Origin of the sequence: Pseudoalteromonas phenolica (assembly GCF_001444405.1) — a bacterium.
In the GTDB taxonomy this organism is placed as follows: Bacteria; Pseudomonadota; Gammaproteobacteria; order Enterobacterales; family Alteromonadaceae; genus Pseudoalteromonas; species Pseudoalteromonas phenolica.
On sequence record NZ_CP013188.1, the window covers coordinates 748,770 to 806,440 of the forward strand.

Annotated in this window: 44 protein-coding genes (2 of these 44 cut by a window edge); 24 read left to right on the forward strand and 20 right to left on the reverse strand. The window is 39.1% G+C overall.

Going from position 1 to position 57,671, the window contains the following annotated elements:
- A protein-coding gene (locus PP2015_RS20470) for a LysE family translocator (protein ID WP_058032339.1) crosses the window boundary here: on the reverse strand, positions 1–289 show its 5' portion. The gene continues 305 nt to the left of window position 1, outside the view; 289 of the gene's 594 nt are visible here — the first part of the coding sequence; it begins with the start codon at positions 287–289; its stop codon lies off the left edge, out of view.
- A 96-nt stretch (positions 290–385) separates the two neighbouring features.
- Between PP2015_RS20470 and PP2015_RS20475 the strand changes: the two genes are divergently transcribed.
- Positions 386–838 carry an Lrp/AsnC family transcriptional regulator gene (locus PP2015_RS20475; protein ID WP_058032340.1) on the forward strand — a complete coding sequence of 151 codons (453 nt, stop codon included), beginning with the start codon at positions 386–388 and terminating at the stop codon, positions 836–838.
- 172 nt (positions 839–1,010) lie between these two features.
- On the opposite strand, the gene PP2015_RS20480 is transcribed toward PP2015_RS20475, so the two are convergent.
- A complete protein-coding gene (locus tag PP2015_RS20480) occupies positions 1,011–2,228 on the reverse strand; it encodes an NnrS family protein (protein ID WP_058032341.1) in 1,218 nt (405 codons plus the stop codon).
- Between the two features lie 214 nt (positions 2,229–2,442).
- On the opposite strand from PP2015_RS20480, the gene norR reads away from it, so the two are divergent.
- The 4 genes from norR (at position 2,443) to PP2015_RS20500 (ending at position 5,901) form a co-directional block, all read left to right on the forward strand.
- Positions 2,443–4,020, forward strand: a complete 1,578-nt coding sequence (gene norR, locus PP2015_RS20485) for a nitric oxide reductase transcriptional regulator NorR (RefSeq protein WP_058032583.1) — start codon at positions 2,443–2,445, stop codon at positions 4,018–4,020.
- A 236-nt stretch (positions 4,021–4,256) separates the two neighbouring features.
- Positions 4,257–4,727, forward strand: coding sequence for a bacterioferritin (bfr, locus tag PP2015_RS20490; protein WP_058032342.1), 471 nt, complete (start codon positions 4,257–4,259; stop codon positions 4,725–4,727).
- Between the two features lie 3 nt (positions 4,728–4,730).
- Positions 4,731–5,219 carry a bacterioferritin gene (gene bfr, locus PP2015_RS20495; RefSeq protein ID WP_058032343.1) on the forward strand — a complete coding sequence of 163 codons (489 nt, stop codon included), beginning with the start codon at positions 4,731–4,733 and terminating at the stop codon, positions 5,217–5,219.
- Positions 5,220–5,568: 349 nt separating this feature from the next.
- Positions 5,569–5,901 (forward strand): zinc ribbon domain-containing protein YjdM, encoded by a 333-nt coding sequence (locus PP2015_RS20500; RefSeq protein WP_058032344.1) that lies wholly within the window; start codon positions 5,569–5,571, stop codon positions 5,899–5,901.
- Positions 5,902–5,965: 64 nt separating this feature from the next.
- Here the strand turns inward: PP2015_RS20500 and PP2015_RS20505 are convergent, their stop codons facing one another.
- From PP2015_RS20505 to PP2015_RS20515, 3 genes are all read right to left on the reverse strand, one after another.
- Positions 5,966–6,649, reverse strand: a complete 684-nt coding sequence (locus PP2015_RS20505) for a LipL32 family surface lipoprotein (RefSeq protein ID WP_058032345.1) — start codon at positions 6,647–6,649, stop codon at positions 5,966–5,968.
- Positions 6,650–6,822: 173 nt separating this feature from the next.
- The gene (locus PP2015_RS20510; RefSeq protein WP_058032346.1) at positions 6,823–8,877 is read right to left on the reverse strand and encodes a S9 family peptidase; all 2,055 of its coding nucleotides are present in this window, start codon (positions 8,875–8,877) and stop codon (positions 6,823–6,825) included.
- 94 nt (positions 8,878–8,971) lie between these two features.
- A complete protein-coding gene (locus PP2015_RS20515; RefSeq protein ID WP_058032347.1) occupies positions 8,972–11,563 on the reverse strand; it encodes a TonB-dependent receptor in 2,592 nt (863 codons plus the stop codon).
- A 166-nt stretch (positions 11,564–11,729) separates the two neighbouring features.
- Between PP2015_RS20515 and PP2015_RS20520 the strand changes: the two genes are divergently transcribed.
- Positions 11,730–13,778 (forward strand): winged helix-turn-helix domain-containing protein, encoded by a 2,049-nt coding sequence (locus PP2015_RS20520; RefSeq protein WP_058032348.1) that lies wholly within the window; start codon positions 11,730–11,732, stop codon positions 13,776–13,778.
- Here the strand turns inward: PP2015_RS20520 and PP2015_RS20525 are convergent.
- From PP2015_RS20525 to PP2015_RS20540, 4 genes are all read right to left on the reverse strand, one after another.
- Positions 13,762–15,105, reverse strand: a complete 1,344-nt coding sequence (locus PP2015_RS20525) for a TonB family protein (RefSeq protein ID WP_058032349.1) — start codon at positions 15,103–15,105, stop codon at positions 13,762–13,764. The two genes, PP2015_RS20520 and PP2015_RS20525, sit on opposite strands and share 17 nt — an antisense overlap.
- Positions 15,106–15,388: 283 nt before the next feature.
- Entirely contained in the window at positions 15,389–17,947 is a 2,559-nt protein-coding gene (locus PP2015_RS20530; protein WP_058032350.1) for a TonB-dependent receptor, read from the reverse strand.
- 499 nt (positions 17,948–18,446) lie between these two features.
- On the reverse strand, positions 18,447–19,673 hold the full coding sequence (locus tag PP2015_RS20535) for a threonine/serine exporter family protein (RefSeq protein ID WP_083496711.1): 1,227 nt from the start codon (positions 19,671–19,673) through the stop codon (positions 18,447–18,449).
- A gap of 126 nt (positions 19,674–19,799) precedes the next feature.
- Positions 19,800–21,035 carry a glycosyltransferase family 4 protein gene (locus tag PP2015_RS20540; RefSeq protein ID WP_058032351.1) on the reverse strand — a complete coding sequence of 412 codons (1,236 nt, stop codon included), beginning with the start codon at positions 21,033–21,035 and terminating at the stop codon, positions 19,800–19,802.
- Positions 21,036–21,246: 211 nt separating this feature from the next.
- Between PP2015_RS20540 and PP2015_RS20545 the strand changes: the two genes are divergently transcribed.
- Positions 21,247–23,763, forward strand: coding sequence for an alpha/beta hydrolase family protein (locus PP2015_RS20545; RefSeq protein WP_058032352.1), 2,517 nt, complete (start codon positions 21,247–21,249; stop codon positions 23,761–23,763).
- A gap of 91 nt (positions 23,764–23,854) precedes the next feature.
- Here PP2015_RS20545 and PP2015_RS20550 read toward each other — a convergent pair whose 3' ends face one another.
- The 6 genes from PP2015_RS20550 to PP2015_RS20575 all read right to left on the reverse strand — a co-directional run bounded on the left by PP2015_RS20550 (position 23,855) and on the right by PP2015_RS20575 (position 28,854).
- Entirely contained in the window at positions 23,855–24,703 is an 849-nt protein-coding gene (locus tag PP2015_RS20550) for an EamA family transporter (protein WP_058032353.1), read from the reverse strand.
- Between the two features lie 161 nt (positions 24,704–24,864).
- Positions 24,865–25,659 (reverse strand): class I SAM-dependent methyltransferase, encoded by a 795-nt coding sequence (locus tag PP2015_RS20555; protein WP_058032354.1) that lies wholly within the window; start codon positions 25,657–25,659, stop codon positions 24,865–24,867.
- A gap of 101 nt (positions 25,660–25,760) precedes the next feature.
- Entirely contained in the window at positions 25,761–26,849 is a 1,089-nt protein-coding gene (locus PP2015_RS20560; RefSeq protein ID WP_058032355.1) for a methyl-accepting chemotaxis protein, read from the reverse strand.
- Between the two features lie 72 nt (positions 26,850–26,921).
- The gene (locus PP2015_RS20565) at positions 26,922–27,761 is read right to left on the reverse strand and encodes a GGDEF domain-containing protein (protein ID WP_058032356.1); all 840 of its coding nucleotides are present in this window, start codon (positions 27,759–27,761) and stop codon (positions 26,922–26,924) included.
- 47 nt (positions 27,762–27,808) lie between these two features.
- The gene (locus PP2015_RS20570; protein ID WP_058032357.1) at positions 27,809–28,237 is read right to left on the reverse strand and encodes a DUF3429 domain-containing protein; all 429 of its coding nucleotides are present in this window, start codon (positions 28,235–28,237) and stop codon (positions 27,809–27,811) included.
- A 149-nt stretch (positions 28,238–28,386) separates the two neighbouring features.
- Positions 28,387–28,854: a DM13 domain-containing protein gene (locus PP2015_RS20575; protein WP_058032358.1), complete on the reverse strand. Its 468-nt coding sequence runs from the start codon at positions 28,852–28,854 to the stop codon at positions 28,387–28,389.
- Positions 28,855–29,390: 536 nt separating this feature from the next.
- Here PP2015_RS20575 and PP2015_RS20585 point away from each other — a divergent pair.
- The 3 genes from PP2015_RS20585 to PP2015_RS20595 all read left to right on the forward strand — a co-directional run bounded on the left by PP2015_RS20585 (position 29,391) and on the right by PP2015_RS20595 (position 35,154).
- Entirely contained in the window at positions 29,391–30,965 is a 1,575-nt protein-coding gene (locus PP2015_RS20585; RefSeq protein ID WP_058032360.1) for a sensor domain-containing diguanylate cyclase, read from the forward strand.
- 130 nt (positions 30,966–31,095) lie between these two features.
- On the forward strand, positions 31,096–32,499 hold the full coding sequence (locus PP2015_RS20590; protein WP_058032361.1) for a YfcC family protein: 1,404 nt from the start codon (positions 31,096–31,098) through the stop codon (positions 32,497–32,499).
- Between the two features lie 144 nt (positions 32,500–32,643).
- Positions 32,644–35,154, forward strand: coding sequence for a bifunctional diguanylate cyclase/phosphodiesterase (locus tag PP2015_RS20595; protein ID WP_058032362.1), 2,511 nt, complete (start codon positions 32,644–32,646; stop codon positions 35,152–35,154).
- 48 nt (positions 35,155–35,202) lie between these two features.
- Here PP2015_RS20595 and hemH read toward each other — a convergent pair whose 3' ends face one another.
- Positions 35,203–36,219, reverse strand: coding sequence for a ferrochelatase (gene hemH / locus PP2015_RS20600; protein ID WP_058032363.1), 1,017 nt, complete (start codon positions 36,217–36,219; stop codon positions 35,203–35,205).
- 260 nt (positions 36,220–36,479) lie between these two features.
- On the opposite strand from hemH, the gene PP2015_RS20605 reads away from it, so the two are divergent.
- The 9 genes from PP2015_RS20605 to PP2015_RS20645 all read left to right on the forward strand — a co-directional run bounded on the left by PP2015_RS20605 (position 36,480) and on the right by PP2015_RS20645 (position 49,515).
- The gene (locus tag PP2015_RS20605) at positions 36,480–38,030 is read left to right on the forward strand and encodes a methyl-accepting chemotaxis protein (protein ID WP_058032364.1); all 1,551 of its coding nucleotides are present in this window, start codon (positions 36,480–36,482) and stop codon (positions 38,028–38,030) included.
- Positions 38,031–38,143: 113 nt separating this feature from the next.
- Positions 38,144–40,087, forward strand: coding sequence for a RecQ family ATP-dependent DNA helicase (locus PP2015_RS20610; RefSeq protein WP_058032585.1), 1,944 nt, complete (start codon positions 38,144–38,146; stop codon positions 40,085–40,087).
- Between the two features lie 2 nt (positions 40,088–40,089).
- Complete coding sequence (locus tag PP2015_RS20615) at positions 40,090–41,265, forward strand: anhydro-N-acetylmuramic acid kinase (protein ID WP_058032365.1); 1,176 nt, start codon at positions 40,090–40,092, stop codon at positions 41,263–41,265.
- Between the two features lie 275 nt (positions 41,266–41,540).
- Complete coding sequence (locus tag PP2015_RS20620) at positions 41,541–44,354, forward strand: cadherin-like domain-containing protein (protein ID WP_058032366.1); 2,814 nt, start codon at positions 41,541–41,543, stop codon at positions 44,352–44,354.
- Between the two features lie 38 nt (positions 44,355–44,392).
- Positions 44,393–47,059 carry a TonB-dependent receptor plug domain-containing protein gene (locus PP2015_RS20625; RefSeq protein WP_169792736.1) on the forward strand — a complete coding sequence of 889 codons (2,667 nt, stop codon included), beginning with the start codon at positions 44,393–44,395 and terminating at the stop codon, positions 47,057–47,059.
- Positions 47,060–47,096: 37 nt separating this feature from the next.
- A complete protein-coding gene (locus PP2015_RS20630; RefSeq protein WP_058032368.1) occupies positions 47,097–47,321 on the forward strand; it encodes a hypothetical protein in 225 nt (74 codons plus the stop codon).
- Between the two features lies 1 nt (position 47,322).
- Positions 47,323–48,468 (forward strand): cytochrome-c peroxidase, encoded by a 1,146-nt coding sequence (locus PP2015_RS20635; protein WP_058032369.1) that lies wholly within the window; start codon positions 47,323–47,325, stop codon positions 48,466–48,468.
- A gap of 11 nt (positions 48,469–48,479) precedes the next feature.
- On the forward strand, positions 48,480–48,953 hold the full coding sequence (locus PP2015_RS20640) for a DUF4920 domain-containing protein (RefSeq protein WP_058032370.1): 474 nt from the start codon (positions 48,480–48,482) through the stop codon (positions 48,951–48,953).
- Positions 48,943–49,515 carry a PepSY-associated TM helix domain-containing protein gene (locus tag PP2015_RS20645; protein ID WP_227009264.1) on the forward strand — a complete coding sequence of 191 codons (573 nt, stop codon included), beginning with the start codon at positions 48,943–48,945 and terminating at the stop codon, positions 49,513–49,515. Before PP2015_RS20640 ends, PP2015_RS20645 begins: the two co-directional genes overlap by 11 nt.
- 46 nt (positions 49,516–49,561) lie before the next feature.
- On the opposite strand, the gene PP2015_RS20650 is transcribed toward PP2015_RS20645, so the two are convergent.
- The 4 genes from PP2015_RS20650 to PP2015_RS20665 all read right to left on the reverse strand — a co-directional run bounded on the left by PP2015_RS20650 (position 49,562) and on the right by PP2015_RS20665 (position 53,781).
- Positions 49,562–49,996, reverse strand: a complete 435-nt coding sequence (locus PP2015_RS20650) for a hypothetical protein (RefSeq protein ID WP_058032371.1) — start codon at positions 49,994–49,996, stop codon at positions 49,562–49,564.
- 264 nt (positions 49,997–50,260) lie between these two features.
- Positions 50,261–51,016 (reverse strand): hypothetical protein, encoded by a 756-nt coding sequence (locus tag PP2015_RS20655; RefSeq protein WP_058032372.1) that lies wholly within the window; start codon positions 51,014–51,016, stop codon positions 50,261–50,263.
- A gap of 158 nt (positions 51,017–51,174) precedes the next feature.
- Positions 51,175–51,510 (reverse strand): gamma-glutamylcyclotransferase family protein, encoded by a 336-nt coding sequence (locus PP2015_RS20660; RefSeq protein ID WP_058032373.1) that lies wholly within the window; start codon positions 51,508–51,510, stop codon positions 51,175–51,177.
- 129 nt (positions 51,511–51,639) lie between these two features.
- Positions 51,640–53,781, reverse strand: coding sequence for a DUF6351 family protein (locus PP2015_RS20665; RefSeq protein ID WP_058032374.1), 2,142 nt, complete (start codon positions 53,779–53,781; stop codon positions 51,640–51,642).
- A 156-nt stretch (positions 53,782–53,937) separates the two neighbouring features.
- Here PP2015_RS20665 and PP2015_RS20670 point away from each other — a divergent pair, with 156 nt between their 5' ends.
- The 5 genes from PP2015_RS20670 to PP2015_RS20690 all read left to right on the forward strand — a co-directional run.
- Positions 53,938–54,330 carry a hypothetical protein gene (locus tag PP2015_RS20670; protein ID WP_058032375.1) on the forward strand — a complete coding sequence of 131 codons (393 nt, stop codon included), beginning with the start codon at positions 53,938–53,940 and terminating at the stop codon, positions 54,328–54,330.
- A 31-nt stretch (positions 54,331–54,361) separates the two neighbouring features.
- The gene (locus PP2015_RS20675; protein ID WP_058032376.1) at positions 54,362–54,712 is read left to right on the forward strand and encodes a hypothetical protein; all 351 of its coding nucleotides are present in this window, start codon (positions 54,362–54,364) and stop codon (positions 54,710–54,712) included.
- A gap of 91 nt (positions 54,713–54,803) precedes the next feature.
- Positions 54,804–55,289 (forward strand): DUF411 domain-containing protein, encoded by a 486-nt coding sequence (locus PP2015_RS20680; protein WP_058032377.1) that lies wholly within the window; start codon positions 54,804–54,806, stop codon positions 55,287–55,289.
- On the forward strand, positions 55,289–57,046 hold the full coding sequence (locus PP2015_RS20685) for an efflux RND transporter periplasmic adaptor subunit (RefSeq protein WP_058032378.1): 1,758 nt from the start codon (positions 55,289–55,291) through the stop codon (positions 57,044–57,046). The genes PP2015_RS20680 and PP2015_RS20685 overlap by 1 nt, the downstream gene beginning before the upstream one ends.
- A 15-nt stretch (positions 57,047–57,061) precedes the next feature.
- On the forward strand, positions 57,062–57,671 hold the beginning of the coding sequence (locus tag PP2015_RS20690) for an efflux RND transporter permease subunit (RefSeq protein ID WP_058032379.1). Its footprint extends 2,531 nt past the window's final position; the window shows 610 of its 3,141 coding nt (coding positions 1–610); its start codon is at positions 57,062–57,064; its stop codon lies beyond the right edge, outside the window.

Consider the following 57,671-nt stretch of genomic DNA (forward strand, 5'->3'; position numbering starts at 1 on the left):
TACTTGGCTTAGCTGTTGCAATTTTATATGTAAGGTACAGCAAATAGCCAATTGAAACGAACTTTAAAATTTCATAAGTAACTGGAAAAGCGTTGAAAAGTTGCATAACGCCTAATCCAACTAACTCAATCATAATAGCAAAGCCAACTACAACACCCATCAAGTGTGGCACAGTCATTTTAAAACCAAAGTTTGCGCCAGAACTCATTAGCATTAAATTGTTTGGCCCTGGAGTAATAGATGAAACAAATGCGAATGCTATAAATGCGAGTATGATTTCTTGTGTCATAGGTTTATTCCTTTATTTGTGTTAAAACAAGTTTAGCGAGTTTAATGCTCAATTATCACGCGTATTTCACTTTTATATTCTTGGACTTTGCAATTAATGATGAAAATAGATGGTTATAATCAATTAATATTGCGCATTCTAGAAAAGGATGGACGAATAGCTAACACAGAGCTAGCAGAGCAAATCGGTCTGTCACCTTCTGCCTGTTTGAGAAGAGTACAAGAGTTAGAGAGGTCAGGTTTGATTACAGGCTATAAGGCTGTCATTGATTCCGAAAAGTTGGGGGTAGGCTTTATCGCTTATGTAGCTGTTGGGTTGACTGAGCACTCAACACCTTCTCAGTTAGCATTTGAGCAAGCTCTACAAGATGTTGATGAAATAAAAGAATGCCATAATGTGACCGGCCCGTATGAGTATCTCTTACGTATAGAAACAAAAGACCTACATACCTTCAAAGCGCTTCATGCTGACGTGCTGGGCTCGATTTCACAGGTGAGAACCATCACTACTCATGTTGTGATGGATTCTCCAAAAGATACACGTCAATAGAGTTTAATTAACTCAAAAAGAAAGCAAAGTTGGCGTTAAAGATTGTTGTCTTGCAGCTTTTCACCAATTTTATAAACCCGAAATAAAGTCGGTGAAACCGCATTAATTTCAAAGAATGAGACGTTAATGTTAACGCTCAACCGAGGTTTTCGATATTTTATAAATCCACTTTTTAACCTCTGCGCCCATCAACTCTTTTCTTAATTAAAATGGGTGTATAAAACCACAAGAAGATGGCAAAGCCGACAATCCATAGGTAAGCGCTGATATTCCAAGCCAGATGAGGAGAATAGACAATCGGCATAAATGATCGAACAAGTGCACTTAAAGCAATGAAAGCAAATGCCCAAGCGACCATGCTGGCGGGTTTTAATGCTCTACCAGTATGACCAAGTGAGACTCTTGCCATCATTGCCAAGATCAATAAGCCAATACCGCCAATGGTAATTAAATGCAGTGCATCTGCTGGATTAATATTGCTCGTCAAGTAGCTAAAAGCGAGCAATAAAATGCCAAGTGCACTCAAAAAGTAGCCTAAATGCAGCGACCAAAGTAGCGGTACTTTAAAGATACCTTTATCAAACCACAAAATGGCGCGTGTTAAATGCAAAGTGGCTGCAGGAAGTAAAACCAAACCGGCATTGGTATTAAGTGAAAAGAGTTTAATGCTTGCAAACCCAGCCATTGCCAATAGGCTAAATAAAAGCAGCAATTTATCGAGTTTAGGTGTTTTCACTTGCTCGTCAAGGTTTAAGCCGCGCGCCGTAAAGAATGGGATGACACGTCCACCAATAAGACCAATTAACAACATAAAGCCAAGTACGGCCAATTGTGTGAACAAGCGGGCGAACGAATACTCGCCTAACCAAGTGCTCATTAAAAATGCGCTATTAAATAGGGTAAGTAAGCCTAGTACAACAATCATGATGTAGTTATGTTTTGAAGCCGATGACACCAGCATATGACTCAAATAAGCAATGGCAAAAAGCCAGAAGAAAATTTGCCCAAGTAGCAATAGTAATTGGTTGTCTGCATAAAAAAAGAAAATAATCCGACATGAAACCCAAATAGCGCTGAGGGTAATTAAGCCTTTCCCCGAAAGCCCTGGCACCCCAGTCCAAGTTTGTGCTGCGGTCAGTAAAAAGCCGATGGCTACCGCTGAAGCAAAGCCGAAGATCATTTCGTGTGCGTGCCAAAGTGTCGCTGGGATTTGTGCTTGCCAAGAGAGTGTACCATTTAAAATACATTGCCATAGCAAAATAGCTAACACAGACCAAAGCCCAGCTAATAAAAAGAATGGGCGAAAGCCAAGCATGAATAATGGCCATTGATGAGGTTTTGAAAGTTTAAACTCAGTGGGCACCGGTTCGGTTAGATTGATAGGTCTCATTACTACTCCACAACTTGTTAAATTATCTTTTTAGGGCTCGTGAAATTAATCGCATTTACTGTGCCAAATATTATTTTCATTAAAATCATGAGCTTAGTAATACATGTTAAATAATAATTTGAATGAGAGAGTCATTTTGACTTAAAGTTTGTGTGTCTTTTGGTATTTAATGAGTCAAAAATACATGGAGCAGCGTTCTCTATCTTCATTGCTAATGCTCAATAGAGCGTTAGCTAGGGCATTACCTAACTCTACACAATTCGACGTAGAGCATTGTTTTGAAGCCGTTATTCAGGCTGTTAAAGAGTGTTTTATTAGTGATGCAATTGCATTGTTACTTTATCAAAACAATAAACTGGTACCTGTTGCCATTTCAGGATTGATGCCAGATGTTCTGGGCAGACACTTTGTGATAGATAAACACCCACGCTTACAGGCAATTAGTCAGTCACATAAAGCGGTGAGATTCAGTGCCAATAGCGAGTTACCCGATCCTTATGACGGGCTTCTGATTGCGCAAGAAGGTGATATTCCTGTACATGCATGTATGGGGTTTCCTATTAAGCATCAAGATAAATTGCTTGGTGTGATCACGGTAGACAGTTTAAATGCGGGCACTTTTGAAGACTATGCGCCGTCATTTTTACAAATGGTTAATGAGGCTTTGACTCGACATGTCAGTGCCATACTACTGAGTCAAGACTTGCGCACTAAAGCTCAGCAGGGGAGTCACTTAATTACCGAACTGAGTAAAGGTCAATATGAAATGGTCGGGCAGAGTCAGGCCATGAAGCAATTACAAAGAGATATTCAACTTGTTGCGGGTTCAGACTTTACTACGCTGATCACCGGTGAAACTGGCACAGGTAAAGAGCTTGTTGCACACTCATTGCATAATCAATCTCTGCGTGCGAGTAAAGTATTCGTTCAAGTAAACTGCGCTTCGTTACCTGAAACACTGGCCGAAAGTGAGTTGTTTGGTTACCGAAAAGGCGCCTTTACGGGTGCAAACTCTCATCGTGATGGAAAATTCTTGCTTGCTGATGGTGGCACTATTTTTTTAGACGAGATTGGTGAGCTACCGCTTAATACCCAAAGCAAGCTTCTTAGAGTTTTACAAAGCGGTGAAATTCAACCTGTAGGTGCTGATAAAACCCAATCAGTGGATGTCCGAGTGATTGCAGCGACAAATAGAAATCTATTAGAAGAGGTTGAGGCAGGGCGCTTTCGCGCAGATCTGTACCATAGATTGAGTGTATTCCCGATTAAAGTGCCTTCTTTAAACGAACGTTTAGATGATATTCCGTTACTGACAGGTTTTTTTGCTGAAAAAGTCAGTAAGCAACTTGGCATTGCACAATTAAAGCTGTCATCGAGTTTGTATCAACTACTGCAATCTTATACTTGGCCAGGCAATATTCGAGAGCTGGAACATGTGATAAGCCGTGCAGCATTGAAAGCAAAACAAAAGCAGTGGCCAAACAGTATTATTCGTGTAGATGAAAGTGATTGTGAGTTATTTAAAGGCGATCAAATAAATACCACTATGGGCCATAGTGAACCTCGCATCGAGCTTTCACACAGGACAGGCTTTGTTCAAAACAACTCTGATTTAAGTCAAATTGATTCATTAAAGTCTGCAACTGAGCAATTTCAAAAAAAAATAATAGAACAGACCCTAGTAGAGCATGATCTTAATTGGGCTGCATCGGCAAGAGCTTTAAAGCTGGACAGAGCAAACTTGGTGCGTTTGGCAAAACGTTTAGGAATATCTGTAAAAAAATCTATTTAATTAAATAAAACAACCAGTTGAGTGAATATAGATGTTGCTTTAAAACTAATTATATTTGATTAGTTAAAAAGTATGATGTTAAGAGTGTTCTTGCTAATCTAAATCACTCTCAATTATGTTATAAGTTGTTTATTTTAAAAGGATATATTAATTGTTTGTTTATCTTTAAAAGGTCTTGAACTGAACAAATATTAGTCTATTGTAGTAGGGCGTCTCATTACTTTTTAGGGGGTCCTATGCAAGGGAACAAACAAGTTTTGGCGTCTTTAAATGCAATATTAACGCTAGAGCTGACATCAATTAATCAATACTTTCTTCATGCCCGAATGTATAAAAACTGGGGGCTTGAGGAACTGAATGAAAAAGCCTACAAGAAATCCATCAAAGACATGAAACAAGCTGACGATCTTATTGAACGCATTTTGTTTTTGGAAGGCTTACCAAATCTACAACACCTCGAAAAGCTCCGCATTGGCGAGCACACAGAGGAAATGCTTGCTTGTGATATGGCGTTTGAACTTGAACAAATACCAGCACTAAAAGCCGCGATTGAATTGTGCGAGAAAGAACAAGACTACATTTCTCGTGACTTGCTAGAAGAGATCCTTGAATACGAAGAAGAGTATGTTGATTGGATTGAAGCACAGCAGTTCCTAATTCAACACACTGGTATTCAAAATTACCTGCAATCACAGGTAGAGGAGTAAATTATGCAAGGTAATCCAAAGATCATTGATTTATTAAATCAACAATTAACCTTAGAGTTAACCTCGATGGATCAATATCTCGCTCATTCAAAAATGTACGAAGATTGGGGGTTAGGCAAGCTGGGGCATAAACTGGCACATGAATACGACGAAGAACTAGATCACGCGAAAGCCATTATCGAACGCATTCTCTTTTTAGAAGGCAAACCAGATACTGCTTCTCGTCAGCCAATTAATGTGGGTGATAACGTTCAGCAAATGCTTGAAAACGATCTGGCGGCTGAGATGACAGTCGCTGCTAGTTTAAAAAACATCATAGGTGAGTGCGAAAAAGCACAAGATTATGTGACTCGTGAAATTCTAGAAAAACTTCTAGATGATACAGAAATGGATCATATTTATTGGCTTGAGCAACACTTGAATTTAATCAAACTTATGGGTCTGCCAAACTACATTCAATTACAAATGGATAACAACGCGCCTGATGCATAATGCTAATCAGCTATGTTGTTTTTATAGACAAAAGTAGAATATATAGGGCATTGTTTTTATTTAGAACTTGCCCTAAATTTTTTATATGAGCGAACTTTATTGTCAGTCTTTAATTTGCACAAGGCCGTTTTTACCTCCTTTTTAGCGGTCTGTTAAAGCGTTAAAGTTTTGCTCGCTTTATTTTTTGGTTTAACTTCCAATACATTAATACTCTAATCAGATGCGCTTATTTAATCTGTATCATTCATCGTAAAAAACTGACGTATAGACAGGTTTTTTCAAAATAATCTCGCATGCTACTTCATTAGCCATTAGAATAGCACCATTGTAATTTTAGAAGTTGTGAAATATGTCATTACCTCCTTGCCCTAAATGTAATTCTGAATACGTATACGAAGACCAAACAAACCTTGTATGTCCAGAGTGCGCACACGAGTGGAACCCTAATGAAGTAGATGAAGATGCATTTGAAGTGAAAGATGCAAACGGTACTGTGCTTGCTGACGGTGATAAAGTGACAGTTGCAAAAGATCTTAAAATCAAAGGCAGCTCACAAGTAATTAAAATAGGCACTAAAGCCTTAGTTCGTCGCGTATTAGATAAAAAAGACCATGAGCTTGACTGCAAAGTTGATGGTGTTGGCGAAATGATGGTAACGGCTAAATTCGTTAAAAAAGCATAATAGATATAATACCTCAAATTAAAAAGGCCCGAATCGGGCCTTTTGTCATAAGTAAGTTGGCTGATTAAAGCTTATTGCCATTTACCAATTCATGTAATTCTTCAAGTGATGCTGCGATTTTAACGCCCGGTACGTTAGTACCAATTGTCGCTTCAAATGAGCCTTCAACGTTTGAACGGAAAGACGTAAATGAAATTCGATAAACACCACGAACAAGCGCTTCGCTTGCGTTATTCATTGACGTTGTTTTACGAAGAAGAGAGTTATAGTTTGCACCACTTGGGTTTGCAGGTAACTCTGATGTATCGTCGTTACGCCCTAAGTTTTGTAGCACCTTGCCACCATTTTTGATTTTTGTATTGTCGATGATATTTAAACGATCAAAGACAATATAAGTATCAAAGAATTTATCAGCATCTTTTTGCATGCCAGGTGTGAAGTTAGCATGCTTAAAGTCAGCCCCTTCAGGTTTTGAAACCGCTGGAGACATCATTGATACTCCGATTTCATCAACCGCCGCAGGCACCCAAGCGTAAAGGTAATATGTATCTTTGCCCTTATATTTACCTTCAGGTTGAACTGATGAGTCTACATAACCAAAGTAATTTGAGTAGTTAGCATATGGCAAACGCGCTTCAATGCCCGCGACACCTTCAGATACAGAGCTTTTAAGATGTGGACCTGTTGCTGAACAACCGGCTAAAACAGCTGCAGTTACAAATGGTAAAACTAGACGAGAAATTTTCATTGATTTGACTCCATGTCACTGTATGAGAAATGAGCATAGAGTATACGCGTGAAATTTTTATTACTAAAGTATTAGTGATTAGAAAATTCTCACTATGAAAATATTGACTGATTTAAGTTATATATAAAAAAGCCACCTAAAACAGGTGGCTTTTGGCTACTGTTTTAAGCTAGTTATTTTTTAGCTTCTTTTGCTGCTTTTAAATTTGCAGCATGATCGATTTCGTAGGTTGGCATGGTTTTCTTACCGTCAATTAGGTAGTTGTCCATCCAACGCATTAAACGAATGCTATAGTCATATTGTGCAGCTACTTTACGGTTACCATGACCTTCACCAGGATAGTACACTAGTCGCACATCTTTACCTTGTACTTTCATGTAACGGTATAGTTCCATTGACTGAGCAGGGTGAACGCGTGGGTCGTCCTTACCGTGCATGATGAGTAACGGTGTTTCAGACTGACCAGCCCAGTAAATAGGGCTGCGCTCTAGGTACCATTGCCACTTTTCCCAAGGGTATGAACGGGCATGTACTAGGTACATTTCATTAGAGATGTCAGTTGTACCAAACTTTGATAGTTGGTTTGTTACACCTACAAACATAACACTTGCAGCGAAGTGCTCAGTCAGTTTTGTTGCACCCCAAGCTGACGCATAACCACCGTATGAACCACCAGTAATACCAACGCGTTTGCTGTCTACTAGGCCCATTTCAACTAAATGGTTTTTCATATCAACTAGATCATCAAACTCTTTACCTGCATAGTCGCCTTGACCAAGCTTAGAGTAATCAACACCTTTACCTGTTGAACCACGGTAGTTCGGGTAGAAAACCGCATAGCCACGGGCTGCACCCATTTGACCAGGGTCTGAGTAGCTCGTTAACCAACCGTCTTTGTCATGGCTTTCAGGGCCACCGTGAACCGCCATAATTAGTGGATAGCGCTTACCTTCTTGGTAATCAAGTGGGTAAATTAATACGCCGCCAATCTCTACACCATCACGGGCTTTGAATGAAATATTTTCTTGTTTCGCAAAGCGTTTATCATTTAACCAATCATTTGAATCAGACAGGCGTTTTGTCTTTTTACCGCGAAGCATGAAAACTTCGTTCGGGTGTTTGTCAGTGTTACCACGAAGAACGATGGTCTTGTCTGAATCAGATACCGATAGGTTAGAGGCAATCAGTTTGCCTTCTTTAACGATCTTCTTATATTTGTTAGAGCCAACTTTGATCTGGCCAACGAAACTTTCAGCGCCCACGTTTGCAACAAAGTTTAATGTGTTACGGCGGTTAGCCCACTCGAAGTCACCAATGTGGCCCATGAAGTTCGGGATCCACTCTTCAATTTCACCTGTCTTCGCGTTAGCGAGGTATAGACGACCTGTTGCAGGGTCGTGCTTGTCTTCTGCACCAAGAATAGCAACATAATCGCCTTCGTATGAGAATTCAGCAGCTCCTAACTTACCTTCGGTTTTGAAAGATGTGGTAATTTTCTGCGAAGCTACGTCCATAACATGCCACTGTGACTTCATGTATTTATCGTCAATCAGTGCTGTAGGCTGAGTTTTAACGAGTAGCTTGTCACCTTCATCAGAAAAGTTGATGTCGCTTACATAGCCTTCAATTTCAACCGCAGCAGGTTTTAAAGCTTTTTCAGATTGCACTAAATCAACAAGGTGTAGTTGTTTGTTTTTTAGACCTAACTCATAAACTTCAGCCATAAAGCCAAGCTTTTTAAGTTCTTTTTCAGTCTTATCTTTAGCTGGCATGGCTAAGATGGCAACTTGTTTACCATTTGGGTTTAGCTTGTAGCTAGAAATTGAAGTGCCGTCTAACGATAACACTTTCTGTGATTCACCACCGTTAGCTGCGATACGATATAAAGACGTGAATTTATCAGTTTTCTTCTTAGTTAAGAAGTAGATGTAGTCACCGTCAGCAGACCACTGAATACTGCGAACACTCACTTTACCTGTGATGAAAGGGCGCTCAACACCTTTATCATCTACAACATAAAGCTCTGAGTAATTTGTACCGTTAGCATCAATATAAAGTTCTCTTGGTACTGAGCGGGTAAATGCTACTAGTTCTCCTTCAGGATCTACGGCAGTTTGACCAACAGATTGAATTTTGGGAATGTCTTCAATTGTTATTGTGTCATTTGCAAATGCAGTTGAAGTAACTAAACCCACTGCAAGCGCAATTGTAGTTTTTATTAATTTCATTTTAAGACCTTGTTGTTCAGTTTTGTGCGTTATTTTAGAGTCACAAATACTGATTTCCAGTGTTTGCGATTAAGCGAGAATAAATAACGACAGATTAAAACTGATAACGGGCGCCCAAATAGAAACGTCTGCCATTCGCATAAATCCCAGTAGGCGCGAATTGATTTCTTTCATAGGTATACGAGATTTCATTATTTAAGTTAATGAATTCGAACACGATATCTGTCTTATCATTGACTGAAACAGTTACATTACCATCTAGCTGGCCATAATCATCCATGGTGACCTCTCCAATACCTGTAGCAAACTTAGTGCGGTAATTATATGCGAATCGAATGCTTAACCAGTGATTCTCGTAATAAGAAGTAATGTTAAAACTATGCTTTGATGTACCTGGTATAAGCGCTGAGGTTTCGGTTAAATGTTGAGTTCGGTTGCCATCTACAAAGGTATAGTTAGCGATAACACCAAAACCATTAAACAGGTGTTGTTGATAACTAAGCTCTAACCCTCTAACACTACCTCCATTACCATTTATTGGCCTGTCGATTGACATGATAATACCTTCATGGGTTTCTTGTTGCCTTTTAAATTCAATAAAAGACTCAACGTCTTTGTTGAAAATAGCGAGTGAGGCAAGAGCGCTTTCTTCAAAATACCATTCTAACCCCGCATCAAACTGAGTAGCTCGGTAAGGATCTAAATTTGGATTACCGCCTTGACCTTGCGCTTGGGTAACATTGTAGTTAGTAGAAGGCATTAAATGATGAAATTGAGCACGAGACATCACTCTAGCCACAGAAAATCGAGCAACTAGGTCATCATTAATGTCGAACTTAACATTTGCGCTAGGCAAAATATCGGTATAACTTTTCTCGTCAGTCAGCCACTCAAAACCGTTGCTATCTTGCGAGTCAGTTTGCTTAAATGCGGATGCATCTTGCCAAGTATTGACGATTCTTACACCTATGTTGGCGCGGTAATTATCACCTTCAAGAAGCAGTTTGAGGTAACCTGCTAGCGACTGCTCCTGAATATCAAAACGGCTTGCAGTTTCTATCTCTTGCTTAAAGGGGAGTGTCGAAAATTCCTGACTGAGACTTTCAATATCTACAAAGCTGTATAGTTTTAAGGTTTCATGATTGCCAATTTGTGAAAGGTAGTTATCGACAAATGCAGCAGGGTGCTCAGCTAAATTGGTCGCAATTATACTGGCCAAGCCATTGAGGCCACCATCGAGTGATCTTAACCTAGAAAACTCACGAGTATGTTGTTTTATTTTAATGCCAAATTGTAGGTCAGAGAGTGCTTTATGCATCAACTCATAATTGAAATCAGCTTGCATATAAACAAGCGAATCTGTAGCGTCCTGTGCATCTTTTCTTGCCTCAGTTAAGCGCCATTGAGCGGCATCTAAAGGAGATATAGCATAATTCACAACAATATTTTTATGTTGCTCTGTACTAACTGAGTAATCAGTGTTTGCAGAAAACTGTGAGGTGAAATCTTCACTTGTTCCACCTCCACCATGGGTAAACCCGAATCGATACTGATTTTGCCATCTAGGGATTGATTGGCTTAATTCTAGTTGAATACTACTGGTATCAATTTGTGATTTTCGCCAAATGGCTTCCATGCTGGTGTTAAACTCAGCATCATTTAGTTGACTGTACTCGCCATAAATAAGGGTATTGTCAATGAGTTTCGGGTTTGTAAGTGTACCGCCTTTATTTAAAACAATTGCTGGTTGCCATAAAAAATTTTGATTTGAGTTGTCAGCTTCCAATTGTGAATAAAGAAGGTGACTTTTAAATTGCCAATGAGGGTTCAGAATATATGAAATGCCTGAAGTTAGCGTTGTTAAAATACGTTGTTGCTGGAAAACGGCTGAACCACCGCCACCTGGAGTCCAAATATTTTTGAGGTCGGCTTTCTCATCGTCACTGCTGATATACCGATTTTCTCCAATTTTAATTAAATCTCTTTCATGCCAGCCCCATGATTCAAGCCCATCTCGTCTTAACGAGCGCTTTAACCGGCTTGCTGTAAAGAGAATTGCTAAGTCTTGGTTATTGTTTTTCCAATTAAAAACGGTACTGATTTGCGGGTCAAATTCATTTGATAAATCATTGTACTGCAACTGAGTGCTGATCAGAGCTAAATCACTATCTGTATAAAGAGGGTCTAGCGTCTTGATATTGATACTGCCGCCTAAAGAGCCCTCATCTTGGTTTGCTTGAGGTGTTTTATATACCTCGAGCGAGGAGACAATATCTGCAGGCAACAGGGTGAAGTTGAATCCACGGTTCGGTTGTGATGAAATCCACCAATCTGCCGAGGCCAAGTATTGTCCGTTTAGAAAAGTTCTATTTTGTTCAGGTGTCGTGCCTCTAACACCTATACGCTCACCTTCACCTTGTACACGAGATAAAGATATTCCGGTGATCCTTTGTAAGGCTTCGGCTACATTTTTATCAGGAAACTTACCTATTTCTTGAGCACTGATAGTGTCACTGATTTGGTCATTCAAGCGTTTATAGCTCAAAGATTTGACAACGCTGTCATGAAAGCCTCTAATTTGTATGGTTTCTAAGAGTGTAGCGTTATCTTTTTCTGAAGAATTAGCGGCAACTTGAGTGCAAAATAAGCTCAGAATAATGAGAGATTTTGTTTTTTTATTTGTCATTTATGCAAACCTCAAGAATAACCAAACTAAAAATAGTTGTATGGGCTTCAATATTGAGTGTGTATTATGAGAAACAATATACGCTTTTATAACGAATTTAACCATTACTTTACGGTAAGACCACAGAATAAGGTATTTTGAAATTTTGCAGTCGTCACGGATTTTAGTGAATGATGTCTTAGTTGAACCTGCTGCACTGAAAATAAAAATTTCAGGTCAATGGCAAGCAATTGAGGCTAAGCAGTTAGCTTTGTTGTTGCTTTTGATCCAACATCAAGGCCAGTGCGTGAGCCGTGATACCATCATTGAAAAATTATGGCCGAATACTTTAGTCAGTGATAACTCTGTTTCACAGTTAGTTGCACAACTTCGAAAAACACTGCAAGACAACAAAGCAGCAGCTAGATTTATAAAAACTGTTCCTCGAGAAGGTTATCAACTTGTCGCTTCAATTTCTGAGCCTCCTAGCATAAAAGAAAAACTTGTTGCCCCAAGAATTAATAGGCCTATTTACTGGTTATTATTTGGTGGCGGGGTAGGGGTTGTGATATCAATTATAGTGAGTTATCTGAGTCAACCAATCAAACAGACCAGTCCCTTTAAATATGATTCCAGACTGACATCGGCTCCTGGTCTTGAGGTTTACTTACGTTATTCGCCTGAAGGACGCTATCTGGCTTTCAGTCACTTAGATGAAAATCAGTCACAATTCGACTTGGCAGTTTACGACAGTCAGAGCAAAATTGTGCATAGCTTAAAAAGCACTAGTTATAGCGAAGAAGCACCAGTGTGGTCACCTGATGGTAAATGGCTAGCATACTATCGTTTTGATCCATTTAAGTGTGAGGTACGCGCTATTGCAGTGGACCACACAATAGAAATGTGGCGTTTAGGCAAAGAGAAGAAGCTCTTTGATTGTGAGCTGGGTTACGGTCCACGTAAGCTTTATTGGCTTACTAATAATCATATTGTGTTTAACACACAAAAGATAAACAAGTTAATTGTAGAGTCATATGAATTTGACTCTCAACTTAACCTAGTTAAATCCTATGAATACCCTGAGGTGGTAGGTGAAATTTTAGACGTCGTACCAGAGTCAACAAAACTATTATTAAAGTCTCAGGCTAGTGGCGAGTTTGATTTAGTTTTTCAAACTTTAGAAAATCCCGAAAAAAAATCAAATGTATTAAGTTCTTTCGATGCTGCGCTTGCGGTTTGGTATCAGCCAGATCAAATAATTACTGCTCAAGATCAGCTACAGATTCAAAACATAACTAGACAAACGACTCTGCCTATTAGCAGCAATTCTAGCCTCATTGGCGATTTAGATATAAGTAGGTCAAGAGGCTCCATCGCCTACTCGGAAGGGCATGCGCAAGTGAGTGTATACAGGCTAGATAGTCTCCGCAATTTAGTGCCAATTAGTTCTGCAACAAGGATAGATGTCAGCCCTAGTGTATCTTCTGATGGCAATTACTATGCGTTTGTTTCAAAACAGACTCGTCAAAATTTAAGTTCCGAAGTTTGGGTGAGGAATAAATTAAGGGCAAATGCTGAACTGGTTTATACACTAGAAAGCATTGAGTCAGCTAGGTTATTACTATTCTCGCCTGACAACCAATATCTGGCATTAATGACAGAGTCAAATAAATTATTAGTCATTAATTTATTTGCAAAATCAGCAGTTAAAATCGCTACAGAGTTTAATTTGCTTAGAAATGTGTTCTGGGCTAGAGACAGTCATTCATTATTCTTCACAAGTTCCGATGAAAATGGTAATCCATTAAATTGGCAATACGATTTACTTGATTCTGGTAATAAATTATTAAAAACACACCAGGAGTGGCCGCCGTTAAAAGAGCGCAACATTACATTTACGCAATTTTCTGAAGACATGAAGTCATATCTGCTTCCAAGGCTTACTGCGTACTTCGATGAATCTCAGTTGACGGCATCATTTGCTTTATATCTGCCAGTACTTCATGAACATGGCGCGTATTTTGTTATCAGAACTGGACATGAGTTGTCTCTATACGAGTATGATAATACAACTGGGGAGGTTAGTTTACTGAAAGAGCTAGGCACTTACCTATACGATATTAATACGCCCCTTGCTTTAACGACCAGTAAAAATGGAAAGCAAATTTTATTTAATCGCATTGATGGGATTGAAATGGATATAGTACTTCATCAAAGTACTAAAGAGCGTCAATAAACGTTTTGATAGCTTTAGTTGACCAGTTTCTATCTTGAGCGGAATCAAGAGCTTGCTTGGCGTATTTCAAAGATAAGGTTTTATTTGAAGCTGATTTCGCTTTTAAAAGTAACAATGTCGGGTGAGCATCATCTATGCTAAGACCTGTATCTATGCACCTCTTAGATTTTTCTTCTTGGCTTGGTATTGTTTGAAGTAAAAGGCACATTTCTTTGATAGCGCGAAAATGACCTAATTCTGCTGCTCGTTTGAAATAGTCTAACGCACGGTTTGGGCTGTACTCTGGACTTTGATTATCCGCCAATACTGTCCCTAATCGATAAAGTGCCGGAATACTGTTTTGTTTTGCTGCAACTTTTAACCAATTCAAAGCGATCTGTCTATCAGGGTCATGGTTATCATTGTTCAGTAAGCTTACTGCAAGTTTATATTGTGCTAATGGGAAATTATTTTTTGCAGACGCAAACAATAAACTCTGTGCAGCCTGCTCATCTTGCCAATGGTATCTTAATAGCTTACTTGCATTGTATTCGCTAGATTGTAACCATTGAGAGATATAAAACTGCACTTCGCTATTGCCTTGCTCGGCGGCATCAATATGTTCACTAATTGATTGTTTATACTGCTTTCTTTGATTTTGAAATGCGGTTCTATATTGTTTTCCTTTGAAAGTAGTGAAGTGATATGTGAGTGAACGATTCTGTATTGGTGTTGTTGTGTCGTATCGCCATAGACTAACGGCATTGATTAGCTCTGTTGAAAATATGTGTTTCGGATGAGCCGCAATTAAACTGATGTCAGTGACAGCACCACTATCGTCAATATCAAACTCGACCCATACCCAACCTTCAACACCTTGTCTAATTGCTTGCTCAGGGTAGTTGGGTTGGTGATCTTTTACTTTGGTTAAATTCTGTTTGCTTTTCTTGAAAGAGCTAGGATAAAACTGCTTGGAAATAACTTCAAAGCCATATTGATGTTTCAAAGCTAAATACATATCTTCTAGCACTTGCTTGTCAGGATATTGTTGCTTAATTAATTCAGCTGTTTGTTTTGCATCGGTTAAACCAAAATCACTGGCAAGCAAGAACCACGCATAAGCTCTTGGGAGGCTCTTTGTAGTGCCTTGACCATGAAGTGACATCACGGCTAAATTGTACATGGCATCAGTATTGCCAAATTGGCTTAATTCAATAAATTCATCGTGTGCAAGGGAGTAATTTTGTTGCTGGTAATGTTGTGTCGCACTGAATAAGTCTGCATAACTTTGCTTTGAAAAACAGATAAGTAATATCAGTAATGGTCCTGTAAAACGCAAAAAGTCCATAAATAAGAAATAAATACCTATCTAAGCGAAATTAAATGAAACTGAACAAGAGTTGAAGCTCAACTATGACACGAAATCACTAGTCTTGTATAGTTTATGGGATTCATATGGTAAGAGTTTTTGTTGTATTTTCATAAATTCTCATCAAGTTCTTAAATAATTAAAAAAGAAAGCTGATGTACTTACGTACACCAGCTTTAGGGAGTGCTCCGGGCTTAGCACCATGTTTATGCAAGCGAACTTGCATAAACTTTTAAGTCATACCTGTGTTAGCTGAAATGACTTAAAAACTGAAACGCAAACCTGCCATAAAGCGTCTACCATCTTTGTAAACACCTGTTAGCGCTTGCTTCACACCTTCTTCTTGATAACTGAAAGTGTGCTCATCTGTTAAATTAATCACTTCGAAAACAGCGGTAATATTCTCATTGATGTTGTAATTAAATGATGCATCAATTTGACCATACGCATCTTGATAACCAGGCCATGCTCGGCCAGTGTCATAACCCGTACGGTAGTTATATGAAATTCGACCACTGTAAGTCTCATTTTCGTAGTAAGTGCTGAAGTTGAATGTATGTTCTGAAATGCCTGGGATAAGAATGTCATTACCCTCAAGATCTTTTGACTCACCATCTACAAATGTATAGTTCGCAGCTATACCAAAACCTTCTGCCAACTCAGTTTGATAGCCTAATTCGATACCTTTCAGAGTACCTGCCGGGCCATTAATAGGGCGGCTGATCTCGATTTCAACATTATCAAATGTTTCAGTTTGGGTATTTTCACCAAGTGTTGATTGCAAATCTTTATAGAAAAGAGCAGAAGAGAAAATACCTGCGTCAGAGAAGTACCACTCGTAACCAACGTCAAATTGAGTTGCGCGATAAGGATCTATATTTGAGTTACCACCCGTACCTACACGCGTTTCAGTGTTATAGGTGGTTGCATTTGTCATTGCAGCATAATCTGGACGGGTCATAACACGTGCAGCACTGAAGCGTAAGATCATGTCTTCTTCAATATCTACAGCAAGGTTGATACTAGGAAGTATATCAAAATAACTTTTATCTTCTTCTTGCCAAACCTTTGCATCAGCAGGGCCTACATAAGCACCGGTTGTTTGTTTAGTTTCAACAAGACGAACACCCAAATTACCTCGCATTCCGTCAGCATCTATATCGGCCTTTATATAACTGGCTAAGATCTTTTCAGTGATTGCGAAATTACTGTCATAAAGGTAATCATATTGCCAAGATAATGCGTCACCAGCCGCTCTAGTCTTATCTAAGTCAGTCATTGCATAACTTTTTAAAGTACCAGATGTACCAATACCTGATAAGAAGTCACTCGGTGCTACGAAGGAATAATCCGCTAGGTTCCAATTTAAATCAGTTCGAGTTTGCGAACGAAGTCGAACGTTTTCACGTTTGTGGTCACGATATTTCACACCCATTTTGATTTTACTGAACACTGCAACATCAATGGCACGTTCAAAGTCAGTTTGGCCATAATATTCTTTATCTAAAGCATCATTTGAGTCATAACGTAAAAACCCTAAATTCCAGTGTTTGCCGTCGGCAGGGTCTTTTGCATAGCTGGTTTCAATGCTTTCGACGTTTTGCGCATTGTAACTATGAACTGCATTACCTTCCCAGCCAACACTACGGTCTGTTTGAGTACCACCTGAACCTTCAGTTACACCGATGTGGTAACTTGATTTCCAGATTTCGCCATCATGAATTAGCTTAAGATCATAAGAATTTGTTTTAAGTTTAGAGTTACGAATTTTAGTTTCATCTAAAATGTTATTACCATCTGGAGACAAACCAAGGGTGCCAGCCTGCGCAAACTTGCCTACTTTGGCGTGGTCAACGATATCTAGAGATTGATATTTTGAACCACCGTATCCTGGTAACCACAGGAAGTTTTGGTTTGCGTTATTTGCTTCTAATGTCGAATTTAATGCATTAAAAGTAACATCCATGTTATCCGAAGGGCGATATTGAAGCGTAAAATTAAAGCCAGTTCTTACACGACCTTGAGTAAACATGGCAGAGCCACCGCCACCAGGCGTATAAACATTTTCTACAACAGTACCATCCTCAAGCGTCTCATCACGATGCGTCCAGCTCCAAGCTTCGATACCATCGCGGCGTAGGTTTCGCTCTTGTCTAAATACCGAGACTAAGGCACCAATTGATTCTTCATCATTTTTCCAGCTATATAAACCAGCTAACTGCGGATCTGTTTCACCAGATACTTCACTGTGTTGCATAATGACAGAACCAGCAATTTTATTTGCATCTAAATCAAGAGGTTTACGGGTTTTAACGATAACAGTACCACCAATTGAGCCCTCGTCGATGTCAGCTTCTGGTGACTTATATACTTCTAAACCTGATACAATTTCAGAAGGGAGCATTGTATAGTTAAAGCCACGGCTTGCTGATGAGTCTACCCACCAATCAGCTGAACCAACAGCTTGTCCATTGAGTAATGTTCTATTTTGGTTTTCAGATGTACCACGGATACTAATACGCTCACCTTCACCAAAGTTACGGCTCATTGAGACACCTGTTATACGCTGCAAGGATTCCGCGACGTTTTGATCTGGAAATTTACCAATATCTTCAGAAGATACCGCATCGACTATAGAGTTAGCGTAGCGCTTAGCGTTGATTGATTTAACAACACTGCCACGGATCCCTCTGACTTGGATCACTTCAACTTCATCTGTTTGTGCACCTTGTGCTAAACTCGATGAACTAAAACTTGCTGTTGATGCCATAAGAATGCTGCTGATTAAAACAGCAAGCGGCTTTTTATTATTTGTACTCATGCTTTGATTCCCCTTGAAAGCATTTAATTAACAATTGCGTGTGCTTTGCAATGTTTAATAAGTTAATACTTGTTTAATAGGAAATCTTGAAACTAAGTGATTAGTTGTGATTAATTGAATTTAAAGTCTAAGATTATGACTTTATTGGATATTAAATTTAATGAGTTAACTTTACTTTTTTATTTATATGTTGACCTATGCTAGCTTTCACAAATAAAAATTAATGTTTTCTTAACCATCTTGCCTGTTTTCAGTTCTTCTAAATTTATAACCTATTTTATTTAGTTCTCATAATGTTTCCATTAGTGTTGAAACTTTTTTCATCAAAGGAATTGGTTTAACTTGTTACAATAGAGCGCGAGTATCAGGCTAGTTTTGACAGAGTGCAAAGCATGTCATTGAGAGTTAATTGAGAATGTTATTTTAGAAGGTGAGCTTCCAATGGCTTGCAGGTTTTTTTGAATAGCTAGAGCTGAAGTAGTCAGCCCTAGCTGATTTATTAAAGACTTTTCTTTGGTGGCAAAGCTACGTTAGCAAAAATTAATCCCGCGACCAAAGACATGAAGATTAAAAATGTTTGTTGACCAATTTGGTCTGCATTTACGAAGCTTTGGCCTTCAATTAATGAGTTTAAACCAATATATGTTTTTGAACCAGGAACCAAAACAATCAAACCTTGCATAGCCACAATTGAGGCTGGCGCATTCACCACACGGTTAAATAAATTACTAAATACGCCAACGGCAAAAGCACCAACGAACGCACCGATGCTGTAGTCAAAATAGACTGCAGCACTGATACTTGCCGCATAGGCGATAAAGCCTGAAGCGATAGACCAACTTGCATGTTTTAGTTTGGTTCTAAAGATGATAATTAAGCTACTACATAACAGTAATATAGCTAACCAAGCTGTCCATTTAGGTAATGCTTCTGGTTGTATAAAGTCAGTTTTCCCAAATAGGGCGAAACCAATACTGATACCTAAAAAAGCACCAAAATAAAGTTTAAATAGCAGCATAACTGCGTCCATAACACGAGCAGTACCAGATACTAAGTGTCTTGCGGATAATTCAGCAAAACCAAGAGCCAAAGCAAGACCTGGGATAAATACAATGATCGAAGATAAGACAACAAGTCGAATGTTTACCCCTGGGTCAATATAGCTACTTACTGCACAGGCTGCTATTGCGGCAGCTATTGCAACCAGTGGCTCTAGCATATGGGTTACACGTTTAGATCGAGCTGACCAGAGTACAAATAAAAACACAACCAGCGAAATTAAACCTGACCATAATACATCGTTCCAACTAGTGCCCATTAGCATCGCAAAAGCAGCACCTGAAACCATAAACGCAAACCCAGTAAACCAATTATTAAACGGGTTTTTGCTAGTATCTATGGTTTCAAGGTTCGCATCGGCTTCTTCGATGGTTAATTCACCAGCCAGCATTCTAGTAACAACATCATCAGTGTCAGCTAATGAGCCTAAGTCATGATCACCAGGTTCAACACGTGCAACATGGGTATATTCTTCTTCGTGACCGTCAGTCCAAATTACAAAGGTCACAGAAGTAGGTGACATAACGAAAGATGATTTTAAGTTTAAATGCGTTGCGACTTCCATTAAATGTGCTTCAAGTCGATATGCTGGTGTACCATATTTGTGCAGCATTTTGCCAAGCTTAACAATAAACTTTCTTTTTTGCGTAAAACTAGCTGTGTTCAAGTTTTTAAACCAAATAAGGGTGGTAAAAGTAAATATTAGGTTAACTATAGCTTAAGTTTACCTAACTGGTATGCTTTGTAAGAAACGGTGCGAATTCTAATCACTTTTAGTGGTATGTCTAGCAATTTATTGTGAAATATTTTTGTTTTTTGCTTCTATCCACTGTGCCATGTATTGCGTACTTTTCATGGTGTGATGTTTTAACATTTGACCCGTGAAATTATGCATTCTGTGCGTGGTTAGATCATTTGCAATTTCAACAATTCGCTTCACTAATGACTCTTCTAAATGTTGTTGATTATAAAAAGACGATAAAAGTCCTCTAGAAGCATTTTTGCTCTCATTGAACAAACTTTCTTCTTGGTAAAGCTTTACGGCAGCATTGACAAAATCGTTCGTGTTATTCGCAATTAACCCCGGCCAATCATGGCCATCTGTCATGCCTTCAGCACCAATATCAGTGGTCACACTCGGTGTTTGGTTTATCATCGCTTCTAACAGTTTGCCTTTAATACCAGCACCAAACCTTAAAGGTGCTAAGCAGACTTTGGCATTTTGCATCACCTTATTCGCATCTTCCGTCCAGCCTTTAATTAGAAAGCCCGTTTTTGGGTTATGCAAGGCTGTGGCTTTCGGAGGCGGGTATGAGCCGTAAATATGCAGCTCAGCTTCAGGCAGCTGTTTTTTTATAAGTGGCCAAATTTCTTGTAAGTACAAAACCGCATCCCAATTAGGAGCGTGTCTAAAGTTACCTATGGTCATAAAGTGGGCTCTTTGCTCAAATTCAGGTAAAGACTTTGGCAATTTCTCTAGATTAACCATAAACGGTAGGTGGTGGCATAGGTTCAAATCTACTTTGAAATGTGACTCGAGCAAAGTCATTTCGAAACTGGAGATAATTAAACTTAAGTCGCAACGTAATATTGCAGCGATCTCGCGCTTAGCAATGTCACTTTGTAGATCTGTTAAGGTAAAGTCTCGTTTACCTTTATGCGCAGTGTGTCTTGCCTGTCTTAGACACTGTAAATCTTCAGTATCTAGAATTTTGATGGCATCTGGAGCAAATTTATCAACTCGCCAACCAAATTGCTCTTCCATCATAAAACGGTCAAACATCACTATATCAGGGTTATAGCTTGTGATGTAATCATCAAAACTCGAACAGTTTAAAGCAATCTCTCTACTGCTGATCCCAAAATCATTAAGGTCAATCATATGCTCTGTTGGTTGCGAAGGCGTTGCAAACTCAACTTGCCAGTTTTGATTTCGAAACGTCTTCAATAAAGACATCATATGTGTTCCAGCAGCTGATGAATTTGGCTCAGGCCACACATAACCAATTACTAAAACACGTTTGCTCATAATACTCTCATAGATGTTGATTTTAGAGGCGCGAAGTCTACCTGAATTTACAAAAAAGTTCGATGTTGCTTTTAGATAATGAGATATGTTTGTGCTGGCTAGGCTTTATCCATGGCATTTGAGATTATTTGAATGTCTTGCCTTACTCAAATAGCTGCAATTTTAATGATTTAAGTATATTATTTCGCAACTAATTGATTAGGGGAAAAGTATGAATCGCACAATTTCGTCTATATTTGGCGCTTTTTTCGTTACATTACTGGTGTCATCTGAAGCAGTAGCGAATGCCAATACGTTCGGATTCAAAACACCAACAGAGGAATTCGCTCGATTAGTCGAAGTGCAATCTACACCTGATATACTCATGAGCCCCGATAATGCTTGGCTTGTAGAGTTATCAGAACATGCAATCGGATCATCGAAGCAAGTTCAACCTCAACTTTCTTTGTTTGGTATCGACTTTAACCCATACAATTACTCGCGAGCATCACTCAAACGTTACGCTGATATTGAAATACGTCACGTTATTTCTGGTTCTGTACTTAGCATCAATAACCTACCTGAAGGTGAGATTAGAGATGTGCAGTGGTCAGCGAATAGTCGTTATTTAAGTCTTGTGTTGGAGCAAGTCAACTCTGCAACGCTCTGGGTTTACGACGTTAAAACCAGACGGTTAGAGCAAGTAACCCAATCGACCTTGAATGGTTTCTTAACAACTTCTCCTTACCAATGGTTACCGGATAGCACGGGGTTTGTGGTTAATATTGCTGTGAACCATGGCAAACCGTTATTAGAAGAGCCCGTAGAGCCTAAAAAAGAGCAACGCATTATTATCCCAAATCAAGAAGGCTTAGTTATAACTGAGTACTTTCATTCTGTAGAGGAAATTGCTGAACCGACTCAAAGCGAGCTAACTACTAGTGATGCATTACAAGTAACGGCCGAACCTGAGCCAAGTGAAGTCACAAATCAGCTTGATGAAAGTACATTGCTGACTTCTGAAGCGCTTAAGTCAGACCCTGTTGCTGACCAGTTTAAATTTTTTGCACAAGGTCAACTTATTAAAATCAGCTTAAGTGGACTTGCAAAGCCGATAGGTCAAGCGACCTTTCTAAAACACTTTGATGTCTCTCCTGATTCAACCAATTTAATCGTTAATATGGTTGATAATCCAATTACATCAGATAGACCGCTTGAAAACTTTGCCAACGTTTGGCAAGTCTGGGGCATGACAGGTCATGCTTTATATGAGTTAGCAGTAAATCCACTCGTTGAAACTTTAGATTCACCCGTTGTACAAAAACATAAGTTTCAATGGCGTTTGGATAAAGGCGCAACGGTTTTATGGGCAGAAGCTAAACCAGATGGTTCAGATAACTTATTTACTGTCAGTGCACCGTTTCGCAAGGCGCCTCAAGTGTTCGCAACATTAGATTGGAAACTAGATAAGATAGACTGGTTTAACGACAGTTTGGCATTACTGACAGAAAAGTCTTTAGATGATAATAAACGTCGACAAAGTATTATCACACCACGAGATGCAGACCAACGTCGTGTTGAATTTAAAACATTCACTGAAGATAAATCTTCTCAAACTTGGCATAAATTTATTAAACAAAGAAATGATTTAGGTACAGAGGCACTTAAAGTAGTCGGTGGTCGATATTTATTTGTGCATAGCCAGAAAATTGAAGGTGATTCTGTTATTCAATTACTTGAACGTTTCGATGCAAAAACAAACAGCAAGTCGACAGTTTGGCAATCTCAACCTGAATTTTCTGAGTCTTTAATTGCGTTACTAGATGACGAAGGCATGCGCTTTTTATTCAGTAAAGAGACTCAGTTGCAGCCTACAAACTTTTTCATTAGCGATTTAACATTCAACACTCTTGAGCAATTAACTAGAAATACGCACCCTATTGAAGGTTTTATTGGTGTGAAAAAAGAGCAGTTGCAATATCGTCGCGCTGATGGTCAAACCTTAACAGCTAATTTATATTTACCGAGTAATTACGATGCAACCCAGGGTAGCTTACCAGTCTTATTTTGGCTAGGTGCTGATATCTACAATAAGAAAGGTGAATTTGTTACTAGTAATCATAGAGATATGGTTGCATATGTCGCAAAAGGTATCGCAATTTTAGAAAACCCGGGCATGCCAAGTTTAAGAAGTGCGGCTTCAAGCGCAGCATTTATGACAGATTTGAAATCTAGCTTTAAAGCGGCAACGGATGCGCTAATTGCAAAAGGGGTGGCTGAGCTTGGCAAAATATCAATTTCTGGTCATGGAGCGGGTGCTACACTTGCCTCACTTGCATTGGCAAATACGGATTACTTTTCATCAGGCATTTTAAGAAGCGGTCAGTATAATGTGACTATGTCCAGCAAGGGGTATTTAGATAGTGATAAGGCTTATTGGCAAAATGCACCTCTATTTAGCGGTGTGTCAGCCTTTAATTCTGTAGATAAAATTAATGTACCAGTTTTGATTATCCATGGTAAAGATGATGATAAGGCGAAAACACTTCAATCAGAGCTCTTATATCAAACCTTATTGAGTTTAGATAAAGAAGCACGCTTAGTATTACTTCCAAATGAATCACATGAGTATCAATCCGTAGAGACTATTTTACATGTGTTATGGGAGCAAGAGCAGTGGCTTGAGAAGTGGGTCTTGCCAAAGCCAGAAGGTTATCTTTTAAATAGTGCTAATTTCCAACAGCACTAAGCATTAAACAGAATAAAGCCGAGGACGACCTCGGCTTTATTTATTCTTGAATTCGACTGTTAAAATTTAAGTTGCTCTACAAATCTTAAACTTAGTGCTTTTCTTTACTACCCAATGAACTGCCCACAGAGGCAATAATAATCATAAAAACAGCGAACCACTGCCAAACTGTTAGAAGTTCACCTAAGATGATAAGTCCGGCTATAGCAGCAACCGCAGGTTCTAAACTCATCATGATGCTGAACCCCTGTGCTGGCATATTTCTAAGCGCAACCATCTCTAAACTATATGGCAGCGCACTTGATAAAATACCTATCATAATACCAAGAGGAATAAGCTCCCAATTCAATAATGCACTACCTTGAGAAGCCGCACCGTATGGAACTAATACCAAAGCAGAAACGGTCATACCAATTGCAACGGTAGCCCCTCCAGAACCTTGATTTCCCGTCTTTTTACCAAATAAAATATAACCAGCCCAAAATCCACCTGCGACTAGTGCAAGTATTACACCTACGGGATCGAGGCCTTCTTGTGTACTCATATCAGGGAGAAGTAATACAATGCCAGCGATAGCAAAGATAACCCATAAATAGTCACGTTTTCGTTTTGATGAGAATAAAGCAACCGCAAGTGGGCCGGTAAATTCAAGAGCAACACCTATCCCAAGCGGTATACGCTCAATAGCGTAATAAAAAGTGATATTCATACCGCCTAAACAAAGGCCGTAGACGACTATTGGCCCCCATTTTTTAGGCATGTGTCGCCATGGTCTAAAAATAAGACACAAAATCAGGGCTGAGAAACCAAGTCTATATGCAGTTGTACCTTCTGGCCCGACATGTGGAAAGAGTTGTTTGGCAATAGATGCACCTGATTGAATGGTGATCATTGCACACAGTAAGCAAGCCACCGCGAAAAGCAAATCTCTATTTGCCATTGGTTATGTTTACTCTCATGTTAAATCAGAGCCGTAGTCTAATCTTGAATGTCACTTTGCTCAATAGGCTTGTATACATTATTCATAGCTTTTGCGGTGAGTATCTACTTTTCTAACATATTATTTTCTTGTGATAGACAAAGAATTATTAATAATCACATTTATGACAAAGTCTCGCTTTTTAAATATTCCATCCAATCGTCATGGTGCTTTTTCATATTTTTATGCTTTTTAGAATTTGTATGCGCGAGCTTATCTTTGTCAGTAAGAAAAGGACCAGCGCGACAGAATCTGCAATGGTTGTCTGAAAGATAATGCGGCCGACTCAGGTGAGGTAATTCATCTGATGTTGTTTTTGCTGACCAAACGTAACTGATCCCACTGGTGTCTTTGACATGTTTATCTCTATCAACATTCCTGATCTTATAACCAGGAAAGTCATTGATATTGAATACACTTTGTCCGAGATAGTTGATATCTAAATCTTGTGTGAGTGAAGATTCTATATCCCACTCACAATAAGGCTTAACATCTTTTGAGGTAATAATGCATAACATCGGGCCATTAGGGTCAAGCACATTTTGATGAGCAAAGTGTATAAATAACCTTAATAAACGCCTGTTTAAAGTATTCACCGATAATTTTTGCTGCTTAAAGTCATCAAAGTCTGAAAAAGCGGGTATTAAAGGAAATTGGAATATCACTACATCGATACTATGGCTAGCAACTCTTTGCCAAGAGCTAGGCTCAGTGACATCAAATTCAGTTAAGACCTTTACTTGATTTTCTTTTAATGAATTGTATGAGTTATCTTTGTACTTATTGAGTAACACGTTTTCTGAATCATATACGCTGGCAGTGAGCTGCGAGTGAGGAAATTGTAAAGAGAGCGCGTGGGAAAAACTAAGATCACCGTCACCAACGGTCAAAATACGCCACTGTTTATTTAATTTCATAATTGGAATATATAAAAAACAATGGTGTGATTATATACCTAAATAGCCTCAATATACGAGGCTATACATAAAGGTGCTAAGGTTTACTAAGATTATTCAGACTAGGCTTGCCTTGCAATTTCGTCTAGTAAAGACATTACATCGCCAGAAGCCTGTTCCATTTGATTTAGTTTTTGAATGCAACCTTGCTTATTGCCTTGAGCGAATAAGTTCATAGCTTCAACACCGCTAGCATGAACTTGTTTGTGAGGTGCATCAAGGCGTTTGAACGCACTTAAGTCTCCATACTTTTTCTGACCTTCAGAACTCATCCAGTTACCTAGTCGACAACTAGCGTGATCAGCAAATGCAGAAATTGGTTGTGAGTTTAAACCTATTAGGTGATTATAAACATCAGACTTCCAAACCACGTGATCTAACTTCACTGCTTGAACAAACGTTTGTGTAGTCGCATCTACAATGGTACTTTTCATCGAACCGCAGCTACCAACAATACTTGAGTAATCGTCATTTAATTGTGCAATACTCTCAGATAAATCATTGTTTGAACTTTGAATGACGTTAACAGCGTTAACTGTTTGCTGGGTCGTGTCCATAATTTGCTTCACAAGATCAGATACTTCGTTCGCAGACTCATTAGTATTATTTGCAAGTGCACGCACCTCGTCAGCTACTACACTGAATCCTCGACCTGCCTCACCAGCACGCGCAGCTTCAATTGCCGCATTCAATGCAAGTAAGTTAGTTTGATCTGATATTTTAGAAATCGTGGTTACAAATGTATTGATATTATCAGCCATCTGAGACAAACCAGAAATGTTGGCTGTCATGGTCGCCATGTTTTGCGTGAGGCCGTCCATACCAGATAAAATATCAGATAAAGATTTCTCAGAGGTTTGAAAAATTGAGTTTATATCATTAATTGATTGGCTTTCTTGCTCAATAGAAGAGAAGCTATTACTCACTGTCTCTCTAATATCCCGAATTTGAGATAAACCGTTTATCGCACATTGTAGGAGCTGGTTGTCGGTGTTTTCATTTAGTTGAGATTGAGTTTCTACAAGTAATTCATTGAGATTATTGTTTTCAGATTGAAGTTTTTCGTTATCTTGCTGTAAAAGCTGTACTTGTTGACGTAATGCTTGAAGTTCTTGTTCTTGCTGTTGATTATTAAATAAATTACCGAACACAGCGATTCCCTCACAAATAGAAATTAGTATTAGACTATCAGTATGATCTAAAAAGCGCCAGAAATAAGCGAACTAAGTTCTTGGTGTTTGACGAATTATTTTATGTGACTTGTCAGAATACATATTGGAGTCGGCACGATGCATAATTTCATCGGGGGATTCATTTGGGGTTATTTTCGCTATACCAATGCTTACACCAACATCAAATTCAAAAATTTGTTCTACCAATCTGTTTCTCAAAGTGTCTATGTTTTCAGGAAGAACTTGACTAAATGCTACGAATTCATCACCTCCAAGTCTAAAACAATTATCAGCTCCAAATTCTGTCTGTAATGCATTTGAGATAGAGATCAAAACCTCGTCGCCAGTTTGATGTCCATATTTGTCGTTAGCGTGTTTGAAATTATCAAGGTCAAAGTATAGTAGATAAGGGTACTTGCTACTCAATGTCGCAAAATTTTCAAAACATGATTTTCTATTACCTAATTGTGTCAGGTGATCATGATTAGCTTCAAAATTTAATCTATTTTCTAATTTTTTTCGTCTATTAATTTCGCTATTGAGCTTGTTAATAATCTTTCTTTCATGATGGATTACATTGTAAAGAACAATACAAGTAAGAATGAGGCCAATTTTTTTTAATGACGTATCAGCGACTAGGATAGGGAGTGTGTCTTTAGTTAAAATGTCATCAAGAACATCAAGAAATAGTCCTACGCAATACATCCCCCAGGCGAGAATTAGGAAACGATTACTGACATACTGCGCCCCATAACCAATTAAAAGACCAGTACACGTAAACCAAAAAAGCTCCTCAAACGCATCTAAATCTATATCGGGGCGATTTAATAGAAGAACCGCCAAGCATAAAGTGACAGTCAATATGAATATGTAAAAATATCTGCTCTTCATCTGCTACATCTAATAGAAGTCTCATATTAGATATAGCAGAATTTTACCTAAATGTTGTTAGAAAGTTCAATTTGTTGGGCAATCATGAACAGATGACTTACAAACAGGACTGAAGTAAGCACGAATCTCATCTTATGATAATCCTTGTGGTAGGCCTGCCAAGCTGGCATTCCACGCTCGAAGAGTAAAATCAAAGGATAGCAAATGGCTAAATAAGAAAGAGTAATGGTGACATTTGCAAATGCGATTAATGGGAAAGGTATTACTAATAGCACAGCCATAACCGCGTGAGTGATGGTTTGTTCACCAGGTCGCCACATTACGCCTGCGCAAAAAGCTGAAATTCCGAGGCTATAATATGTAAAAGCTTTGATCAGCGTTTCATGACTGCCAAAGATTAGAGTGCCAAATATACATGCTAGAAATGGCAAAACACCATAATATCCAAGCTGAACATGATTTGAAAAAGAGTGCATCTAAATACCAAAATTAACTATTATTTGATGAATATAATACCAGTTTTAAGTAGAACTAGATCAACCATGTATGCATTCTATTTTATGGTGGTTTTTTGAAATCAAAAAAACAATACTCGAAATTTATTCGATTAGCTGCGTTATCGCCTTTATTTGTAATTAGCAGCGGTTATAAACTCTTGAAAGGCTTCGCACCAGACAACTAAATTCGCGTAATTCTCTATATCTACATGTTGTGGAAGTTGTAATATAAATCCGTCAAATGATTTTACTTCACCGACTCTTGTCATTTCTTGTTTAAATTTTAAAAATTGTGATTCGTTTTCAACAAATTTGGGTGATAAATATAATTGATAGTCAGGCCCTGGAGCCAGTTTTCCCTGAAAAATAACTTTATTTTCGGATAAGGAAAAAGTCCCTACGCCAAAATGTAGAAAGTCAGAGCCACTCAAAGAATCAGGAATGACCGCTTTATATTTTGTCTCTAAAGTAGCTGATGCAAATTCAAGCATACTAGGTGAAGCTGGTGCCATTAATATGGGCAGAGAGTATATTCCGCTTACAAAACCAACAATATAAATAACAATAGAAAGCAGAATGATTTTAATCTTTTTCAAAACAAAGCCATGGGTAATGGTGTTAGTACAAAATAGTATAGTTAATTAGCTATTTTTTGCCTGAGATATAGCTTAACTTTTTAAACTGATTTACTTAGCTAGTCTATTTTTTAGTTTTTTTATTTTTTGGGGGCACAATGCAAAAGCCAAGTGATGCAACGACATAGACTAGGATTAAAGAGTTACCTATAATCAATACATGTCTATCACTCACGAGTAACCACAAAGTGGCTAGTAATACACAAGCTATGGTTAAGTGCGTTGTTAAGGCTTTAAGTTTACTGCGGACCATAAAAATCAACAAAAGTTTAGACATGATGATTATAACTATGTCCAAGAGAAAAAACGACAAACTTGTGTAGGTAAATAAATTGTTATTACAGTCAATTTTTTGCGGTTAATGATGTATTTTGTTGTTATAATTGGGATATAAAATTTAAAACATAAAGTTGATTTAGATTAATGATTTATTTTTCTCTAAGCGTAACTTTGTGATGTTGGGTTTGTGTTCACATTTTTAACCATCAGGGGTTCATTTGGTTAATGTTTTTCGTGCCTTTAGGCGACTTGATTTAAAACGCTTAGTCTTAATTTTGGCTTTTTTTGGTGTGTTATTAACACTAGGAAATGCCCTCTTTGCTGTCTACAAAGTACAAAAAGATTTAATGATTAACGACACGCTTGACTCTAACCGTGTCTATGCGACTAAAATCGCGAATGTTACTGATCTATTCTTAGGATCTGTGCTATCCCAATTGGAATATACTTCCGACTCTTTGAAGCACGCCTATAGTAACCCAGACTTGTTGAATTCAGAGCTTGAGCGTTTGCTGCATCAAACCGAAAGCTTTAATTCAACAATCTTCGTTGATAATAAAGGCAAAGTACTGGCTGTCTCTCCATCAACTTTAAACTTGGTCAATACATATATAAAAGATGAAAAAGCTTTAGAGCCTTTAACTAGACAACAAACATATATATCTGAACCTTTCTTGTCTCCAGTGGGAAATTTAATCGTAAGTATTACATCACCTGTTTTTGATGATCAAAAAAGGTTTATTGGGTTTGTCGGTGGTGCCATTTATTTGCAAGAAGAGAACATCCTTAATCAAATTTTAGATAAACATCATCATAATGATGACTCATACACTTATGTTGTTGATCAAAATGGACACATTATATTTCATAAAAACGTATCAAGAATTGGCGAGAAAATTGAAAATAATAAAATCGTAGATGCTGTTTTGGCTGGTATTTCTGGAAGTATGCTTGCTCCTAATTCGTATGGTCAGGATATGTTGGCTGGATTTGCCCCAGTGAGGCTGCCTAGCTGGGGGGTTGTATCACAAAGCAATAAATCAGCAACTCTCGACAAGGTGTCTAATACTATTGTAGATGTGCTATTAAGCACATTGCCCCTTATCGTACTTACATTGCTTATTATCTTGCTTTTTGGCACTAAGATTGCGCAGCCTTTAGCCAGTTTGGCACAAGCATTAAAAGAAGAAGGACTTAACAGCAAGTTTGATGCAAATAAAATTAACACTTGGTACTTTGAAGCTGATTACTTAAAACAAGCATTTTTATCAAGTCATAAACGTATTGAACAAACAATTCAAAAACTTGATCAAGACAGACAAAAAGATCAACTGACCCAATTGCTTAACCGACGAGGTATGGAAAAGGCATTGGCATATTTTGTTGCAAATTCTCAATCTTTTTCTGTCCTTGCACTTGATATAGACCACTTTAAAAAGGTTAATGACACCTACGGGCATGATGTCGGTGACATTGTTATAAAAGAGTTCGCTGCACTTATGCAGCAATGTGCAAGAGAACAAGATCTTGTTTGCCGTTCTGGCGGAGAAGAGTTTCTAATTTTTTTACCTAATGTTGAGTTGGACGTTGCATATAAAATTGCGGAAAGATTACGTCTTAATATCGAGGCTTTTAAATTTCAACAAGTTGGTAACGTAACAACTTCAATTGGCATATCTCAATGGCCAAACATTAGTGATGATATAGACACTGTGTTGAAGCAGGCTGATAGGGCACTTTACAGCGCTAAAGAGGCGGGCCGAAATCGTACACATCTCGCTGAGTGTACATAATTTTATATGTTGTTTTTGTTTTCGTTTTCATTTGTTGACATGTTGCAGGTGAATAATGGCGCTGATTTAGGTATTATGCGCGCTCCAGACTACTGAGTAGTCTTATACAAATAAGAATAGGAGCGTGTAAATGGGTAATTTTAAAGTACCCCATACCTTAATTTTACTATTGGGCATGATGGTTGTGGCTTTAGTTGCTACTTGGATTGTGCCACAGGGCTTTTTTGAAACAAGCACGACTGAATCTGGTCGTCAAATGGTTGTGGCTGGCACTTACGCGCAAGTTGCAGACAAAACTTACCTTACCCCATGGGATTTACTGACTTCTATTCCTCGCGCTTTTGCTGCAGCGCAAGATGTTATTTTCTTCGTGTTAATAGTTGGTGGTGTATTGGCAATAGCACGTGCAACAGGTACGGTAGATGCGCTAATCGGTCGTCTTTTAGAAAAGCACGGCACTAAACCACAACGCCTTATCTTCATGGTTGTATTTTGTTTTGCGCTTGCTTCGAGTGCGATCGGTACAGCGGGTGAGTACATTCCTTTTGTATTAATTCTAGTTGGCCTTTGTAAGGCAATGCGTCTTGATGCAATGACAGCGGTAGGTATGATTGTCGCGGGTTATGGTATCGGTTACGGTGTATCAGCATTTAACCCATTCACAGTACTGATTGCACAACAAATCGCTGAAGTGCCTCAATACTCAGGTGTTTGGTTACGATTCGCAATATTCATCCCATTCGTTCTAATCGGTTTCCACCATGTTTGGAGCTACTCTAAAAAAGTATATGAAGATCCAAGCAAGTCAATGATGATAGGCGTGCCTTGTCCTTTGGAAGGGCAGGAAAAACCGTCTTATCCTCAGTTAAACAAGCGTCACCAAATGATCCTAGGTAGCTTCATCATTACGCTTGTTATTGCAATCTGGGGTATTTCTACAAAAGGCTGGTACCTAACGCAATTAGGTGGTGTATTTATCGCTTGGGGTGCTGTGGTTGCAGTACTAGGTAAATTATCAGCTGATGAAACTGCAAATCGTTTTATCGAAGGTGTGTCAGACTTAGTTACCACAGCAATCTTAATTGGTGTTGCTCGTGGTATCGCATTGGTATTAGAAGATGGCCAAATACTACATACATTAGTTCACGGAATGTCATTACCACTTTCTTACGTGGGCGCTGAAGTATCAGCGGTAGGTATGTTAATCATCCAAACTTTATTAAATACCTTCATACCATCAGGTTCAGGTCAAGCCTATGTGACTATGCCTCTGATGGCACCTTTAGGTGATTTAGTGGGGGTTCCTCGTCAGGTTGCCGTGCTTGCGTACCAATTTGGTGATGGCTTCTCAAATATGATCATTCCAACAAATGCCGTACTAATGGGTATTTTAGGCATGGCGGGTGTGCCATACACACACTGGTTCAGATTCTGTTTGCCACTTATGCTTAAACTTATGGCAGCAGCATCAGCAGTACTTGTTTTAGCGGTTATATTTGGCTACGGCTTGGACGTTCAACCTGTAATTCAATAAACACCGTTTAAAATTGCTGCAATAATATATTGTTGCAGCAATTTATCTGCATTTTTTTGATCTGACTACAAAACCCATCATACCCCTTCCATTATTATTACGATTCGTGCATTTTGTATATACGTCGTTTTATTAGTGGGCCATATGACACTTTCTTTTAGCCATTTTTACAGTCTTGAGAATAGCCAAGCTAGATATGAACAAGCAATTCAAATGATTTTTGATGAGCTTGCACCAAACCATTGTCTGATTGGTCAATTTATAAATGGAAGAACTCAAGTACAAACAGTTTGTTATGCAAAGGACGGCGTTTTACAACCAAACACCACATATGACCTAGCAGGAACTCCTTGTAATGACGCGCAAGAGAGCTCTGGGGTATGCATGCTCAATCAATGTCTGCAAGAGACTTATGTTGATGATGAATTATTAAGAGTTTTAAACATCAATAGTTATGCAGGTGTCACATTACGTGCATTAGATCATACTCCTATTGGCATAATGGTATGTATGTACGAAGATGAAAGGCTATTAACCGACAGTCAGCAATCATTTTTAAAAGAGTTAAGTTACATCGTTGGTGCAGAATTAAACCATAACCTGGAAATGGCGTCGCAAGATTTGATTTTAAAGCAGCTTGCAAAAGGTGAGCGCATTGCAAAATTAAGCTCATGGAATTGGCATATAGGGCAAGAAAGACACTGGTTCAGTAAAGAAATGCGCAATCTAATAGGAAAACATCATGATATTGAATTGAGTCTTGACTGTTTTTTAGAGTGTTTAGAGCTTAGAGACAAAGAGCGGCTAGAAGATTTATTGTCTCAATTAAAGCATGGTGCGATTGAACATATTGATACGACTGTAAGGCACAAACTATTTTCAAAACGCAAAGGTTTAATGCGGATTATTGGCCATGTTGAGAACGAGACAGGGCCAATTTCAGAGCGTGTATTTACGGCAACTGTTCAAGATATTTCTCAAATTAATGCATTAACCAAGCAGTTGGAATTAACCAATGTAGTTTTTGAGCATGCCACCGATGCCATCATGATCACCGATCACGAAAATAAAATAATTATGGTTAATAAGGCGTTTGAAGATTTAACTGGTTATAAAGGTTATGAACTAATGGGCCAAGACCCCGGGGTTCTTTCGTCAGGTCAGCAAAGCAAACAGTTTTACAAAAAGATGTGGCATGCGCTAGAAACTTCAGGAACCTGGAAAGGTGAAATTTATAACCGACGTAAAAATGGTCAGATTTTCCCAGAAGAATTGACTTTAAGTGTCGTTAAAGATGAGTTAAATCAACCTACCAATTATGTGGCGATATTCAGAGACATCACTGAATGGAAGCGTAATGAAGCCCAATTAACGTTTTACGCAAACCATGAGCCGCTCACAGGCCTGACCAATCGTCGCTCATTTTTAGAGAATTTAGAGCAAGTTATTTCGGAAAACCGCGCGAAGAAAAAAGAGTCTGTTGTTTTATTTATTGGCTTAGACAGATTTAAAGAAGTTAACGACGTTTATGGCTCTGAGATTGGCGATAATGTTTTATTATCTGTGGCTAAGCGAATAAAAAATGGTGTGCGCAGGCAGGATATTGTTTGTCGTTATGGCGGTGATGAATTTGCTATTTTACTCCAGAACAGCGGCATAGATAATGCGATGCTTGTCGCTGAAAAAATTCAGTCCAAAATATCTCTTCCGTATGTGTTTAATGAATTGTCAGTAGAGATCACTGCTTGTATTGGCGTAGCAGAATTAACATCAAACCAACCTTTGACTGCATCAACTTTAATCAGTCATGCAACACATGCTTTGGGCTCTGCAAAGAAAACGTCACCAGGTCAAATTGCTCTGTATAACGAAGCGATTCAAAATGCTTATCTGCAGAAAATACATCTCAGAGACAAACTCAAAGAGGCAATAAAATTCCAACTGCTTTCAGTGCACTATCAGCCAATTATTGATTCAACGACAAGTAAGATTTGTAAGTTTGAAGCACTGGTTCGTTGGTCAGATAGTGAGCTAGGCGCGATTTCTCCCGCACAGTTTATTCCAATAGCTGAAGAATTTGGTCTTATCCATCAGATAGGTCAGTTTGTACTAGAAAAGAGTTGTAAAGACTTAGCTAAAATACACAGTCAAGGACATACACATATCTCTATTTCAATAAATCGTTCTGTGAACGAATTTAAAGCGAGTAATGACCAGTACAAGCAGATCATTCATGCAATTGAAGAAAATAATTTACCTTACGATGCGTTGACAATAGAAGTGACAGAGTCGGTTGCTGCGAATCAATATACTTGGCAAGTTTTGGGAGAACTTCAGAAGAAAGGCGTGCAAATTGCACTGGATGATTTCTGTACTGGTTATTCTTCTTTAAGCCACTTATTAAAGAGCCAAGTAGATTTTGTGAAGATCGATAGATCCTTCATTGATACTTTGATAGACGATAAAAAGAAGCAAGCAATGGTGAAATATCTAGTGGAGCTAGGCGATGACATCGGCACACGGTTAATTGCAGAGGGAGTAGAACAAGAAGAGCAAGTAAGTATGTTAAAGCAGTTTGGATGCCATAACGTACAAGGCTTTTTTTACAGCCCTGCTCAACCTATCTCAGTTTGCTTGAATATGCTTAAAAGTTAATCCAACGGGTTAGGCACTCATATCGTTTGAGTGCCTAATATTATGCAATTATAAATTTGGTTTTAACACGTCACAGAGTGCGTCAATGTGGTCGTCTCTGTCGTTTAAAGCAGCAATATAGCGGTATTTTTCTCCACCAGCCTCTTCAAAAATCTCGCGATTTTCTTCTTCTAATTCTTCTAATGTTTCTAAGCAGTCAGCGCTGAATGCTGGACTGATAATGGCAATATCTTTGATCCCTTCTTTAGGAAAAGACTCAAGGGTTGCATCTGTGTATGGCTTTAACCATTCAGCTTTACCAAACCGACTTTGGAAAGTTGTCATAACTAGCTCTTTATCTAAGCCTAATTTCTCAACGACTAAGCGCGTGGTTTGATGACAAAGGCAGTGATATGGGTCGCCATGATCTAAGAATTGTTTTGGCATGCCATGGTAAGAGAAAACGATTTTTTGTGGTGTGCCATTTTCTTCTAAGTCTTCTTTGATACTGTTTGCAAGTGACTCTATATAAAGTGGATTTGTGTGGTATCCATTTATGAAATGAAGCTCTGGAACCCAGCGCCACTTCTTCAGAACACGCGCGATTGCATCAAATGTCGAACCCGTTGTAGGGCTAGAATACTGAGGGTACAAAGGGAACACAACAATTCGTGTGATACCTTTATCGCGTAATTTTTCTAAACCAGCTTCAATTGAAGGGTTACCATAACGCATCGCGAGTTCAACTTCTACATTGTGATTACTTGCTTTCAATCTCTCAGCGATTTTATCGGCTTGCTGCTTGGAAATATAAATAAGTGGAGAGCCGTTTTCAGTCCATATACTTTTGTACGCTTTGGCAGATTTCTTCGGACGAACTCGTAAAATAATACCATGGAGAATCATTAGCCAGATGAGGCGAGGGATCTCGACAATTCTTGGATCAGATAAGAATTCGGCTAAATAAACACGCAAAGCTTTAGGTGTTGGGGCGTCAGGGCTGCCTAAGTTTGTAACCAAAATGCCAGTCTTTTTATTAAAACGACCCTCATGTGGGTTGTCAGTGATCGCAGAAAAACGAGACACAAAATGCTCCTTTATAAGTTACCATTCTTTTAAAAAGTGAAACGGTGTTAAGAGTATGAGATTTTACAAGATTTTCAGTACGTTCGACACCAAAAAGACGATCATTCTTGTGCGAGAGCAAACAAGATAATAATTTTTAATCCTTTAGTATTAACTTGGTCCTGTAATAATAAAAATCGATTGCGTATTAAATAATTTATTAGTAGATTTCGTGCCCCGAAATCAATCTATAACCTGCTGTTTTACATTAGAGGGGCATAATGAGAAACAACCAGCCGATTACTGCAAACCGCAAAACATTTTCTTCTGATGTGAAATTAATTTCTGTTACTGATCTACAAGGTAATATTTCCGAGTGTAACAATGAGTTTATTGAAATTAGTGGTTTTAGTCGGGAAGAATTGATTGGTCAACCTCATAATATTGTTCGCCATCCTGATATGCCTGAAGTCGCATTTAAGACAATGTGGGCTCAACTAAAACAAGGGAAGCCTTGGATGGGGTTGGTTAAAAACCGCTGTAAAAATGGTGATTTTTATTGGGTTGACGCTTATGTTACCCCTGTTACCGAGCATGGCAAAGTTGTAGGATATGAATCAGTAAGGAGTGTCCCGAGTGAATCAGCAATAAAACGTGCTGAGCTTATTTATGGACAAGAGAAACAAAATAAAAGCGGGCTTAATTTCCGCATCGATACTTATTATGCAGCACTGGCCGTCATTTTATTGCTTTGTGTGGCTGCATTTATCTCAGGCTATCAAACAGCGGCTTTCACCTCTTCTATTTTTGCGACTATTTTAACCATCGTCCTAAAAAGTAAACAGAAGAATTATTACTTCAAAGCGTTGAGTAATGAGTTATCAAGTAGCTTTAGTGATGACATTTCTAAGTCTGTTTATTCGACTTACCCAAGTGATATTGCTGATTTACATGTACGAATCCTGAGTGAGCGAGCACACTTAGACACAGTTGTTACGCGTATCGCTGATGCGGCAAAACAGGTGTCTAACGGTGCGAGTTCCTCTTTAGTCATGTCTCAAAGTGCAAGTGCTCAATTAGAGCAACAACAACTACAAACAGAACAAGTCGCAACAGCAATGAATGAAATGAGTATGACAATCAATGATGTGTCGAGTCATGTTCAGGCAACTGCTGAGCAAGCTGGGCAATCACACGATCTTGCCACACAAAGTGCCAATTATAGTGAGCAAACAAAGCGTGCCATAGAGTCATTGACCAATACAGTTTTAAACATAAAGCAATCTGTAGAAGGGGTTTCAAAGCAAACTTCACGCATCGCAGACGCAGCACTATTTATTGAACAAATAGCAGAGCAGACTAATTTGTTAGCTTTAAATGCTGCGATTGAGGCAGCTCGAGCAGGAGACCAAGGCCGAGGCTTTGCTGTGGTTGCTGACGAAGTACGAAGCCTTGCTAAGAGAACGCAGCAATCTACTCAAGAAATCCAAGGTATTATTAACGAATTATCGCAAAGCACAGAACACGCGGTTATTGTTGCCGAGCAAGGCGAGCAGGAATCTCAGCAAGGTATGGCTCATTTGTTACAGAGCAGTGATATGTTAGTTCAAATCAATGAATCAATTGATAAGATTAATGATATGTCTCTGCAAATTGCTGCGGCCATCGAAGAGCAAGCGAATGTTTCTGAAGATATTAATCAACAAGTCGTTAATATTGCTTCATTAGCAGGAGACAGTTTACATAGCGCTACAAGTGTTGAACAAGCTAGTCAAACACTCACTCAAGTATCTCAAGATATGGTTGAATTGGTAGTGCGATTTAAACGTTAAAACGGTGCATGAAACAACTGCTATATCAACCCTGATAATAAGCTCGTCGGTATTATTTGGGGTTGATATTATGCTATCTTAGCTAAGCAGTTGTTAACATGGAATTTCGCATCATGACCGAGTCGGTGCTTCATCAAACCTTAGCGCAATATTTTGGCTTTTCAGAATTTAGGCCAGGCCAAGAGCAAACAATCACCCAGCTAGTAAACGGCCATTCTAGTCTTGCTATCTTTCCAACGGGGTCAGGCAAATCCCTATGCTATCAGTTGACAGCCTTACAGCTCCCTAATTTAACTTTAGTGATTTCGCCTTTACTGGCGTTAATGAAAGATCAGCTTGAGTTTTTAAAAAGCAAAGGCATTAATGCAGCCAGTTTAGATTCCACGTTAAGTCGTGAAGAAAGTCAGTCAGTAATGCAAAATGTCAGAAATGGCAGCACAAAGGTATTGATGATCTCGGTTGAGCGTTTTAAAAATGAGCGTTTTAGAGAATTCATTAAGCAAGTACCAATTTCTATGCTGGTTGTTGATGAAGCGCACTGTATCTCTGAATGGGGTCATAACTTTAGACCTGATTATCTCAAATTACCTGACTATCGTAACGAATTAGATATTCCACTGGTGTTGTTATTAACTGCAACAGCCACAAAAAAAGTTAAGCACGACATGGCAAGACGTTTTGATATAAAACCTGAGCATATTGTTCAAACTGGTTTTTATCGCGCTAATCTAGATTTAAGCGTTTATGCTTATCCGGAAGAAGAGAAAGTTCCTGCACTTATAGGTTACTTAAAACAACAAACTGGTGCAGGGATTGTTTATGTTACGCTGCAACAACAAGCCGAGCAAGTTGCAAAGCAATTACAAGCTGCAGGTATTAATGCTGCTGCATATCATGCAGGTTTAGACGATGGTCTTCGTCAAAGTATTCAAAATGACTTCATGAGTAACCAAAAGCAAGTGATAGTTGCCACCATTGCATTCGGTATGGGCATTGATAAATCAGATATCCGTTTTGTTGTGCATTATGACTTGCCAAAATCGATAGAGAATTATAGCCAAGAGATTGGGAGAGCAGGCCGTGATGGACAATTTTCAGAATGTATCACGTTAGCTAATTTAGATGGTGTTGCTACGCTTGAGAACTTTGTATATGCCGATACGCCTGAACAAACGAGTATCCAAGTACTGATTGATGAAATTCAATCTCAGCAACAGCATGGTTTATGGGAAATGCAGGAGCTCAGTGCGTCTAAGGTCAGTAATATAAGGCTCCTTGCGCTGAAAACTCTGTTGGTACAACTCGAATTAAAAGGTGTGATTGAAGCTAAATACGCCTTTTATGCCGACTTTAGATTTAAATGGTTGCACACGGAGCACAAAATTTTAAGCCTGTTTGATCCAAATCGTCAGCAATTTATCCAGCAAATATTTGCCAACACACACTTTAAAAAAGTGTGGGGCACTGTTGATATTCAAGCCTTTGAGCAACAAGGGCAAGATAGAAATCGTATTGTTTCCGCCTTAGATTATCTACATGAGCAAGGGCTTATCGAACTTGAATCAAAGCGTATGATGCAGGTGTATCAAGTTGATGAAAGTAAGTTAGCCCAGCCAGATTTAGCGAAAGAGCTTGCTGACTACTTTATTGAAAAAGAGCAAGCTGAGGTTAAGCGTATTGCTGCTATGCTTCGATTCTTTGAGTTAAATACGTGCTTGAGTTACAACTTGGCAAGATATTTTGATGACATAAATGCGCCAGAGCAGTGCGGTCACTGCTCAGCGTGTCGAGGGCAAGTTGCTAAACTTGAGCAGTCTAAATCAACTGAGTTCCCATCAGATGAAGCATTAAGAAATGACTTGAATGCATTGAGGCAACATTTAATGCAAATAGGTGTTGCGCCAAGTTTAGCAATACTCACCCGTTTCTTAACAGGCATGACTTCACCTCTATCGACATCTTCGAAATTTCGACAACGCGCTGGGTTTGGGTGTTGTACAGATATTCGCTATCAAGCGGTGCTGAGTAAAGTGAAACAATTAGGGTTTGGAGCTTAAAAGTGCGCAAAAACATTGAACAGTTATACCACGTTTCACAAAAACCAAAACGCCAGATTATTGGTTTAATGAGTGGTACCTCATTAGATGGGCTAGACATCGCTATATGTGAAATAAGTGGTTGTGGCACGGGTACAGAAGTGACTTTAAAACACTTCAAAACAGTTGATTACCCTGATGAAGTTAAAAGTAAAATTAGAACTGTATTTGCCAAGCCACAAGTATCGCTAGAATACCTCACACTTCTAAACCCTTGGATAGGGAAGTATCACGGTCAACTGATCAACCAAGCTTTAAAAGCGTGGCAAGTTAATCTCAAAGATATAGATGCCATAGCCAGTCATGGTCAAACAATCTATCACTGCCCTCAGCATCAGCATGATTATGATGATTTTGGTAATGCCACCTTACAAATCGGTGATGGTGATCACCTTGCTGTCGAGACGGGTATAGTCACTTTGAGCGACTTCAGACAAAAGCATATTGCAGCGGGCGGTGAAGGTGCGCCACTTGCACAGTTTGGCGATTACTTTTGCTTTTCATCGAACTCTGAACACCGTGTTTTATTGAATCTAGGCGGCATCGCCAATATCACTTATTTACCAAAGGCAGGCAGCTTCAACGACATGCTGTGTAGTGATTTGGGTCCAGGTAACACCATCATGGACGCCTATATGCAGAAGCACTTCGGCCAAGCGTTTGATAGTGATGGCGCTATTTCTTCTAAAGGCTGCGTTAACCAAGCTTTATTATCTAAGCTTTTAGATAACGATTTTGTTGGGTTAGATCTCCCTAAATCAACAGGACCAGAGGTATTTAATTTAGCTTACTTACAAACTGCACAGGAATGCTCAAATACAACCCACTTGAAACATGAAGATGTTATGGCAACCTTGTGCGAGTTGAGTGCTTTACTAATAGCTGAGCAGCTAAATTACCTTTCAGAAAGTAAAAAACTAAACGTGTATGCCAGTGGTGGTGGGGTGCATAATCCAATATTGATGCAAAGAATTCAGGAATTAGTCTCTACTGATGTAGTAATTGAAAACAGTAATAAAATTGATTTAGACCCAGATGCAAAAGAAGCGATTTTATTTGCTGTGTTGGCAAACGAGTGTTTGGTTGGTAATTCGACTGAATTTGGCGTAAGCATGGGGAAATTATCGTTTCCTGAATAATTTCAAATCAATTTGGTCGAATAAATAAAATAGTGTTAAAGCTCTAATTTTAGGGCTTTTTTTATGAATTTGACTCATTCCTCTCTTACAAAAATGTCTGTATTTTTTAATAACCTTACTACTCAATTAAGAAAAAATGAAATTCTCTTTATATTTCAATGTTTAATGGTTGGGATTTTTTATTCCTAATTATTATATGTAACAATTTAATTTAGTTATTGCTAATAATAATAATTATCATTAGGATCCGTTCCGATTTTAAATGGGATAATCTAATGAAACTAAAATTACTCTCTGTTGCGGTTAGTGCAATCATGCTGAGCGCCTGTGGCTCAAGTTCAACTGAAGCAGACAAAAACACATCGCCAATATTTTCTCAGGCTGAATTCACTTTATCTTTGCAAGAGGATAATTCAGCTTCTATAACCGTATCAGCGTCAGATGCTGATGCACAAACACTCACTTATTCTATTGCGAATGCACCAGCAAACGGTCTTGCTGAATTAGATTCTTCGACCGGTAAAATAGACTACACACCGAATGACAACTTTTTTGGTGAAGATAGCCTTGAAGTAGCAGTAACTGATGGAACTGAAACGGCTAAAACAGTACTTAAAATCAATGTTGAGTCGGTAAATGATGCGCCAGTGATCGAAATTGATAAAGTCTTGATCAGTGGTGCAGAAGTCAAAAAAGGCTTAGTGTCTGCCACTGATATTGAACAAGATTTATTAACCTATTCTATTACTCATTCACCTGAAAATGGTGAACTTGAAATAAATAGCCAAACGGGTGAAATTACTTATACGCCGCAGTCTTTAACCGTTGCTGAAGATAAGTTTGAGTTAACAGTGACAGATAGCAATGGTGCTTCTGTTAGCAAAGAAATCGCGATAGCCACAGGCTTAACTACCAATGCTGATCGTGCATATTACTATTACGCAAGTGGCCATTCACATCTAAAGCGTGCAGAGAGTATGCTGCCAGAAGTTAAAAGCGATGTGAACTTAGGTTTACTTAATGCAAATTTAGCTTCAGGTTATGCCGCTGCGGGTCTAACCAAAGAAGTAGAAAGGTTTTTAACCGAAAGTGCGATCGTTAAAGAAGAGCAGCTTGCTGATGCACTTCTTTCAGTCTCAAATCATTACAACAATCAAGGCTTATACACAGAGGCAAATGCCCTCAGATTAAAAGCTAATAACCTTTATACGAAACATATCGCCGATAAAGGGTTGGCCAATTTCAGCTCAAACGATCAGGTGTTTTTTGATGAACTGGCAATTTCTTACAGGCAGGCCGGTGAGTTTGAGCTTGCCAATCAGAGCTACAATATTCTTGATATTTTATTCAAAACGATTCTAGATAGCGATGCGACAACACAAGCATTACGACTGGTCTTTGCTTTTAAAGACTCTGTTGATGCAGAAATCGAATACTGGCAATCATCCCGCAACGAAGCTGACAGGCTAAGAGCTGTTGAAATGAATGACCGTTTATACGGTTACTCTAAATTGATTGCAGCAAGGGAAGTTCGTAACGACAGAAACGGTAATTTGGGTAAGTTTTATCATAGTGTGCGTCAAGTAGCGCTGAGTTATGTAGTTGATAACTATATTAAGCTAGGTGAGCTAGATGCTGCGAAACCTGCTTTACTGGATGGTTTAGCGCTACATGGTGTAGCTGGTATTGACGAAAACTATCCAATCCTCGCCGATGAACATGCTGACGTAACACATGTAGAGTATCCGTTTGGATTAGTTGATATGGCGACGCGCTTTGTGGTGTTATATCCAGAACTTAGCGTAGAAGATACTCTAGCCGTCAAATATGACGAAACTAGCTTCTACAGAAGTATGCTGATTGAAGAGGCTGAAGAAGCACGTTTAATGGCGAGTGTTCGTAATGCAACAAATAAAGATGACGCGTTACAAAAAGTGCTAAACACCCGTGATGATGAGAACCTTAGGCCACTATTTACTGATTTGCTTGCTTTTAATGCTTCAAATCCAGGCGCAGCTGCAATCTTAATTGAGCAAGGTGAATATGAGGCCGCAGGCAAGTTTGTTATAGAAGCATTAAATGTACTGAAAGACGAAAAATATCTAGCTCAAAATCTTGATACAACAACATTTGTAACAGGAGCAACGGGCTGTAACCTTGTACTCAATACTTTTATAGAACTTAATAGGTTAACCGCTGAACAAAAGTATAACACTTATGCGATTGATGCACTTGCGACATGCCGCGACATTGCAAATACACATTACTCTACTCCTCAGGGTACAGATGTTTTAATCGAAAACGTTGCGCAAGCACATTTAGATTTAATTAAACATCATGGGCTACTTGGACAAGAAAGCCAAGCAGAGCCAGTGATCGCCAAAGTAAAAGCGTCTATTCAAGCCTATGATGAGAAAGAGCTAAGCGAAAAAGTGGAAGACATGATGCAACTTGCTGTGAGTTTGGCAAGAGGTGGGTTGCACACTAAAGCTAATCAATCTTTGGCTGAGGCTATTGTGCTTATAAAGCAGCTTGAAACTAATATTGATGCTGAATATCAATTTATTTTGACAAGAGATTTTTTTAATAACTCTAGATATAGAGATTTAAACTTTGTTGCCCTTCAAAGTGCGATTAAGCAATCAGCGGGTCAAAATGATAACTTTGCTGTTGAGCTAAACAAAGCCAATGCGCTGTGGGCAGATCTAGTTACGTGGAATATAGCCAGATTAGATGTCAATGGCTCTGTACAGCAAAAAGCGACTTTTTATACAGTGTTTTCAGATCAACTCATAAAACTGGATCAATTTGAACAAGCACTCGCGTTAAAAGACAAATCAGGTTTAGGTGAGGTTGAAATAGATTCAATCATCAACCAAGTTGCCAATGCACTCAGTGTTTTGAATCAATTCGTAACAACGAATATTGCGACTGTAGATACAGATGGTGATGGCAAAGCGAACTTCTTTGCGCCTTTTGCAACCGAGCAAATGATCACTGACTCTGGGATAGAGTTAGACCTTGATAGTGATAACGATGGTGTCAATGATGACCAAGACGCATATCCTCTAGATGCATCTAAAAAGTAGTCATGAAGCATACATTTTATATAGGAGCGGTTAGCCTTGTGCTAACTTCTCCTGTTTTCTCAAATGAAGAAAGCAAGCCACCAACAACACATAAGCAAATTGAACAGTCTAAATTTGTACAATGTGACACGCAATCAAAGTCAGACAAATGTGGTTCAATTCTTGAGGTGATCGAAGTACGTGGCGATAAAATTAACCCCATCTCTTTCTCGAGTAAGGGGCGCTACAACCTAAATCGTAAAATGATCGAAGACTATCGATTCGGTAATGGCAATCTGAATGAGGTACTGGCAATACTTCCCGGTGTGCAATATGCCGAATCAGCACAATCGGCCGATCAGGTTTCAAATATCCGTCCATCAGAGGTATCTATATCTGGTGCCTCAGGTGCACAAACAGCCTATTTAATCGATGGTGTTTCAAATAACTCTTTATTGAATGATTCAAGCGTAACGTCAGATAAAAATCTTGCGGATGACGTTGTTGGCCACAGTCAGGAAATTTTTTTGAATCTTGAGTTGGTTGAAAGCATTGAGGTATATGACAGCAATGTGCCAGCAAAATATGGTGCGTTTTCAGGTGGCGTTGTGATTGCCGACACTAGAAAGATTGCTGATGAATTAAAAGCGGGTTTTAGTTTTAGAAAAACCGCAGATAGCTTTGTAAAGTACAATCGGTTTTATTCACCCACACATGAAGGTCGATTTAAAGACGAAGATGCTGTGTTCGAAAAAAGTGCTTACAGTGCTTATGTGTCATCGCCGATCACAGCTGACTTAAGCTTTCTTGCTCAAATCCAGCTTTTAAGCTCTAAAGAAAGTGTTGAACGCGTTGGTGATCTAAAGATTGAGCAACAAGAAAACTATAATGCACTGCTTAAATTTGAATATGAGTTAACAGCAAATGACTCACTTACCCTAAATCTTTTTCATGGACCATATAGTGGAGAGTACTTTGCTGAAACTGCGAAAAATTCACCTTATTCTGAAGAGGGAGGCGGACAAAAAGCCTCTTTAAAGTGGGAGGGAGAACGATCATGGGGGGCTTTTGAAAACCTGTTTGTGTACAAACAAAGTCAGAATTCAAAAGATGCGCCACCAGCTTGGTTTGTTTGGTTAAATCAACCGGGTAAAGCTCTTCCTGAGTCTCACTACTCTAAAACTTTCCTTGAAGGGGGCTTTGGCGATATTGAGAAAAATCAACGCTCAGTACTTTTTAAACATGACTTTGAGTTTTCAGAGATAAGCTCAAATAGTTTAGTTCATCAAACCAATGTTGGTTTTGAATATGAGTATTTATATTCACAGTTTAATCGATTAGACGATTCTATTGCCTTCAATGATGCCGTCTCTGCTGCAAACATTAACTGCGCAGGTTACACCATAGATTGTATTGAAAGTGAATATAAAAAATCGCTTTCACAGCTAGAAGAAGAGTTAGGAAGGCCGCTCGATTTCACAGACGAAAGTGATCTACTGCTATACAGTGAGAATATTATTGCTTCTGGCCAGTATTTTCAGGGCAGAACCGTCATACCGGCCGCTGAGTCTGAAGCAAACATGAACAAGTTCTCGGCCTATGTCGATCATGAAATACAATGGCAAGACTTAGTTGTTGCTACGGGTTTTCGTTATGATTTCAATGACTTTTTCAAAAACCATAATGTTTCTCCAAGGTTTAGAGGGTCTTACAACTTTTTTGATGATGACGCTCAATTCGTCTTTGGCGCGAGTCGCTATTATTCTAATGACGGCCTTAATTACAAATTAAATGAAGCGAAACTGCCTACTTATAACGAGTACAGAGCCGCATTTAATAATCGCGTGTTAAATTGGCAAAGCGCTTTGAAAAACAGAGGGCATCGGCATGTCTACGAAGATTTGAAAACCCCATATAGTGACGAATTTACACTGGCTTATCGTCATCAACTGTTCGGTGGCACTGTGGAGTTGAAATGGATAAACAGACGCAATAAAGATCAAATTAATCGAGAAAAAGGGTTTAATGATTCGGGAGAATCAATCTTGTATGGCGCCAACTCAGGTTACAGTCAATATGATCGTTACTCACTGTCTTGGATGGCATCATTTGATAATCAGCATGTGCAATTTAACGTATCACACGTTAAGAATGTCACGGATGAAAAAACCTTTGATGGTGAAGCGCGCACTTGTCCGGATTTTCCAAAGTGCTTTTTAAACTTTGACTACAACACTGATGAGCTAGTATTTCTTGCTAACAGCAATATTAAGAATGCGTCAGTTAATTATGAGCATTTAGCGTTGGTGACTAAACATGACCTTGATTTAGTCAAAAAAGATTTTAATCGCCCTATTATTGCCAACTTGAGTTGGGGTGGGCGCTTTGGAAACTGGTCTGTCTCTTCATTTATTCGATATCACTCTAAGCAAGATGCACTTTACAACACAGGCGCAACTGAATCAGTGAAGAGTGCTTCATCTTTATGTGATGGTTGCCAACCTAGTGAAACTCGCTACCCGGTTTATAGTATTCAAGAAAGACCTGCTTACTGGTTATTGAGTGGCAGTATCAAGTATTCGGTCCCACTTGTTGGTAAGCACACTCTGTCTTTTTCTTTCGAAGGTGAAAATTTACTGAACAAACGCACCTACCAAGTGGCGCCATTTTCGACGGGTTTAGAGCTTGGGCGTCGTTTTTGGCTTGGCTTAAATTACTCATATTAGAAACATATCAAATACATAAATAATAGGAAATATCATTATGACATCACTACTTTTGACCACAGCCGTTGTTGCGTCACTTTGCTATGAACCCGAAAACGATGTTCATGCAATTCAATTAGAAAAGCATGAACTAGGCATTGAGTTTGTGTCGGCTCGCGAAAATGAGAAAAAACATTGTATTAGTGTGAAAGCATCTCAGTTAAATGCGGCAAAAAAATTGGCAGCTAAAGATCCAGAAATGTTTGAGTTAAAGCATAAATAACATGCACCGTTTTACTACCGTCATCACTTTGATATTTATATTTTTGCCAATGCTATCATTGGCAAATGATATAAATATCGACAATTTAAGAGAGCAATACTCGCAACCAGCGCACTTGTGGCCAAAGCCAACTTTAGATGAGGGCGTTGAGCATGTTGAGATTGGTTTTATACCAATACCAATTTTCCCGCAAGCTAATCCTTTTAGTAAAGAAAAAGTGCTTCTAGGAGAAAAGCTATTTCATGATCCTAGACTGTCTCGCTCAGGTCAAATTGCCTGTGCAAGCTGCCATGATAGAGACTTAGGTTGGGCCGATGGTCGCGCTGTGTCTTTTGGTCATGATCGATTAAAAGGCAGAAGAAACGCGCCAAGCATTGAAAACTCAGCGTTTTGGCAAACGTTATTTTGGGACGGCAGAGCAGCTTCGTTAGAGGAGCAAGCCTTAATGCCAATTTTAGATCCTGTGGAAATGAACTTTTCAATTGAAGAGTTGGAACAACGCCTTAATCAAAATGAAGTTTACAAAGCAGAATTTAAAAAAGTATTCAATGCGGATAGGGTAAAAGCAACAGACATTGCTAAAGCGCTTGCCACTTATCAACGAACCATCTTGTCTAGGTCGAGTGACTTTGACTATTTTTTACAATCATCAAAGCAAAAAAATGAAAAAGCCAAGTTGGCATTTTCTAAGAAATTATCAGATCAGGCTCTCTGGGGTCTGCATTTATTCAGAACAAAAGCACGATGCATGAATTGTCATTCGGGCCCATTGTTTAGTGACAATAAATTTCATAACCTAGGACTTACATGGTACAAACGTGAGTTAGAAGATTTAGGGCGATTCAAAGTGACGAAACAGCCTGATGATGTTGGTAAATTTAAAACACCAAGCTTACGTGGTGTTATGAATACCAAACCTTGGATGCATAATGGGAGTTTCGCCAATATGGAAGGGATATTAAACGTCTATAATGCGGGCGGATTTAAATTTACTAAAGACCCTAATGATGAAATGTCTCCTGTGACATCAAAGCTTTTAAAGCCTTTAAATTTGAACTACGAAGAAATGAAAGCCCTTGAAGCTTTCTTACATTCAATCACGGCATCGCCTGCTCGAGGCCCTCACCACAATTTTTATGAGTATTAATAAGGAATAATATGTATTACAAATCTATGTTAGTTGCGGCTTTATTATTATTAAGCTTTCCAGATTTGGCATTCGCTAAGAATTTAAACTTTGGTACAGAAGTTGATGTGAAGCAAGTAACAAAAATTTCGACTATTTTGGAACAGCCAGATAAATACCTAAGTTCGCCTGTAACAATAAAAGGCACTGTTGTGGGGGTTTGTAAAAAGCGAGGCTGTTGGATGACGATTGCATCTGATAAACGTTTCGAAAATCTGAGAATAAAGGTGAGAGATGGCGACATGGTTTTCCCAATGAGTGCAAAAGGCAGTCAAGCTATCGCAACCGGAAAACTGAATAAAATCGAGTTTGACCTTGAGCGCACAAAGCAAATTAAAGCTCAGCAAGCCATTGCTAAGAATGAAGTGTTTGACCCTGCCTCTGTCACTGAGCCGCTAGTTATATATCAATTAGTACCTACTGGGGTTTCGATCCTTGATCAATAAACTGAGAAACATTAATTGGTATCGTTTCAATAGAAGCCTACATCGAGATGTAGGCTATTTTTGTATCGGTATGGTTTTAGTTTTTGCTGTATCTGGTATTGCGGTGAATCATAAAGATGACTGGAATCCAAACTATCAAGTTACACATAAACGGATCCAAGCCCCTATTACGAAGTGGCATGAAACGAGTGATGAGATTTTACTTTCGCAAATATTTAACTATATCGATGAAGGGGTAGAGGTAAAAGCAACGTATTGGGCCTCACCGACCCAGTTTAAAGTGTTTTTAAAAAATGATGGAAACATCACGCTGAACCTTGATAATCACCAACTTATTTTTGAACATATTGAAGCTCGCCCAGTTTTTCAAGCTATAAATAGACTGCATTTAAATGAAACCCATCAAGCATGGATAGTTTTTTCGGATTTATTTGCTGGCTTGCTTATTTTCCTAGCAATAAGCGCATTGTTTATGGTCAAAGGAAAATATAGTCCTTGGGGGAGAAGAGCGATATTAGTCGCTTTTGGTTTTATTATTCCTTTGGGTTTTATTTATTGGTGAAAAAAAGCCCCGCTAAATTAGCGGGGCTGAAAAACAGCCTAGTAATCTAAAAAGCTGAGAGCATCACTGACATCAGTTTTGCCCCCTGTTTTTTAGCACTTATGAGCCAAGGGGAAATTGTGTTCATTCTTTTGTTTTTAATTGCTTGGCTTTTTATATGCGCATTAAACTCAGCTGAATTTTTAATTGAGCCATGTAGACCAAGCAAGTTTAGCTGCATGAGGTAATCATCGGTTTCACCTTCACCTATCAGCTTAAGTATTGCATTCTTATTTTCTAAATCAGCTTTCGTTAAAGTAGTCTCTGCACTAAAACTTTCAGCTCTTGCATCAAGTTTTGTTGCCGATAATGAAATCACATCACCAATCTGTGCATCGTACGGTAAGACGCAATTAAAGGTTATGCCTTCTTTTGCATAATCTAGCTTTAATGTGTCGTACTGACAGGTATGTTGCACACTGTAATTATCTAGGTCGTTCATTGTACGGGGTGTGAATCCGAGCAATAACGGTGAGTGGTTCATAACTTTAAATTGGTTGCTGTATAAGATGGTATGTATTATCCAAGAGTTTTATTACAGCAATATTACTAACTGGTCGATTTGAGTGTATTTACTCTAAGCTTATGATTTAAGGGTGCTTAAAATTTCTAGAGCACCCTTTTTGAATTGTTATTGCATAATAGGTATACAATAAAGGTTAATTTATTTAACGATTTTGTAACGCTTTGTTGAAGGGTATTTGTATTATCGCAGTGTAATAGTTATATCATCCAAACGTCTTTGTTGTGACGCTCTGCTTTTACTACCACTGGCATAATTGCTATCAACACTGCCTAATCTAAATCGTTCAACAAGAAGATTAACTGAGCAGTTTTGGCGTGTGTTTAAGTTTTCATCTTTAAACATATCGAGAGTATCTAGATCTATGGTTAACTTACCGTCGTCTGTCACATTCTCAAATTTTTCAGCATTACCTTGAGTCCCACCGTCTTTGAGTTTGCAAGTTGAGCTGAGTGTTACATCTAATTTGTCAGCAGTGCTATGATTAGACCATTCGATCACTAACTGTTCAGAATTAGAGAATGATTGGCTCTTCTGCGGGGCAAGTATTTCAAATGGTGCAGGCATAGTAAGTGTATTTGTGAGGGTGACGTTATCTTCTGAACGTACAAAATTGACAACATATTGGGTGTTTTCACTGTGTTCGTCAAAGATGGCACGATAATCAACATCAAATACGTCAGTATGTTTTTCTAGAGTTTTAGTGTCGCTGCCTACACTTGCTTCTAACTTATCAGAACTTGATAAACTTATGTTATTGCCAAATTCATCGGTTAAGTTTAGTTCAGCGATAACTCGACTATCATATCCCCCTGATGTGACATATATATTTGACCATATTGCTCTGGTTTTAACATTATCAGACTCAGTTGTTTCCGTGGAGCAGCCACTAATGGTTGCTAAAGCGAATGGCAAAACGAGACAAGTTAATTTGCGCATTATCTTTCCTTTTTATAGTTTAGAACGAGTAGAGGTTTAATTTTTAAAATCTTATTAAGCAAGTGTTTCAATTTTAGTGTCAGACTTTTATTTATGTATACAAATAAACTGTAATAGAGTGTAAGTAAAAGTCAGTAGTTGTAGTTGAGAGAGTTAAATCAATTTGCTGCAGCGTAAATCCAGCATGTTTTACCTGACTTTAATTGCGCTTCGACTCTCTGGTAGTCATCAACTTCATAGTCATCAGCTTGTTGTAATTCAGCATCTGTGATTAAGAATACTGTGCCATCTACAGTGTCTTCCTCATGATCCGATTTAATTAGAATTGGGTGGTATTCTTTACCACTACTTTTAATGACTGCTTCGTCAGTGATTTTAACTTCACCCAGTTTGTAGCCAATCAGAGTATCTTTTTGGCCTTCAAGTAAACGACCAAATGTATCAAGTTGCACTTGAGGTTGCTGTAGCGTGCCATAAGAGAAAAGCGCGTTCATTTAAGTTTCCCATACATAAAACAAGTTTAGATTGTACAAGAGTTTAAGGCGATTAAAACAGCTATTCATAATCTAAACTTATAGGCGCGACTTCATGTCGCGCACAAATGTGAGAGGGTAAATCCGCATCTAAATGTTACTCGGTCGACCCATATCCCCTAGCTCATAATCACAGACGCCATGGGGGAAAACGGTCTTTAATTGCTCGGCTAATTTAGTAATAGGGTGCGAGCCATACATGCCTTTTTCTATTGCTGTTTCGACATCAATTAAATGGCATTTGAAGATGTCGCCAGCCCAAGGGCCGCCCGATTCAATTCGGCTGGTACTGAACATCGGAAAACGTGACTGACATGCGCCGTCTGGCTTTTGATTCCATTTGCCATTAAACACATCCTCGCCTTTTGCATAGGTACTGCCATCGGCTTCGAAGCAGGTATCGCCTAACTCTTGCGGCTTTGCCTCGATAACACTCAGGTTAGGGTTTTGTTTAAGGTTTAAAAGCCACTTATCTATCATGGCAAACGCGGCTTGTGTTGGGTCATGATCTTTATGAGCGACCCAAATAATGTGATTTTTGTGATCGCCATTGGCTTTATCTATTCGTAAACGACTATAAAAAGAGGCTGACATATGATGCATGTCTAACTCATTTTCCAGATAATGTCTGGCATCAATAATGGGCAAGTCTACTTTACCAATAAACACTTGGCCTGAACGATAAGCTGCCTCAATGGCTTCAAGGCTGGCAGTATGACGCTGAGCAGGGCCATGGTTTGCTTCATAAATGTTTTCACTACCCCAAAGAGAGAGCCAAAGCGGTTTGTGCGGACCAAGTGGGGTAATGATATGCTCTACTTGCATGGTGGGTTGTGACTTCCAAGCCCCAATGTTGTAGTTAATATCGAAAAACTCCTCGATACTGATCTTATTATCAAGTAGTGCATTTAACCCATATTGCACCCCCACGTTGTCCCAAGTTGAACGACCAAAACCTTGCTGATCCGTGCCAAGTACATGCTTCATGTCTTGCCAATAACTCCAGTTATTTTGTTCTACCACAGAATCAGCAAATAAAGGTCTTAAAAAGCCCTGTTTAGGGTTGTTAATATAAGCAGATAGGCCAAAGTAACCGTTTATACATTCGCTGTTACCATCGGGGAAGCTAGGCACAAAACCGGCCATAAGTTGATTTAGAGGTTGCAAAAAACCTGCTCTTTGCGGAAAGTCATTAATGGCATTCATGCCTTCAATTAAGCGTCGTCTATCCCAATCTCGCCATGCCTTTCTGTCATCGGCTCTAAAGGTAAAATAGTTGTTTAGGAGATCACAATCGAGCGCATAGGTGGTTTGGCTGATCATATCCGGATAACTATAAAGAGGCAGCAAGCCGTCTAAAATGCCAGTGCTATTTTGAGCAATTAAATATTGCGCAAGGCCGCCACCCGAGCCGCCTACACCCACTGTATAAAGTGGCTCACCATATAAACTGGTGAATTGCTTTTTAACTCTGCGAGCAGTGTCTTCGGCTAGAAGCATGTTATAGGTATAGCTGGTTTTATTGCCACTAGAGCTGATAATGGCATAACCATCGAGTAGTTGGTCTACTTGGCGCTGCATGACTTTATGGGTTTTTTGCCTGCCTTGTCTAAAGCCAATGCCTGAACCGCCATTAAATTGATACACCAATCGATTATTCCATTGCGACTTTGCTAATCTATCACCCACTTCGTCAGGCTTGATAGGCATCACAATGGTATAAATAAAGCGATTAATTGTGCCTTGCTCAGCTCTAAATAGCGCCCCCTGGTAGTTTTTAGCCTGCTCCAATGTGAGTTTTTCAGGCTGTTTGTCAGCATTAATGGCAAAGTATTGTAAGTGTGATTTAACACCACAATCTTTGCTGAAACCTAAAAGTTCACCGCTCTCACTTGTCACTGGCACACCAAGGCCCTCTTGATTATCTACCTCAGGTTGGCCAACCTTTGAATCTACCGACATACAAAAGAAGGGATATTGGTTTGGCCCTGAATATAAGTTTGTTGATGGTCCGACTCCACCAAGTGGAATGGGGAATGGGTAAGTTTCTTCAGGACGTTGGTGTTCAGAAATATGGGGGTAAAAATCGATTAAATAGTTATCTTCTGCAGGTGCAATTGATTTCACCTGTCTAGCAAGGAATGGATCTGGCGGGGTGAGTTGCTGCCATGCAATAAAGCCAATAATTGCGCTTAAGAGCCCACCAATTATTCCCAAAGTTAGTTTACTCATAACATCACCTTTGGATTATGGCGTTCTCTTTAAGTTTAGAAATAACTTCAGTACTCCGTTGTTATTTGTTTGTTAATTAATCGGTTTTTATATTTAATGGCTTTTTGCTAGTATCTGGATTTAGCATTTTGCAGGTACGAAAAAGGAAGTAAGAGCATGAAGCTATTAGTTAAGTCTTACAAAAAACTCATTGAAAAAATAAAACAATTTTCTTGGTACAGCTTGGCAATGTTAATTGTTGTTGTGTTTGCAGGGCCAGAAATTTTCGTGGCTATGGAATTGACTTTGATGCTTGAAGTCATGGGCGCATCGACGTTCTGCATGTTCTATGTGAGTGCATTTAAGGCCTACTTTGAACCTTACCTCAAAAAACTTAAACCCTACTTTGAACGATTTTCTCAGTTTGAAGGAGACGGCTTCTTTGTTTTGAAATACAGACAATATAAACAAATGCCAAGTATGTTAATACATGCTGTGCCTGCAAATACTTTACTGCTAGGCTATCTAAGTATAGTCACAGGCTTTGCCATCCTGACAAAAATTGTTTAGCATTAACGGCAGTTAATTATATTGAGTTGTTATGTTTAAATTCATCGTATCAATTATGCTGTTTTTAAGTTTAGTCGTTTCGCCATTTGGCCAAATGACGGCTTTTGCTGCCCATGAGTGCGATATGACCATGATGACTCAAGACAGCAAGATGCATCACGTAATGTCACAAGACGGAATGTCAAAAGACGAAATGTCGTCAATGGATTGCTGCGAGGTTGAATGTGTTTGCCCGATTAATGCCTGTCATGCTTTTACTTATGTCCCACAGTCAGTTCAAACGCTTGGCTTTTTCTCTAGTTTTGAAAAAATTCAAAATGCGCAGTTAACACCACCAGCCGCAACGATTTCTAATCTCTATCGCCCGCCGATTTTTGCCTAATCTAGGATCAGTGCGCCTAAAATTTGGCGTGTGTGTCCGATTAATCACCTCTTTTATTGTTTTGTTTTTATTGTGATTAGGAGCGCAGGCGATGCGAGTTTTCTCAAAGTTAATTTATTCACTTTCGTTATTTTTAAGTATTTTTTCAAACAACAGTTTTTCACAAGACAAAGCCATAGAGCTACTGGTTGCTAAAACCCCGACTTGTGGTTGTTGTACCTTATGGTTAGATCATCTCACCTCCCAAAATATTAAGGTCGAAGGCAAAAACTTTTCGCACCCGCAAATGAGCGAGATAAAAAGTCAGTACGGCATTGAAGCAAGATACCGCTCATGCCATACCGCAGTGCATGCTGACGGATTTGCCTTCGAAGGTCATGTACCTGCGAAATTCATTAAGCAGTTTTTACAATCTCCACCGAATAATGCGATTGGGTTAAGCGTGCCAGCAATGCCTCTTGGCTCACCGGGGATGGAAATTGATGAAAGGTTTCAAGCCTATAAAGTGCTATTGCTAAAAAAAGATGGCAGCTACGAAGTATTCGCTGAAGTAAACAGTTATAAGGAGCAATTCTGATGTCGAAATTTATTACCAATGCAGTATTGCTCAGTTTAGGCATTGCCGCGGGCAGTGCGGGTATGTACTTTTATTCGCAATCAAATGCAGAACACAGTGCGCATGCTGAACAAAGTGACGAAAAAAAACCGCTCTATTGGGTTGCGCCAATGGACTCGAACTACCGTCGAGATAAACCCGGTAAATCTCCGATGGGCATGGATCTAATTCCGGTATACGAAGAGTCTAACAGCGAAGATGAACACGGGCCGGGTGCAATTCAAATCTCTCCTGAAGTGATAAACAACTTAGGGGTTCGAACTGCGAAAGTCACATTGAGAGACATGACGCCAACAATTAATACCGTGGGTTATATTCAGTATGACGAAGACAACCTCGTACATATTCACCCGCGGGTATCGGGTTGGGTTGAGCAACTATTCGTTAAAACAACAGGGCAAAAAGTTAAAAAAGGCCAAGCGCTCTATACCTTGTATTCTCCAGAGCTTGTAAACGCACAACAAGAGTTTTTAATCGCTTTGCGTGGCAAAGAGTTTGGATTAATAGAAGCCGCCAAGGCTCGATTAAGAGCGCTTCATATTGACGATATTTTTATCGAGCAGTTACAACGAAACAAAAATGTTAGCCAAAATGTGACTTTTTATGCGCCGCAAAATGGTGTGGTTGCCAACTTAAAAATTCGTGAAGGCTATTATGTACAACCGGGCACAACCATGATGAGCATTGGCGATTTAAGCAATGTCTGGGTTGAAGCCGAAGTATTTGAGCGGGATGCAGCGTCGGTAACGGTTGGTTTGCCCGTGCACATGACTCTAGACTATCAGCCAGCGCGTGCATGGCATGGAGAAGTGGATTACATTTATCCAACGCTAGATGAAAAAAATCGCACGCTACGTGTACGTCTACGTTTCGAAAACAAAGATGGCGCGCTCAAGCCAAACATGTATGCGCAATTGCAAATAAGCGGTAAAGCAAAACAAGATAGTATTCTTACACCAATCGAGTCAGTTATAAGAACGGGCAAACAAAACCGCGTGGTCTTAGCTTTGGGTGATGGGCAATTTAAATCTATTGCCGTGCAAATTGGTCAAGTATATCAAGGCCAAATTGAAGTATTAGAAGGCCTCAATGAAGGCGATACCGTCGTCACATCTGCGCAATTCCTGATTGATTCTGAATCGAGTAAATCATCAGATTTTAAACGTATGGAATATGCCGAAGTACCGACTTCTGTATGGGCTGAAGGGGTTGTCACCGCAAAATCTGACACAGAGCAAAGTGTGACAATCGATCATGCGCCAGTTGAAGCTTGGCAATGGCCGCAAATGGTGATGGATTTTGGTGTGCTTAACCAAGCTGACTTTGATGCGCTAGAAGTAGGCCATAGTTTACATTTTGAGATCACCAAACAAGATGATGGCAGCTATCCAGTTTCAGCCATTCATATTATGGGCAAAGTTGAAGTTGCAGCGCCTGATACACAAGCAACAGTAAATGGTGTCATTAATTCCATTGATTTTGACGCTCGTGTTATCAATATCAGTCGCGAAGCCATTGAAAAGTGGGGCCGAGGGCCTGCTACCATGGACTTTGAGGTCATCAATGAGCTGGATATTTCAACGTTCAAAGCGGGTGATAATATCGAATTTACTTTTGATACGGCACAAGATTTTAAAGTCATCGCCATCAGCAAAATAGCCGATAAAAAGGTTATGCAGGATGGTGATATGCCGATGAACGAACACGCCCACCACTAATCACGAGGAGGCAATATGATTGCAGCTATTATTCGCTGGTCACTCAGCAACCGTTTCTTCGTGGTGTTGATGAGTTTAATTTTAGTTGGTGCAGGATTGTTCTCGTTAAAGAATACCCCTGTTGATGCCATTCCCGATTTATCTGATGTACAGGTGATCGTAAAAACCAGTTACCCCGGTCAATCACCACAAGTGGTGCAAGATCAGGTGACATTTCCACTGACTACCGCCATGTTATCGGTGCCTGGTGCACAAACGGTTCGAGGTTACTCCTTCTTTGGCGACTCTTACGTTTATATTATTTTCGACGATAAGACTGATTTGTACTGGGCGCGCTCACGGGTGTTAGAGTACTTAAGTCAAGTTGCACCAAGCTTACCCAGTAGTGCAAAACCTCAATTAGGTCCTGATGCTACAGGCGTAGGTTGGGTGTATTTGTACGCATTGGTTGATAAAACAGGTAAACATGACATTAGCCAACTGCGCAGTATTCAAGATTGGTTCTTAAAATACGAATTGCAATCTGTAGCAGGTGTCTCAGAAGTCGCCGCAGTTGGCGGTATGGTGAAGCAGTACCAAGTACAAGTCGACCCAGATAAGCTGCGCGCCTATGGTATTCCGTTAA

What these genes read in the sequence shown, in the direction of transcription:
- PP2015_RS20545 (WP_058032352.1), top strand. Translation starts at nt 21,247, where the DNA reads ATGAATCGCACAATTTCGTCTATATTTGGCGCTTTTTTCGTTACATTA.
- bfr (WP_058032343.1), top strand. Translation starts at nt 4,731, where the DNA reads ATGCAAGGTAATCCAAAGATCATTGATTTATTAAATCAACAATTAACC.
- PP2015_RS20500 (WP_058032344.1), top strand. Translation starts at nt 5,569, where the DNA reads ATGTCATTACCTCCTTGCCCTAAATGTAATTCTGAATACGTATACGAA.
- PP2015_RS20660 (WP_058032373.1), bottom strand. Translation starts at nt 51,510, where the DNA reads ATGAACGCGCTTTTCTCTTATGGCACGCTACAGCAACCTCAAGTGCAA.
- PP2015_RS20675 (WP_058032376.1), top strand. Translation starts at nt 54,362, where the DNA reads ATGTTTAAATTCATCGTATCAATTATGCTGTTTTTAAGTTTAGTCGTT.
- PP2015_RS20640 (WP_058032370.1), top strand. Translation starts at nt 48,480, where the DNA reads ATGTATTACAAATCTATGTTAGTTGCGGCTTTATTATTATTAAGCTTT.
- PP2015_RS20630 (WP_058032368.1), top strand. Translation starts at nt 47,097, where the DNA reads ATGACATCACTACTTTTGACCACAGCCGTTGTTGCGTCACTTTGCTAT.
- PP2015_RS20515 (WP_058032347.1), bottom strand. Translation starts at nt 11,563, where the DNA reads ATGACAAATAAAAAAACAAAATCTCTCATTATTCTGAGCTTATTTTGC.
- PP2015_RS20680 (WP_058032377.1), top strand. Translation starts at nt 54,804, where the DNA reads ATGCGAGTTTTCTCAAAGTTAATTTATTCACTTTCGTTATTTTTAAGT.
- norR (WP_058032583.1), top strand. Translation starts at nt 2,443, where the DNA reads ATGCTCAATAGAGCGTTAGCTAGGGCATTACCTAACTCTACACAATTC.
- PP2015_RS20665 (WP_058032374.1), bottom strand. Translation starts at nt 53,781, where the DNA reads ATGAGTAAACTAACTTTGGGAATAATTGGTGGGCTCTTAAGCGCAATT.
- PP2015_RS20670 (WP_058032375.1), top strand. Translation starts at nt 53,938, where the DNA reads ATGAAGCTATTAGTTAAGTCTTACAAAAAACTCATTGAAAAAATAAAA.
- PP2015_RS20525 (WP_058032349.1), bottom strand. Translation starts at nt 15,105, where the DNA reads ATGGACTTTTTGCGTTTTACAGGACCATTACTGATATTACTTATCTGT.
- PP2015_RS20475 (WP_058032340.1), top strand. Translation starts at nt 386, where the DNA reads ATGATGAAAATAGATGGTTATAATCAATTAATATTGCGCATTCTAGAA.
- PP2015_RS20605 (WP_058032364.1), top strand. Translation starts at nt 36,480, where the DNA reads ATGAGAAACAACCAGCCGATTACTGCAAACCGCAAAACATTTTCTTCT.
- PP2015_RS20565 (WP_058032356.1), bottom strand. Translation starts at nt 27,761, where the DNA reads ATGAAGAGCAGATATTTTTACATATTCATATTGACTGTCACTTTATGC.
- PP2015_RS20510 (WP_058032346.1), bottom strand. Translation starts at nt 8,877, where the DNA reads ATGAAATTAATAAAAACTACAATTGCGCTTGCAGTGGGTTTAGTTACT.
- PP2015_RS20620 (WP_058032366.1), top strand. Translation starts at nt 41,541, where the DNA reads ATGAAACTAAAATTACTCTCTGTTGCGGTTAGTGCAATCATGCTGAGC.
- PP2015_RS20650 (WP_058032371.1), bottom strand. Translation starts at nt 49,996, where the DNA reads ATGAACGACCTAGATAATTACAGTGTGCAACATACCTGTCAGTACGAC.
- PP2015_RS20550 (WP_058032353.1), bottom strand. Translation starts at nt 24,703, where the DNA reads ATGGCAAATAGAGATTTGCTTTTCGCGGTGGCTTGCTTACTGTGTGCA.
- PP2015_RS20505 (WP_058032345.1), bottom strand. Translation starts at nt 6,649, where the DNA reads ATGAAAATTTCTCGTCTAGTTTTACCATTTGTAACTGCAGCTGTTTTA.
- PP2015_RS20555 (WP_058032354.1), bottom strand. Translation starts at nt 25,659, where the DNA reads ATGAAATTAAATAAACAGTGGCGTATTTTGACCGTTGGTGACGGTGAT.
- PP2015_RS20655 (WP_058032372.1), bottom strand. Translation starts at nt 51,016, where the DNA reads ATGCGCAAATTAACTTGTCTCGTTTTGCCATTCGCTTTAGCAACCATT.
- PP2015_RS20685 (WP_058032378.1), top strand. Translation starts at nt 55,289, where the DNA reads ATGTCGAAATTTATTACCAATGCAGTATTGCTCAGTTTAGGCATTGCC.
- PP2015_RS20540 (WP_058032351.1), bottom strand. Translation starts at nt 21,035, where the DNA reads ATGAGCAAACGTGTTTTAGTAATTGGTTATGTGTGGCCTGAGCCAAAT.
- PP2015_RS20570 (WP_058032357.1), bottom strand. Translation starts at nt 28,237, where the DNA reads ATGCACTCTTTTTCAAATCATGTTCAGCTTGGATATTATGGTGTTTTG.
- bfr (WP_058032342.1), top strand. Translation starts at nt 4,257, where the DNA reads ATGCAAGGGAACAAACAAGTTTTGGCGTCTTTAAATGCAATATTAACG.
- PP2015_RS20610 (WP_058032585.1), top strand. Translation starts at nt 38,144, where the DNA reads ATGACCGAGTCGGTGCTTCATCAAACCTTAGCGCAATATTTTGGCTTT.
- PP2015_RS20480 (WP_058032341.1), bottom strand. Translation starts at nt 2,228, where the DNA reads ATGAGACCTATCAATCTAACCGAACCGGTGCCCACTGAGTTTAAACTT.
- PP2015_RS20635 (WP_058032369.1), top strand. Translation starts at nt 47,323, where the DNA reads ATGCACCGTTTTACTACCGTCATCACTTTGATATTTATATTTTTGCCA.
- PP2015_RS20595 (WP_058032362.1), top strand. Translation starts at nt 32,644, where the DNA reads ATGACACTTTCTTTTAGCCATTTTTACAGTCTTGAGAATAGCCAAGCT.
- PP2015_RS20590 (WP_058032361.1), top strand. Translation starts at nt 31,096, where the DNA reads ATGGGTAATTTTAAAGTACCCCATACCTTAATTTTACTATTGGGCATG.
- PP2015_RS20530 (WP_058032350.1), bottom strand. Translation starts at nt 17,947, where the DNA reads ATGAGTACAAATAATAAAAAGCCGCTTGCTGTTTTAATCAGCAGCATT.